Genomic DNA, 44,148 nt, shown 5'->3' with positions numbered 1-44,148 from the left:
CATAGACGTCTGGCACCATTGCGGCAAGTCGACTCATCACTGCTCGGGCCGACGCAGAGGGTTCAGCAATCAACCAGCCCTCAATAACCGGCCATGCGTCGGCAAACGGATCGACTCGTGTTCTCCACCAGTGTTTCGCTGCTGGCTGTTTTCGATGAGTGGGTCGTGCTTCCCCGTCCTTCCACGCCACAGAGAGGTTTGCGAGGAAGACTGCAACGTCCGATGCGTCAGCAGATACCGTTTCGGCACGCACTCCGTGGGCAGCGAGATCGCTCAATATTTGCTGAGCTGTTCGCATCTCTTGCAGCAGTCGCACAGGGTCGAGACCTTTGAACTGCACCTTCAGTTTCTCCTTGATAGCGGGTTCGATGCTGTCGTGCGCCAGAAGCCGATCGCACGGCGTCGCGGGCGCGAAGTAGACCTTGTGCACGCGTGCGCCATCGCGCGTCTTGGACTTTAGCTTGACCGAGGGTTGGAAGAAGTTAATGTATAGCCGCGATGATGCGTACAGCTGCGCTAAGGCATTCCTGGCATCGATGCCACTCAGTCGGCCATAGCCCACCAACCGACGCACGATAGAGCCGTTCTTCTGCTCCACCCACGCTTGATCGTTCTTCTTGTAGGCTCTCGAGCGCGTCTGAACTAGACCTCGTCCCTTGCAGTAATCGAAGACGCTCTGGTTCATGAACGCGCTGTCGTTATCCGAGTCCACCCCAAGCATTGCAAATGGCAGATCGACCGCCGCTTTGTCCAACGCTTCAATGACCAGCATCTGGTTACGCACTCGCATGGCCACGCATTCTGTCCAGCCGGTGGCGATGTCAGTCAACGTGAGCGTGTGAACAAAGTCACCGTCGGTCTTCGGGCCACCGCAGTGTTCGACCATGTCGATTTCAAAGAAGCCGGGTGGCGGATCGCGCCAGTCAGCAAATGTGCGCACCGGGATGCTTCGTCGAATGGCTGCACCTACGCCCTTACGGCGCTTGCGCTGCCCGTCGATGTGCAAACGCGCATCGGCCAACATACGATCGATGGTCGCCGCGCTGATTTGAACGAGCTTCGATTTGACCACGGGATCCAGGTCAAGGTGTCCATGCCGTTCCATGGCATCAACCAACATTGGAATCAGCGCCTTTAAACGCTTGCCGCAAATCCTATCGGCCGCTTCCCACAAAACAATCAATGCTTGGCGCACTGCCTCGTCATAGAGACGATTCCGTGCGGGCGTCCCCTGCGTAGGGGATGCTTTCTTACGCAGCAGCCGTATGGCGTGCTTGCGGTGATACCCAGTCAAAGCTACGAACTCGTCGAGAATCTTGATCCGGTCGCCGAACGCCGCGCTGTTATACCGCAATTGCAATGCTGCAACCAACTCCTTGCGTGTCGTCATGCTGATTTGCCTCGTCACCTCGCGCCGCTCCTGCCGGACAATCCGACCGGTAGCAAACTACATGAGGCAACAGGTCAGCGAAAGTTGCAGTTTTGGTGAGTCAATGCGCCAACGGCCGTAGTTGGCCGCGCTGGTCCCAACTCTGGCGGCCCCCCCTGGATCGCGTGATGATCAACGCAAGCGCCATCAATACAACCGACAAGCCCGAGGCGCCAGCCTGCCAGAAGAGCGGCACGCTGCCAGCGACGGTGGCCGGCATGCCGACCACGATCCAGCGGTCGGTATTCTCACGAAGCGCGATCCATATGACAGCGGTCAGCACACCTTCGAGGTTCAGCAGTAGCGAGGCGATCTCGGCGGATTTATGCGCGAGACGCGCCATCACCAGGAGCGGGCCTACAACGCCTCCTCCGGCGCCTGCGCCGGTGAAACACGGGATCTCGGCGACGCGAAAGGGCGCGGCGCATGCCGACCACGCAAGGTAAAGCAGGGCCGCGAGGCCGAGGCCGCTACCGCAATAGCACGGCGCGGCGCGGCGCGGCCATCATGAGCGCGACCCTGATCTCACCTTGAATATCTCACAGGCTCCAAGCGGACTATGACCGCATCCATTTTACTAACCGGTACCCGGCATAGCCCAAGCCTGCAGCCGCCGCGACCGGAGCCGCAGCTGTAATGACGATACCTGCCGTCATGCCACCCCCCACCAAGCCGCCAATCGCAGCCAAGCCGGAAGTAACGCCTGGCGCACTCAGGCCAGCGACAGTACCGAGCGTTGATACCGCCGCAACCGCCCCACCAGCACCTGCCGCCGTACCAACGCTGCCGCCGACTACCGCGCCCGCAACTTCGGCCGCGCCACTTTCCTTCTTTGACATTTTGAGTCTCCATGGACGTTCATCACATCGCATGATCAAAGCAACCCGACGCATACGCTCGAATTTCGACGCAGCGTTGATTGAATGACGACATAGCGACAGAACTGTAAACGGCAACGTCCGACCAAAACTTGAGGCGCTTCATTCGCGGCGACAATGCGAAATGGATCAATCAACTACTTTCGAAGAGTCAACCGAGATTTACACATCGTGACCATCATCTTCCAGGGTAACCGACAGGCGATACTCCTCCGAGATCTGCGATTCAGGCACGTTGGTCTGGCAGCACGGGCAGTTGATGCGCTTGACCTTCATTTCGGTACGAATCTTCGACATCAACGTCTTGAGCGTCTGTTCACGGATATCAAAGTCGTTCGCGCTCAGGTATGCGGCAAGTTGCACGTAGGTTGCACCCGCGGCGCATTTTTCCTCCAGGATCTCAAACATGGCGCGCACGACGTCGAACTTCGACGGCTCCCTCAGCGGTGTGTATTCCCTCAGCTTCGCCTTCAACATTTCGATGTCGATTTTGCTTGCGCCAGTTGCGCTAGGTTTCCCCGAAACATGTCGCTGACCGCGCGCCATCGCTTCACTCATTGTCGTGCTGTGGTTCCCTTGCATTATCCTTCTCCGTAAAAATTGTCCAATGCGCCGTGACCATCGAGATCATGCAGTTGCATGCGGTATTGACGATTTGTTGACGCCGCAAGTGCGCCCCATTGACGCATTTACGACAAGCGATTGATCGAACGTCCGACGTCGATCAGGCAAGTGAGGGGGGCAAGCTACCGTACCCCGGGGGGAAGCCGGAACGCCTTTCCCGGTAAGGGAAAGAGTTATTTCGGGTATCCCCCTTGCGGCAGTTTCACCCGCGTTCGAGGAGCCGATCGGCCGGCCTACGCGCTCACCTCCCGGCCCTTCTTGCGGGGACGACCAACCGCAGGCTTTTGAGCCGGCATGTGACCGGTGCTGAACAAATTGCATTTAACCGACGGCTTCACATAGACGTATTGACTACGCTTTGCGAGGTACCCGAGCGCACGCATCAGCTTCGCGCGCTTTTCCGTGTCGTGATAGTTCACCTCGCCGATACCCCACAGATCGCCATATTGCGCCTTGAAGCGGTTACAGTTGTGGTAGATGCCACGCCCCGTCGTAATCACATCGACCCAGTATTGACCGATCTGATCGCCCAACCACGCGTCCTTCTTCACCTTCGAACCATCAAAGAAAAACGCGACATGCAGGTGATAACCGCCGATACGAGACCACTCAATGCGCCAGACGTAACCGACCATGTGCTCGAACAGTGAAGGCTTCGAACGCATGTTTTCGAACAGATGCTTGCGATCCTCGATCAGCTCCTTGACGTCAAAGCGCGCCTGCGTTTCCAGCGCGTCGAACTTGATCTCTTTGTCACCATACAAAAACCAGAGATCGTCCCGGTCTTCACGAACCATCGTCTGCTTTGACGCTTCGATTTGTTTCTCGTCAAGGCACGCGATTTTGTAGAGCAGGTCGACACGGACGACCATAAGACGGGCGTGACGCTCGAACAAGGCATCCACGTAGCGGGTCAAGCGCTTGGCGTTCTCATCGATCGCGTTCTGCCAGTCGTTCATCTTCTTCGTGACGTTGACACGAATGCCTTCCTCCCGCAGCATCTTCACAAAGTCATTGAACACTGCTGCTTCAAGACCACCATTGAATGCCGGACGATTCGGATCCTTCAGCGTGCAGTGGCAGATGTCATGATCCGCAAAACAATCGAAAAAGAGCGCGAGCGCCGGCGCATAGTAAAACCGACGCGAATACAGACTGGTCATCATACGGAGCAGGTCAAAGTACTTCGCGAGTGATGATGCCGGTACCGCCTTTTTCTTGCGGTGTTCGATAACGAACTTGAACGGTACCCTCTTCGTACGGAACACCTGATTCACGAATCGCACAACAATGGGCAAACTGCGCGTGCTGGCACTGAGCAGGATCTTTTTGCCGCTCTTATCGTAGACGCAGCTCTGAACGCTACGGAGACTCTCAGCCTCTTCCGTAAGGCAACTATTCTTCTCAACTTCCAGCCAGTTCTCTTTTTCTTTCATCTTCGTTATCTCTCATTCGCTGCTGTCTCTTACAACGATCAGCGGTGTTGATCAGGGAATACGCATGGCGTGTGACAGACGCGCCATGCGGTTGTTGATGTTATTGTTAGATCTCCATCTCTTACGAGTGTCGATCTATAACTTATCTTTATTTGATAAGCCATCCTATCAATTAACCAGAATCAATTGACCAATACATCTCAAGAATCTCCCCACCTTGACGATCGGATTCCGCTGCTCTTTTCGAAGTCAACGTCGCGTTGGCATATACAGAAATATCTTTTCACCGGCACGACGATGACAGCGGATTGCACTGGCGGGTACGATCAGTTGCCGGGCCAGCGGAAGACCGGAAAGAACATTGGATTCAATGCGACCCAGTCCGGCTTGCCCTGACTCTTGACGATGCGGGTGCGATCGTTCGAGCACAACACGATCAGGGCGCGTTGTACGGCCGCCTTGGTCATGCCGAAGTTCGGTGCGAAACTCAGCAGGTCTTTCAGCTTGACCATACCTTCGCCGGTACGGCGCGCAGCCTCGTGCAGAACCTGTTCAAGATACATCGCCTCCTGGTGCTCGCGCGGTACCTGCGGGGTTTCCTGCTTCGGCAGGAAGCGCAGCTTGTACTGTTCGGTAAACCAGAAGCCGATGGTCGCGGCACGCTCCACAGTCTCGGCCGAGATATCGCCGGTGAGACCTTCGAACACCTCGATGCCAGCTGCGAAACGTTGAATGTTTTCGGGCTGACGGGCAGCGTGTTCCGGAAGCATCGCGAGATCGCCGTCCTGCTGACCACGTTGCTGATAGTTGTCGCGAATCTCTTTGAGCAAGCGAATCGCGTCCGGGCGATATTTCTTGAGACCGCGACGCATGCGCTCACCCATGATGTCAATCCAGAGATCTTGCAAACGACGACAGTTGGTGTCCCACATAGCAGTGTCGATTTCGACCTGATTCAGCGAAACCGGGGCGCCGTCGTATTCCGAGAACTGCGTTCGCGTCGCGAGGCCCGTTGTGCGCAGACGGATGCCGTATTTTTCGTCAAACGCGATGCGGACGTGCGGCTGGGTCAGCACCATGCTTGTGAAGCGCGGATCGTGCAGAATGAAGCGGCCCGAAGTGGCGCGATCAACCGTGAACGTATGGCCGTCATATAGCTGGTTACGAACACTCGCGTGCTGCGTCATCGAGCCGGTGCGCGACGAGGTGAATTCGTCGTCGATTTCGTTACCAATCGAATACTCGGTCATCGCCTTGATGATGGCCGGCATGGTTGCGTTGTTCAGCACATGCGTTTGAATACGCGGCCGGCCATCGGCGGAACGGGTTAGTTGATCACGCTGAAACTGGAACATAGGGCCGAAGGCGTAGTTCTTAACTTCCGATTTGCCGCAACCGGACACGCCGCTAACCATGGTGTTAATGCCGAACACACCGATACGGCCGTTCGGCGACGCCATGCTGGCCACGGGATTCGCATAGGCGATACCGGCATGCAGCACGATCGGACCGACAACCTTGGATGGGATGCCAACCACCGAGTGCAGCGGATCGTAGAGCGAGCGCATCTTCGCTTCGAAGGCGTCGCTCGGAAAACGGCTGACATCGATCGGCAGATGGAAGCCGCGACGATAGGAGGTATACATTACGCAGCCTCCAGCATCGAACGCACGTCGGCAGCGCGGAAATACCAGCGGCGACCGAAGCGGTACGGCTTCAAATCATGAAAATTGCCCTTTTGCGAGATCGCTTTGCGGATGGTCTGCGCCTGGCAGCGAAGAAAGTCAGCGGTTTCGTCAACCGTCCAGTTCGGCATGGACAGGAATGCCGGCGCGGTGATTGTTTGCGATGGGATGACCGCAGCCGTGTGATGGGTGGCTGCAGTGTTGAAGCGATCAGGTTCGATCACCGGGTTGTTGCTTTGCATATTGAACTCTCCAAGCTGCGAACGAGAAGACGGTTCGCAAAACGCCGGGCCATCCGTGTCGATCTAGCAAGATCGGCGTTGACGGCTTGGAGCGGACTCTATGAAACAGTATGAATTCCGGGATTTTCGCCGGAATTTTTCCCCTTAAAAATCAATCGACTGCTGTGTGAACGCCACGTAGCAGTGGGATTTTTGTCTGGGATTTATTTCTTGTACCACCGGTGTATCTCTTCCTGTTCGCGCCAAATATCTAGCCATGGCACTAGCTTCGCGTATCGAGCCTCCTTTTCGCCCTTGCGAAAGCAGCGAGCAAAACTGTCAAGCGAAAACTTGTGCTTACCAATAGCGAGCGTCGCGAGTGACACGGGATTCCAACGTGCAGCGTTGCCTCGCCCCTTCCCGCCTGGCTTCATGCACGCCGGTGCCGCCCATCCGTATTCGGTCACTCGAGCCCACTCGAGTTCGCGTTGCCCGATTTCCAAAAAAACGGCTTCGATCTCCGGTGTGGTCAGCCCCTGGGGAAGTGCTCGTTGTATGTCTTCAGCCGAACCCGGGATATTCGATATGGAACTAACGGCAAGCGTTGCTAAGGAACTTGGTTGTATGCCGTTGCCGTAGTCGATATGGCAAAGCGTCAGATATGCGGCTGCGTCTTCACGCAGGATCTTTGATCCCACAAGGAGTTCGGATAGCGGAACATTTCCCGCCGCATACGCAATTAGATGCCCCTCGTTCAATAGCTTCTGCAAGGTCTCGCGATGTCGCCACCCAGCGTCACGCCGGAGTGTGACTATTTTTTCTTGTTCCGCTAGATAGCGAACTTCCGTAATCGGCACAGGTTCCCACGCTCGTCGGTCAGCGCGTGCGCGATAGGCTGCAAGAAAGGATTCGGCAAGATCGTCAGTAATCGGAAGCCGCAGCGTCGGTAACGCATGAAGAATGCCCGATAGATACTGTCGATCGGCATCATCCAATTCCTGCTCGGCAAACGTGATCCAGCCCATACCAGGAACGGCAGATAGCGTTAATCGCTTTCCGACAATGCAGTCCATTCCCGTAGCAGCAGGATTCATGGCGGGAACCGATGCTTCAACGATCATGCGAACAAAGGCCCAAGCGTCGATCAGTTCGTCCGACGGAAGGTCAACACGAATAATATTTCGTTGGCTCATGTGTCTGAGTTGGTCGTTTTATACATCGTAGTCTCTTTTCTTGCGCATCCGCCGAGGCTTGTCCTCACCTCTACGTGGAGAATCAACGTCGATCTGCTTCACCGCACGATCGAAATCGCTCTCGAACAATCTGTCCTGCACGATTCGGTATTTCTCGAACTCGCTCTCAGCATGCGCCTTGGCGATCTCGGCAGTAACACGGCCAGCATCCTGCAATACCTCGCGGTCGGTCGCTTCGATAAAGCGATTCAAGCGCGTCTCCCAATCCTGCATGGTCATGGGAATTTCCTCCAAAGCCACGTCCTCTGCAAGATCAAGGTAGGCCGACACCAACCGCTGCAGCTGCGCCATCTCAGCATCAGTGAGATAGTTTTTTGCGACAGACACATCGAACCTCTGAATTTTCCCCAACGGCGCATCCGTCCACGTGGTCAGGCCCATGTGCTCCTTGCCTGCTTCAGCACGGTGATACACGACTTCGGCCATCGTCTGCCCGTGGATGGCCCAGTGCAGTTTAGTCGCCTGAGCCGACACGTCATAGTCGATGGGCTTGACTAATGTGTCGGGCATCAGAAAACGACATGCGTTGTCGCAATGTTGCGTTACGGAAGCGCCCGAAGTATTGCGGCTGCGGATAGGAAAGGACAGCTCGAAGTGCGCGTGGGCGGCGCATGGCTATTCGCAATTGAGAGGGGCAAAAATCAACATGGGTACTGCTGGTCGATAGCAGTACCGCTCACGACAAGAGTGCAATTTACGTCGATTGCCCGTTGCGTAATTGCTCGGCCGAAATACGCACCAGCTTGCCGTTCTGCACCACAACGATAGCCGTATCGGTCTGCAAGGCTGTACGGCGCGCGAGTTCAGCCGCGCGTTGCATGGCGGCAAGCGATGCGCGTAAATCCGGGTTTTTGGCCTTGGATAGGTCCTGCTGCTTCATCAGTTCTCTCCCCACTCCAGCATGATGGGTGTATCACCGGAATTATCGTACAGTGCCCAGTCGTCCACCGCATGACGGTAATGCTGCTCGAAATTCTTCAGGCCGGTAGCAAACCGCCGACGGATGACCAGCTCGGGAATATCGTGGCCGCCTTGGCGCACCCGCTCGGCCACGCGCGCAATAGCGGTTTCCGCATCAGGCAGGCTCAGGAAAAACAGGCTAACACGGTAACCCTGTGCTCGCCATAGCCGGACGTGCCGGAGATATGCCAAGCCTGACAGGGTGGTCTCGAACGCGAAACTTTCGCGGAGTCGCGCGTACTGCGCTATTTCTTCCAGCATCAGCCGGGCCGCCTTGATCGCCACGGTTTCCGGCGCAAACGGAGCAAGCCCGGCTGCGATCAGGTCGGCGTTCACGAAACGGGGAAGCTGCGCCTCAGCCGGCAGGAACGACCGAGCGAATGTTGTCTTGCCGGCTCCGTTGGGACCGGCAATGATGATGACCTTCTTGTTTGCGGTATCTGTTTCCATACTCAGGAACCTTCCGCGCCGGCAGCGGCCGAGGGTGACGTAAATGGAATCCCTGCCTGTTCCAGCATCCAAGCCTCGATCCGGTCATGCCAGAGGCGCAGCAGGTCGAGCGGGCGGCGGCGATAGTGTTTCTCGGCAATCGCTGTCGGTTTGTGCCCTTGGATTTGTGCGGCCACGCCGACCGGACACTCAACCCACTCCGAAAGCGTGCCGAACGAGCGGCGTAACCCCTGTATGGTGACGTGCGGGATGCCCGCAGCTTTAAGTGCCTTATTGTGGGCAATCCGCGGCTCAGCAATCTTGCCATCCTCGGAGCGAGGACTGAAGAATACCCACGGCGATGGCGCCCACGTTTCATTTTGCTGCGCCATCCGCTCTCGTTGCAGCGTCGTCGGTTGAGCTTCGTTAAGCACCTTCAGATTCCATAACAAGCTTGCCAAATATGGTGGCAGCGGGATGGTACGACCACCTGTGCCTTCGACCTTGTCATTGAGGACCAAGCTGCGCCATTTGAAATCCACGTCGTCCCAGCGAAGTGCTGCCAGTTCTTCACGACGTGGTCCAGTGATCAGTAACCCCTGGAGATACGCACTCTGAACCGGGTTCCCGATCGCACGAACCTCGCGAAACCATGCCGCCAGCTGTTCGCGCTGCAATCCGTCGCCCTCCGCAGCCCTGACAGTGGGTACCGCATCCTTCACAGCTCTCGCTCGATAGGAATCGTCGGGAATCATGCCGGCATAGTCTGGAGTGTCGTGGCTCCAACGGATGAAACCGCGAAGCAGCCGAAATGAAAGTGCGGTCATCGTCGGACGAGCTTCGCTTTCCGCGAGCATCCATTCCGAGATCCGTTTCCCGGTCAGCTCCGGCAACTTGACCGTCCGAAAAGATGCAAGCGGGCCGGCAACCGTCACTTCCTTGGATCGTTTCCGGGGGCGACCACCAACATCCGCGTGCTGGATGTGATCGTCATAGTGACGCTGGCCCCAGAAAGGTTTGCGGGCCTCGACGTATTCGTCCCATGCTTCGCCGAACGTTACGTCTCTCCGACGAGCGTCCGTTCGTCGGGCCTCGTAGGCGGCTTGCTGTTCAGCACGATGCTCGCGCGGATCGACGCCGCTATCGACGAGCGTTTGTAGACGGCGAGCCTCTTCCTGCGCCTTGTCAATTGACCAGCTTCGCGGGTCGCCGATCGTGACGCGGACGGTCTGCCCGTGAATCTTCGATTGAAAGATATATGACTTGGCTCCTGCCTGCGTCGCACGCAGACCGAGCCCCGGCGATCGGCTGTCCCAGATGAAAGCCTGGGACTTGTCTGAGGGGCAACGAAAACCCTCCACCCTGGCCGACGTGAAATTGACCTTTGCCATGTAGTGTCCTTAATCGGGTTACACGGCCATCCATGTAACCGCCATGTAACCCGATTATGGACAAATGAGTCATCTTCGGTCAACAAAAAATCCGTGCGTCCCCATGCAGAACCACCGTAGCATAATGAACTGATCGGGTTACATAGCACTCGATCAACATCAATAAATACGATCTCTTTCGGACTCTTAATCCGTAGGTCGAGTGTTCGAGTCACTCACGCCCCACCAAGTATTTAAAAGGCCGGTTAGCGAAAGCTAACCGGCCTTTTGTTTTTCGCCGGGCGATTTGCGGTAGCGAAACCCGCAACTTTTCGACGGTGGCCGTTGCGCCCCGAGTCTCGGCTGCCATACCGGCACGTCCTCATTGACCCAAAGCTCTTACGCCACACTCGAAATCAGGCGACAGCCGCAAGTCGCCTGATGACCGTCGCGCGCAACCGGTAGCCCTCCATCGGTGATGGACTCGTCTCCCTCTGTAATCACGTTCGGCCTGACGTCCTCATGTTTCGGACAGGACACCTCGTCACCCTTGCGCGCGACAAACCGGCCGTCGAACTGCATCGTCTGCGACGCGGTGATGACCTTCCCGCCATGATCGGTATCGTCACCCAAGCGAATCAGATTCATCGTGTGACATGCTCCTCGTTGTACGGTCTACCGAAGCCGGAACCTTCAGTGCGAAGCCGGCCGCGCACTCATGCGCATGCCGCCGCCGTCATTTCCCGTAGAACTCGTAGCTGCCGTCTTTGAATTTGAAGCAGCCGTCGGACCGGGGTTTCGGGTCTCTCACCATCACGTTCGCGTACTTCGGACGTTTGGATTCGACGTCCATCGTGATGATGATGTCGCCGATGTCGTTCTTGTCGAGAAACTGGTTGGTTTTGACGTTGTCGCCGTCCGGCAGATAGGCCGAGTCAGTGGTGCCGTCCGTTGCTCGATAGAACTTCGCGGTGCCGGAAGTCGTCAGTTTGCATTGGGCCGTGGTGACGGCAAACACATACGCGTAAGTCTTCTCGCTGCCCGCGCCCGCGGCGCCTTTCTTCAACGTCAATGTGCCTTGTGCGGAATCGGCTTTCAAAGTAACTGTCTGGCTGAATGCAGCGCCACTCGTGAAAGCGACAGCGGCCACGAACGCGGCCAAGTAAGCAAAAGAAATTTTTCTGTTCATATGATCGATCTCTGGACGACTGCCTTATTCCAGTTTTTAATGGGTGGACGATGCGGTCATCTGCGCATTGTCGGTAACCGCGTGCGTCAGATGGTAATCCTCGGGCGATTCTACATAGTCGGATGGGAACCGATAGTGAACCACCCACGACACCGGCACGGAACTCATGCTCACCTCATGTGCATGGCCCTGATTGCCGCCGAGCGTCGCGATCCGTACGACGTTGCCGCTCGGATCGAATGCGGCGGCGCCGTTGACGAACGTGACGTGTGGACTGTTGTGCGGCGGAATGTGCACGACCGCGACCGCACCATATGCCGGCTTGTTGCCTTGTGTCGACTTTCCCCACGTCGCGAGACTGTTCGCTCCGGCGTTGTTATTGCCGCGAAAACCCGCACGCGTCATGCACCAGTTCACGAAGGCCGCGCAGTACGCAAGATTGTCGGAACGCTGCCGTCCGAGCGAGGTCGCGCTGAAGTATTCCTCGATGTGCTGATCGGGATGCGCGCCACCACGGCGTTTCACGCCCACGTGAAATTCCTGTTCCGCGATCGCCATCCACGGCGCGCGGCGGCCGCTCAGCACGTCGGTCTGCGGATGATCCGTCTCGTTTCTATGATGCACCGCGTGGACGGTGTTGTCGGGTCTTAGCAGCGGCGCGGTTGCATGGGACACCGTAGCAGAACCGGCAACAGCGGGCGCTGCACCGGGAGTCGGCTGCGCTGCCGCTGCATGCGGGATTGCCGCTGGCGGCGCGGCAGGCTGGGCAGCAACGGGCTGCGCGGCAGTCACCGGCGCTGCCGATTTCTGCTTCGGCACTTTCAGCACTTGCCCTGGATACACATAGTAAGGCGACGCAATTCCATTCAGGCGGGCGATCGTCAGATAGCTCGTCGAATGCGCTTTGGCAATCTGACTGAGCGAATCGCCTTTCTTGATCGTGTAGCTTTCCAGAGCGACGGGCGAAGCATCGTGGCCACCGCCGCTTTTGCCGTTTGCCGGATGGGTCGACGCCTCGCCGGCAGTGGCGGCTGCCGGTGTCGACGCAGGTGCCGTACTCGCTGGCGCCACCGTTGCCGCGACCGGTTCATGATGCTGGGTCGACGAATCGATAACGAGCGTCGGGCCGATCAATGTGACGGCGGTCGGCGGAGACGTCGGCGTGATCTTCTCGTCGATGGCGATCCACTTGTGATCGTGCTCCGACCACACCTCGATCGAGATCTGACCGCCCGACAACGCCGCCTGAATCTGCACGTGTCCGGTGTTGTCGGTGACCATCTCGCGCGTATTGCCGCCCTGCGAAGCCTTCACTTTCGTGTTGGCGAGTTCCACTCGGGCCGCATCGCGGATATACACATTGATGGTCGGCAGGCATCCCTTGCACCCCTGCTTCTTCGCGGCGGCAATCGCGCGCTGCATGGTCTTGCCGTCGAACACCTCCTTCAGCTTGGCCGCATAGGTTTCGTCGGTGGCGTAACCGGCGCGCTGCAACGCCTGCGCTTCCTTGACGAGGTCGCCCTTGACCTCGGGGTTGTAAAGACCGGCGCGCGCATAACGCGAATTGTCCTTAAGGAACTTCTGGCGGTCGCGCAGGCTGTCGAGCACCGTCGGATAGACCCGGAACGGCGCGTTCACCCAGACCTTCTCGCCATTGACCTTTTCCCACACACGAAAAGTCTTCTGCTCTCCGTCCCAGTCGGGGCTCGCCTTGATATTGAAGACGTTGTTCGTTCCGGGCAAAACCTTTTCACCCCAACCGGTCTCTTGCGCCGCCTGCGCAAGAATCAGTTGCCACGAACATCCAGATTCGTCGGCACACTGTCGTGCCGGGCAATAGAGATCCTGGATGAAGGCCAGCTTTTTTTCGTAGGGATACTCCGTGTGCGCCATGATTGTCTCTCTACTGTGCGTTGCGCCTGAATACCTTGCCGTTCGCCTTGGTGCCGACCACCGCCACCCACGACTGATCGTCGAACTGCGGCGCCACTACATTTGCATCGAGCTGACGGGCGGCCGACGCGGTCTTGCCCGCGAGGTCGATATCCACCATCACCGCCGCATCGCCTTTGCACGCCGAACCGATCACTTTCATGTGCTGACCGTTCAAAGTCGCTGCGTCGAGACCGCAAAGCGGCTTTTTGACGGCGAACGTGTTCACCGCCTTACCCGTGCGATCGACGACCGAGACCGCCAGATCGGTCGCCGTCAGACCGACCGTATAAGTCGCGCCATCGGGCGTGAAAATCGCAGTGGCCTGTTGGGTGTCGTTCGGTAACGCATAGCTGGCCCACGTGTAGCGACTTCGGCCGAGATCGATTTTCGCGGATGCGAATGCGTCATGTCCGCCCGCCGACGCTCCCTTGTTCGGCATGAATTCACCGGACACGAGCAACGAATCGCCGTCCAGTCTTGCCTTCGAGCCGGTCCAGAACGCACCGTTATCCAGCTTCACAGTCTTTGTCGGATTCAGATTCGCGTCGAATTGCGCGACGAAGGTGCTGAAGTTTCCGCCCCGATCGAGGGTTGCACTGGTGCCCCCACCGACCGACACGAGATTGGGTTGTACATCGAGGAAATAAGACCATTCGTCGAAGCCGGTCTTCACCGGTTGCTGTTTGAGCAACGCGCCCTTATCCGAGATCTTGTTGATGACCACACGCGTCTGATTGAGCGACTCCGAGCTGTTCGTATGCTCCTGCGTGACGACGTAATACGCGCTGCCGTCGCTCAGGCAACGCGTGGCGGTATTGCTTACGTGATCGCGTGCGTACGGAATCGGCGTGCGCCATACGACCTGGCGGCGATTGGTGTCGACCAGCAGGACATACGCAGACTCACTGGGGCCCGCATCGTCGTAGACGAATCCGCTCACGCAAAACTGTCCGTTGCCCACCGGACTGATATTCGCCGCGGAAAAACCGTGCGGCGCGGCCAATGGGATATCGACCGTCGCGGCTGTAGCGGCCGACTGCGCCACGGCATTCGTCATTGCCACGCTGGCGAGACAACCCACCAACGTAGAAAGTATGAGACTGTGCTTGATCAATTGCTTTACCCTGGTTTTACTGATTGGTCGTCGAAACCTGATGATCGCGCGGCGGCGAGTGCATGATGCGCGCGCCGTTTTAAGCGTGTCACGTTTCGGTCGAGGTGTCGTCGTATTCGGCAGGGTCATCGCCGTGATCGACGGTGCCGTCGCTGGTTTCGTGGTCTGGATAATCGAAAACGCCGGCATCGGCCTTGTCGGTTTCATTGCTCGACAGCGTGAAGGGCTCGTCGTAACGCAACGTGGTCCATTTACCCTGATTCAGATCGAGCACGGTCCTGATCGGCTTTGGCGCATCGGTAAACGCTCGCAGCGTCTTGCCGCTTTCGTCGATCAGGCCGCTGCCGATCATCGCACCGGTGTCGTCGATGAACTTATAGTTCACAGGCGTGGCAGCGCCCTCGGGTTTGTGCAGTATTTCGTCGAGGAACACCTGCTGGCTGAACTGAAGCGGCTTCTGGCTTTCGAAAAATTCCTGCTGCTGTTGCTGAACGCTCGTCGGTCCCTGCTTTTCCCAAGAAGCGCCCCGTTCGAGAATCTGCCCCGGGGTGCCGTTCTCGATCGCATTTGCGTTGATGCGAATGTACGAACCGCCCGCGCCGATCCAGACTTCGCTGGATGCGGTCAATACCAGCCTGCCGTTCGAACTGGTAATCGTGAGGTCCTTCAGTGCGGCGAGTGTCATTTCATCGCTCTGGGCCTTGATCTCGACTTTTCCTTTCGCGGCAAACAGCTTCATGCCGGCGTTCTGCACGAACAGGCTGATCTTCTCTGTCACGCTGGCGATCAACGATTTGCCGGACACGATGTGCGTACTCTGCCCGCTCACCACATTGACATGCTGGTCGGCCGCTATCTGGGTGGACTGTTGCGTCGACAGCCCGAGACCGGCCGGGCTTGCGATCAACATGATCGGCTTGTCAAAACCGTTGGCATTGCCGGTGCCTCCGCCGGCCGTCCTGCCTCCGGACGCGCTGCCAGCGAGGCTGTGTTGCGTGGAATCGGTGAAGGCCTTCAGCGCATCCTGGCCGGGTTGCAGGCTTTCCGCCTGATTCGCGACGCTGGCCTGCGAAAGGTTCTCAATCAGCGCCTCCGCACTGACCAACTGTTCGCTCGCTTGCCCTGCGCTGAGCGGCTGGATCGCAGTGGCTGGATGGGTCGAGACGAACAGGCCCTGACCGGCCCGGATGGCTCCATAGGCTTCCGACTTCAGATCGAAGCCGCTACCCAGATAGGCGCCGCGGGTATTGCTGCTGTGCTGGACGAGATAGCCGAGATGCAGATGCGAACTTGCACTGCTGCTATACACGTGCACGCGGTTCTGACCAGTCGAGTCGTCCATCACCATCTGGTTGTAGCCGTTACCGCCGTACTCCTTCGAACGGTATCCCGACAGCAAGCCGTTCGAATGCCATTGCGGCTTGGCCGCGCCGTTATAGAGGCGGGATATCACGACTGGGCGGTCGCAATCCCCGCCGATGTGGTCGATTAACACTTCCTCGCCGACTCGCGGCATATGAACGCCGCCGTAGCCGTCGCCAGTATCCGACTGTGCGGCCCGCACCCAGCACGACGCGCGTTCGTCGCCACCGTTCTCGCGATCCCAGATGAACTGGACCTTGATGCGATTCAATTCATCCGTATAAACCTCTTCACCCTTAGGGCCGACAACGATTGCCGACTCCAGATGAGTTTCGGGCTTCCTATGCTCGAGCGGGCTGCGGAAAGGCACGCTGGTGCGTTGCGCTTCGATATCGATGCGATAAAAACCTTCGGAGCCGTCAGCATGCGAAACCTTGAACTGGGTTTCGTTCCCGCGGCTTTCACGCATTTGCGATAGGGCATTCTGAAGACTGTGCGGAAATTCCGGCCACCCGTTGCCGACCGGCAGATTATTCTGGATCGACCACGCCGTTTCCACGACAGCGAATTCGCGCTGAGTTGCGTTGTCGCGATCGTGATCGGGATGGCCGCTGAGCGTGAAGCGAAGCCCGGCGTCGACGCCGCGCAGACCGCCCACCCCGTGAAAGCGTTTGGCGCGCGACTCCCATTCCTCCATCCGGATTCGAGACAGGTCGTCGCCGCGCTCCTGTTTGGCGTAGGTATAGGCACCCGTGTATTCGTACACTTCGGCCTGATCCGGCAACCTGCCTTGATCCGGCATCGTCGGCACACTCGTGCCCTTCGGATTGAAACGCGTGGAGGGACTTTTGTAATCGAACGTGCGGGTGGTGAGCGCGGTGCTCTGAAGCGTGCGAGTGCCGGACCATTGCGTGAGCGCGTCCATTTCACTGCCGGTACCTGCCCGATAAAACTTCACGGTAGCGGGCGACATCGGCTCGAGCGTCTGCAGACGGTCGGTGATCACCAGCGTGTGCGATTTTCCGTCCTTCGACTGTTGCCAGAAGCCGTAGAGCCCTTCGGATTCGAGCAGGCGATGCACGAAATGCCAGTCGTCCTCGTCCTGCCTGCAATATGAGCGGGCCGGCAACGGTTTGGACAACGCGAACTGAAACATCCCTTGGGCTTGCGGGTGCGTGCCGAACACGTCGGAAATGATTTCGTCAGCAGGCTTGTCCTGCCAGATGCGCTGGTCACGGCGGAACTTGAGGAAGTGCATCCACGACGCAAAGGTGAACTGGTAGCTCGTCAAACCGCTGTTGGAGCCGAGCCGACGTGCAGTATGCACATGACCGTGATGCGGCAGATAGGATTTGTCCGACTGCTGGATCCAGAGCGTGACCGGCTGTGCGATTAGCGTTTTTAGCTCAAGACTACCCGAGGTGGATACAGCGTCTACCGTGAATTCGAAGTGCCGGCCGAGACGTGAGCGACCCATGGCGCGCTGCGGCACCAACACGCTGCTTCCCAGCGGAGTGTCAAGTTTGAGCAAGCGATCCTGCTGGACTAATCCCCCCGAGATGCTTGCAGCAAGGTCTTGCGCGTTCATCACAAACCCTTTTCTTCATTTAATTTTTTGAAGATGATTATCCAGCCCCATTTGCGGCTACGGATTCTACCTAAAAATTGAGGAGAAAATGTTAATAGTCTTTCGAGGAAATTTTTTCCTCCCAAATCTGCCTAATAATCGCCACAGGAATTAATTTCCTATAATCATTTTTAGAACCGACAATACGGATATCGGTGAGGAATGTATTGGCTATGACGATATTCTTCGCCAAGAATCGGAGCTCATTCGCCAATGGATTTCTGCCAGTTGCCTGCATGCAAGGAGGGCCGCTCCAACGTCCCCGGTGTACCATCGCCACCCACAATCCAACGCGCCGAAGTCCCCCATGTCCAAATCCAGACTCACCCCCGCCGATCTGGGCACGCCACTCTCCGAACAAGAGTTCGATGAACTCGACGAATTCCTCGTCTCCGACCAGACCTCCGACGAAACGCTCACGATCGACGGCCTCGACGGCTATCTGACGGCTCTGGCGATCGGCCCGACCACCCTACCGCCGAGCTACTGGCTGCCGGGGGTGTGGGGCACCACCGAGGACGCAACGCCCGACTTCGAAACACCGCAGGAAGCCCAGCACATCCTCGGTCTGATCTTGCGGCAGATGAACGGCATCATCACCGTGATGGAACACGAACCGGACGAGTTCGAACCGGTTTTCAGCTACGCCCGCACCGACGAAAACGACCGCGAATTCATCGACGGAGAAGCGTGGGCCATGGGCTTCTGGCAAGGTCTGATGCTGGTTCGGCAGGATTGGCAGCCGCTGTTCGATTCCGTACAAGGCGAGGAATGGCTGCGACCGCTCCGCCTGATGGGCGCGCTAGACCTCACCGAAGAAGAACTGGAATTCGCCAACAGCCCGCAACAGGTCGAAGCCCTCACTCAACAGATCGCAGCCAGCATTGCCGCCATCTACCGTTACTGGGTCCCCCATCGGCTCGCCGTCCAACAGCAGAAACTTGCCGAGGTGAAGCAGCGCGCCGAACCGAAAGTGGGCCGCAACGATCCGTGTCCGTGCGGCAGCGGCAAGAAATTCAAAAAGTGCTGCGGCGCGGCGGCCACGCTTCACTGAGGAAACGATATCGCGAGGCGCATGCCGGCTTTGTCGCGTGAGTGCAAAAAGCAAAAAGCACAAAGCGCAGAGTGGCCTCGTCGATTACTCCCGGTCCGGTCAACGTCGTCGCGTCCCTGCTTTACATGGCGTACAAACTGGCCCTCGACGACGGCACGCTCGGCGCCGACATCGGTTTACTTCGCCGACACGTCGATATTGCCGAGGTACTTCGCCGCCAGCGTCTTCACCGTGCCGTCGGCCTGCACTTTCGCGATTGCCGCATTCAACTGATCGCGCAGCGCAGTATCGCCCTTGCGAAGACCATACGCGATGCCGCTACCGAGGATCTTGTCGTCGCGTACCGGTTGACCGACGAACGCATAATCCTTGCCGTTAGGCTTCGACAGAAAACCCGTCTGCCCCGCGGGCGCCAGCACGAGCGTTGCATCGAGACGCCCCGCAACGAGATCCGCATACACCTGGTTCTGGTCCTGATACGGCACGATGGTTACGCCGTTCGGCTCCCAATGCGTCTTCGCGAAGGTCTCCTGAATCGACGCCTGCAACACGCCGACGCGTTTGCCCTTCAACGATTCCTGCGTGGGCAGCAAACCGCTGTCGCGTCGCGCGATCAGTTGGCTCGGCACGCGATACACGACGGTAGTGAAATCGATCGCCTGGCGGCGCTGCTCGGTGGCGTTCATCGCCGAATTGATCGCGTCGAACTTGCGCCCCTGTAGCGCGGGAATCAAACCGTCGAACGAGGTCTCGACCCATTTGCACGTCATATGCGCGGCGGCACAAACGGCATTGCCGACATCGATATCGAGCCCCTGCAACTCGCCGTTCGGTCCTTTCGATTCGAACGGCGGGTACTGCGCTTCGAGTCCGAAACGCAGTGTCGAAGTATCGGCGGCAAACACAGCGGGCGCCGTCGCGATCGATGCGAATGCACAGGCCAGTGCAAATAGAGGCTTGAGCAATTTCATAGCAGGTCCTTTCTCTTCGATATTGTCGTAACAGCAAGCAACGCGCGAGATCATACTGCGGCGCAAAATGCGCGGTCTCGTGCCGCTCAGATTTCGCACAAACGCCGCGCGCCTTCGATCAGCGTCGCGTCGTCCTTCGAGAAGCTCAGGCGAATCAAACCGGAATCCGTGCCGTCGGTATAGAACGCCGAGAGCGGAATCGTGGCGACGCGCGCATCGCAAATCAGGCGCAATACGAAGTCGCTATCGCTTTCGTCCGAGAACCCGCGGAAGCGCGCGAGCATGAAAAAGCTGCCTTCGCTCGGCAACAGTTCGAAGCGCGATTCGCGCAACGCGTCGGCGAGCAGATCGCGCTTTCGCTGATAGAACGCGGAGAGGCCGAGATAACTTTCGCGATTGGCCAATGCATCGGCGAACGCGTACTGCATCGGAGTATCGGCAGAAAACACCATGAACTGATGGACTTTGCGAATCTCGTCCATCAACGCGGCGGGCGCGAGGCAATAGCCGATGCGCCAGCCGGTCACGTGATACGACTTGCCGAACGACGACACGATCACGCTGCGTTCCGCGAGTTCGGTATCGCAAGCCATGCTTTGATGTTTGGCCCCGTCGAACACCACGTGTTCGTAGACTTCGTCGGCGAGGATCACGATGTCGGTATTGCGCGTCAGCGCCTTGAGGCGCGCGATGTCGGCCTCGCTGAACACGGTCGCGGTCGGATTGTGCGGCGTGTTGATGATGATCATGCGCGTCTTCGGCGTGATCGCGGCGGCCACCTCGTCCCAGTCCACGCGAAAGTCGTCGAGCGACAGTTTGATCGCCACCGGCGTCGCGCCTTGCAGCCGCACGATCGGACCGTAGCTGTCGAACGAGGGTTCGAAGTAGATCACTTCGTCGCCGGGATGCACGAGCGCGCTGATCGTCGAATACAGGCCTTCGCTCGCGCTGGCGATCACGGTCACTTCGCTCGACGGGTCGTAGCGCACGCCGTAAAGCGTCTCGACCTTGTCGGCGAGCGCTTCGCGCAGCGTGGCGATGCCGGCCATCGGCGCGTACTGGTTGTGGCCGGCGCGCATCGCTTGCGCAACGCCATCGACCAGTTTCGCGTCCGGCGCGAAATTCGGCGCGCCTTGCGACAGATTCAACGCGTCGTATTGCGCGGCCAGTTGGCCGATCACGGTAAAAATCGTCGTGCCTACGTCTGGCAATTTCGAGCGGGTTTGCGTGGCGCTCTGCATAAACTTTCTCCCCGTGCAACACGGTTGCTGGCTTCATCCATCAACGGGAACGCGCATAGCCATGCGCTGCGCTCCCGTCCGGTTCGATGAATTAGGCATCAGCCAAAGCGGTGTCACAATCGAAACTTTGTCATGCGCGGCATGCGTTTACGTCATGGCTCGCGTGAGACCGCGCAGCACTCGGCTAACGCAATGAAATCGGGGTTTGACGGGGGAAATGGAGGCTGCGCGGCGGATAAGGAAAACTGCCGAGGTATGACGTAATCTGATGATGTACGGCGAAGGATCTACGAAGAAACACACCAAACCGGCTGCGACCGGGCGGTCGCAGCCGTCGAAACTCATCGACGATCAGACTTCGTCCATCAAGCGGACCTTGACCTTTTTGCCCTTCACCTTGCCGGCGCTGAGCTTGCGCAACGCTTCGCGCGCGATGCTGCGCTCCACTGCCACATAGGTCGACATTTCGGTCACGTTGATCTTGCCGATCTGCGAACCGGCGAAACCCGCTTCGCCGGTCAGCGCGCCGAGCACGTCGCCCGGACGGATCTTTTCCTTGCGGCCGCCGAGAATCTGCAGCGTTTCCATCGGCGGCAACAGGCGTTCGTTGCTTTCCGATTTCAGCTCGGACAGCTTGTGCCACTCGACTTCGCGCTTCTGCGCCTGCTCGAGACTGCCGACCCGGCCCATCTCGTTCATGCTCGCGAGGCTCAGCGCCCAGCCTTCCTGATCGGCACGGCCCGTGCGGCCGATGCGGTGCACGTGCACTTCCGGATCCGGCGTGACATCGACGTTGATCACCGCTTCGAGCTGCGCGATATCGAGGCCACGCGCGGCGACGTCGGTGGCGACCAACACCGAACAACTGCGGTTCGCGAACTGGATCAGCACCTGATCGCGTTCGCGCTGATCGAGCTCCCCATGCAGCGCAAGCGCATGAAAACCCTGCGCGCGCAGCACGTCGAGCAGATCGCGGCATTGCTGTTTGGTGTTGCAGAACGCGAGCGTACTCACCGGGCGATAGTGGTTCAGCAGCAGACCGACCGCGTGCAGACGCTGGTCCTCGGTCACCTCATAGAAGCGCTGACGGATCTTGGTATTGTCGTGCCGCTCGGCAAGCTTCACTTCCTTCGGATTCCGGAGGAATTGCTGGCTGAGCTTGACGATGCCGTCGGGGTAAGTCGCCGAGAAAAGCAGCGTTTGCCGCTCTTTCGGGCATTGCTTCACAACCGTGGCGATATCGTCGAAGAAACCCATGTCGAGCATGCGGTCGGCTTCGTCGAGCACCAGCGTATTGAGCGACTGCAACGGCAGGCTGCCGCGCTCGAGGTGATCCATGATGCGCCCCGGCGTGCCGACCACGATATGTGCGCCATGTTCGAGGCTCGCGGTTTGCGGACGCATCGGCGTGCCGCCGCACAGTGTCAGCACCTTGATGTTTTCTTCGGCGCGCGCGAGACGGCGGATTTCCTGCGTGACCTGGTCGGCGAGTTCGCGCGTCGGGCACAGCACCATCGCCTGCGTGGCGAAGTTGCGCACGTCCAGACGCGCGAGCAGCGCGAGCGAGAATGCCGCGGTCTTGCCGCTGCCGGTTTTCGCCTGCGCGATCAGATCGTGGCCGGCCAGCGCGATCGGCAAACTGGCGGCCTGAATCGGCGTCATGTCGACGTAGCCGAGTTGCGTCAGATTGGCGAGCGTCGCGGCGGGCAGCGCCAGTTCGCTAAAGGGCGCGCCGGCGGGTGTGGGACTGTTCATAGTGGGAAGGCTCGCAATCGGCTCAAGGGACTAAAGGGGCTGTAAAGACTAAGAGGCTCAATGCGCAGCACTACTCGGCCATCGGGCCGGTAGCAGGCTTGCCTTCGATCTGTTCGTACAGCACCGAACCGTCATCGCTGTCGAAGCGCTCGACGTAATTGCGCGCGCCGCACATCGGGCAACGGAACAGAAGCCCTTGCCCTTCATTCTTGATGACGACGTCCGACAGTTCCCATTGCTCGCCGCAGGGCTGGTTTCTACAGGTAAACACGTTGATTCTCCAACTCGATTCGATTGTGTGTTGGGCGAGGCCGCGCGTGCGGCCTCGCCTGGAATGCGATAAAAATTTTGCGCATACATGCGCTCGCCAGCGCGAGCGTTTCAACCCAGATGCGTATGCCGCGCGCGCGTCGCGCTCACGTCCATTTCCGTCAGACCCTGGACGATCCCGCAATCGCCGACTGCCTGCTCGCCGTGACATTGGTCGCGCAGCGTGGTCAGTTGCAATTTCAGTTGCTTCAACTCGTCGATGCGCGTGTCGACGTGCGCAATGTGCTCGTCGATCAGCGCATTGATGCCGCCGCAGCCGTCGGCCGGCGCGTCGGTTAGACGCAGCAACGCGCGGATTTCGTCGTGGGTCATGTCGAGCGCGCGGCAATTACGGATGAAACGCAGCCGCTCGACGTGCTTCGCCGTATAGCTGCGGTAATTGGCCTCAGTGCGCTCAGCTTCGGGCAACAAGCCCTCTTTTTCGTAGAAACGGACGGTTTCGGTCGTGCAATGGGCGATTTTCGCCAATTCGCCGATTTTCATGGACCCTCCGGATAAACGGCCTTGACCTTGTAGTGGCTTCAAGGTGTTTACTAGACCACAAATCGAACGAGGAAGCCACCATGCCGCACGACCACTACGCCGAAACCGATCGCCCTGGGCAGGCTGAAGCCAATGCCGGCGGCCCTGACGGGCATCTGCACGAAGAGAATCATCAGCATGCCGAAAGTTGCGGGCACGGGCACGAGCATAAACAGGCGCACAGCCACGACCACACCCACAGCGACTGCTGCGCGACATCATCCGCCGCCGTCCTGACGCCGCTCCGGCTCCCGCAATCGGAGACGGTCGGCGCGGACGTGCGCACCGCGATCCGCATTCTGCAGATGGACTGCCCGACCGAAGAGACGCTGATCCGCAAGAAACTGGGCCGTATGCCGTACGTGCGCAGCATGGACTTCAACCTGATGCAGCGCGTGTTGACCGTCGTTCACGCACCGGACGCACTCGGCTCGATCCTCGCGACGCTCCGCTCGCTCGACTTCACGCCCGAACTGGCCGACGCCGGTCCGGATGCCGCACCGAGCGCCGCGCCTCAGGCGCCCGCCAAACCCTGGTGGCCGCTCGCGCTCGCCGGCGTCGCCGCGGCGGGCTCAGAGGCCGTCAATTGGCTCGGCGCGCCCGCCTGGGTATCGGCGGCTCTGGCGATCCTCGCGGTCGTCTCCTGCGGCCTCACGACCTATCGGAAGGGCTGGCTCGCGATCCGCAACGGCAACCTCAACATCAACGCGCTGATGAGCATCGCGGTGACCGGCGCGCTGCTGCTGCGCCAATGGCCCGAAGCGGCGATGGTGATGGTGCTCTTCACGATCGCCGAGCTGATCGAAGCGAAGTCGCTCGACCGCGCCCGCAACGCGATCCAGGGGCTGATGCAACTCACGCCGGAACAGGCGAGCGTGCAGCAGGCCGACGGCAGCTGGCTGGCGACCGAACTCAAGGCCGTGCCGCTCGGCGCGGTGGTGCGCGTGAAACCCGGCGAGCGGATCGCGCTCGACGGTGAAATCGTCGCGGGCCGTTCGAGCGTGGATCAGGCGCCGATCACCGGTGAAAGTCTGCCGGTCGATAAAACCGTCGGCGATGCGGTGTTCGCCGGCACGATCAACCAGGCCGGTTCGCTCGACTTCCGCGTGACGGCCGCCGCCGCCAACACGACGCTCGCGCGCATCATCCATGCGGTCGAGGAAGCGCAAGGCACCAAGGCGCCGACGCAACGTTTCGTCGACCAGTTCTCCCGCGTGTACACGCCGATCGTGTTCGTCGTGGCGCTCGGGGTCGCGGTGCTGCCGCCGCTGCTGTTCGGCGGACTGTGGCAGGCGTGGATCTACAAGGCGCTGGTGTTGCTGGTGATCGCATGTCCGTGCGCGCTGGTGATCTCGACGCCGGTGACGATCGTCAGCGGTCTCGCGGCGGCCGCACGCAAAGGCATTCTGATCAAGGGCGGCGCCTATCTCGAACAGGGCCGCAAGTTGAAGCGGCTCGCACTCGACAAGACCGGCACGCTCACGCACGGCAAGCCGGTACAAACGGAATTCGAAATCCTGGTCGACGTCGGCCTCGCTGACGCGCGTTGCCGGTCGCTAGCCGCGAGTCTCGCGGGACGTTCGGATCATCCGGTTTCGATGGCGATCGCGGCGGCTGCGAAAACCGCAAGCGTGAGCACCGTCCCGGTCGATGCATTCGAAGCGCTGGCGGGCCGCGGCGTGCGCGGCGAGATCGACGGCTCGCCGTACTGGCTCGGCAATCATCGGCTCGTCGAAGAACTCGGGCGCTGTTCGGCTTCGCTCGAAGCGCGGCTGGACTTACTCGAGAAGCAAGGCAAGACCGTCGTGATGCTGGTGAGTGCCGAACGCGTGCTCGCGCTGTTCGCGGTCGCCGACACGGTGAAGGACACGAGCCGCGCCGCGATCGCCGATTTGCAGCGTCTCGGCGTGCACACCGCGATGCTCACCGGCGACAACCCGCACACGGCCGCGGCGATCGCGCAGCAGGTCGGCATCGACGAAGCACGCGGCGATCAGTTGCCCGAAGACAAGCTGAACACCGTAGCAGGCTGGTCGCAGGAAGGCGCGACGGTGGGCATGGTCGGCGACGGCATCAACGACGCCCCCGCCCTCGCGCGCGCCGATATCGGCTTCGCGATGGGTGCGATGGGCACCGACACCGCGATCGAAACCGCCGACGTCGCGCTGATGGACGACGACCTGCGCAAGATTCCGCAATTCATCCGCCTCTCGAAAGCGACGCACGCGGTGCTCGTGCAGAACATCACGCTCGCGCTCGGCATCAAGTCGGTGTTCCTGGTGTTGGCGCTGACGGGGTTGGGCACGATGTGGATGGCGGTATTCGCCGACGTGGGCGCGAGCCTGCTGGTGGTGGCGAACGGCTTGCGGTTGCTGCGCAAGTGAACGCGTAACGAAGATCGTGCACGCGGACTAACGAACTGACGCAAGGAGGTTGAGATGGGATTCCTGGAAAAGCTTCTGGGCGGTCACGGCGGCGGACACCGTAGTGGAGGGCACGGTGGCGGCCACGGCGGTGGACACGATAGCTGGGGCCGCGGCGGCCACGGTGGTTCAGGCAATGATGGCTACGGCAACGGCGGTCCTACTGCCCCCACACCGCCCATCGCGCGCGCCGCCGGGCCGGCATGCCCAGCGTGCCGCACGGTGAATGCGATCGGCGCGCGGTTCTGTCAGCAATGTGGAACGTCGATGCTGCCGGCAACATGCAGCGGCTGCTCGGCCCCCGTGCCGCCAGCCGCGAAATTTTGCCAGCAGTGCGGCACCCCGGCTTAGCGTTGAAGGTTCGGATCGCGTAGCGGGCGCAGGGTGAGCGTTCACCCCACGCACTAATGCGCGAACGAATAGCGGCCGGCTTCCTGATGATCGTGCGACGCGGCCTTCAAGGTCTCCGAAGGCCGCACGCCGAACAGCTTCCGGTAATCGGTCGCGAACTGGCTCAGATGCCAGAAACCCCACGCCGCGGCAACGTCCTGCACCGAACGCGATTCACGCGACGCACTGCACAGCTCGCGCCGCGCGCCGTTCAGGCGGATCGCGCGCAGATAGGTGGCCGGGGCCATCCCGAGCACGTCCTGAAAGCAGTATTGCAGCGTGCGCCGGCTCACATGCAGACGCTCGCACAACTCCGGCACGTTGATCGCGCGATCGCGATTGGCCACCACATACTCACGCGCCTCGGCCACGATCGATTGACGCCGCGACTGGGTCGGCGTTTCGGAGTGACCGTCGGCGGGCAATGCGCCGACGTCGAACAGCGAAGCCAGCACCGACGCCTGCAAATTGTTCCGCGCGAACGAAGACAGCGGCGCGCCGCTTGCCGCGCCGTCGTCGAGAAGCCGGCGCAGCGACGCGCACAGCCGCTCTTTACGCGCGCTGCCGACCGGCACCACCTCGGTATTCGGCAGATGCTCGGCCAATCCCACGCGCTCGACCTCGGCCGCATAACGGCGCAGCACTTCGCCCTTCACCACCACGCCGAAAATCTCGTAACCCGGCGACGTCAATAACTCGAACTCGATGCCGCCCGGACGAAACGCGAGCGCATCGCCGCCGATCGCCTGCGCGTCGATCCGGCCGCTGCCGTCGCGACAAGTGGGAATGCCGAACCAGAACGCGTCCTGTTGCACTTCGCAAGTTTGCCGCAGCGTGTGGCTCGTCGTTTCGACGAACACCTGCATGTGATCGAGACACAACTCGGTCAAGCCGCCGACGAAGCGACCCGCGGTCAACTGATCGTAGGTCTGGTTCCAGCCGTGCAGGTTGCGCGCCTGTTCGTCGGCATCGTGCGCGACGCGAGTCTGCACGCAGAAGCTCGGTTGCTCGGTTGATGTCAGGCCGGTCGGCTCGTCGCGGCGGAGTTCAATCGTCATACGGGATCGCTGGAATCGACATGTTGGCGCAAACGCAGGCAAGTCCCATGCCGAACGAATTTCGCGTTGCGTCGGAGTCAAACGGCTGAACAGGTGTGGGCATCCTGTTCAATCGGTGAACAGCCGATTGCTCACTGCGCAGAATGGAGACGTTCAATTCCGCACGCATTGAGCAGCGCCGCCGGTAATGCATCGCAACAGTGCTTGCTGCACATGCCCGCGTCCCCGGTACGGTGCATTGGCACACTTCTGGCTCTCTCATCACGCGGCCAAGCGAAATATCGCGCCGTATACAGCCCATTCAAACATGTGAGGAGCAGACAGATGAATCACGCAGAGATGCAATTTCTGACGACCGAATTCCCGTACAAGAAGCAATACGCGAATTTCATCGGCGGCGAATGGGTCAAGCCGGCGGGCGGTGAGTACTTCGACAACATCTCGCCGATCACTGGCGAAGCATTCACATCGATCCCGCGTTCGCGCGAAGCCGATATCGAACTCGCACTCGACGCCGCCCATCGCGCGAAAACCGCGTGGGGCAAAACCTCGACCACCGAGCGCGCGAACATCCTGAACCGCATCGCCGACCGGATGGAAGCGAATCTGCAACGTCTGGCCGTCGCGGAAACGATCGACAACGGCAAGCCGCTGCGCGAAACGATGGCCGCGGACATTCCGCTCGCGATCGACCACTTCCGCTATTTCGCCGGCGCGGTGCGCGCGCAGGAAGGCTCGCTCTCGCAAATCGACGACGACACCGTTGCGTATCACTTTCATGAACCGCTCGGCGTGGTCGGCCAGATCATTCCGTGGAATTTCCCGATCCTGATGGCCGTGTGGAAACTCGCACCCGCACTCGCCGCCGGCAATTGCGTGGTGCTGAAGCCCGCCGAACAAACGCCTGCCTCGATCCTCGTATTGATGGAACTGATTCACGATCTGTTGCCTGCGGGCGTCGTGAACATCGTGAACGGTTTCGGTCTCGAAGCCGGCAAGCCGCTCGCGTCGAACAAACGCATCGCGAAGATTGCGTTCACGGGTGAAACCACGACCGGCCGTCTGATCATGCAGTACGCGAGCCAGAACATCATCCCGGTCACGCTGGAACTCGGCGGCAAGAGCCCGAACATTTTCTTCGCCGACGTAATGAACGCGGACGACAGCTATTTCGACAAGGCACTCGAAGGCTTCACGATGTTCGCGCTGAATCAGGGCGAAGTGTGCACGTGTCCGTCGCGTGTATTGATCGATGAAAAGATCTACGACCGCTTCATGGAACGCGCGCTGAAACGCGTCGCCGCGATCACGCAAGGTCATCCGCTCGACGCGAAGACGATGATCGGCGCGCAAGCTTCGCAGGAACAGCTCGAGAAAATCCTCTCGTATGTCGACCTCGGCAAACAGGAAGGCGCCGAATGTCTGATCGGCGGTGAGCGCAACCAGCTCGACGGCGAACTGAGCAAAGGCTATTACGTAAAGCCGACCGTGTTCCGCGGCAACAACAAGATGCGCATTTTCCAGGAAGAAATCTTCGGGCCCGTGGTGTCGGTCACCAAGTTCAAGACTGAAGACGAAGCGCTCGAGATTGCCAACGACACGCTGTACGGTCTCGGCGCTGGCGTCTGGACGCGCGACGGCACGCGTGCGTATCGCTTCGGCCGCCAGATTCAGGCGGGCCGCGTGTGGACCAACTGCTATCACGCGTATCCGGCGCATGCGGCGTTCGGCGGCTACAAGCAATCGGGTATCGGTCGCGAGAATCACAAGATGATGCTCGATCACTATCAGCAGACCAAGAACCTGCTGGTCAGCTATAGCGACAAGCCGCTCGGTTTCTTCTAAGCGTCTTCAAGCGTCAGCGAGTAGCGTGAGTTGGCGTTTGTGTTCGAGCGGGCCGCATTGCGCGGCTCGCTCTTTTTTCAGCGAGGACTTGTGATGGCCGATGAAAAAGAAGTGGCACGGGTGATCGCGACACCGGCTGCGGTCGAGTTAATCGACAAGCTGCGCGCCGAACACGGTGAGGTGCTGTTTCATCAATCGGGCGGATGCTGCGACGGCAGCGCACCGATGATGTTTCCGCAAGGCGAGTTCATGGTCGGCTCGTCCGATGTGAAACTCGGCACGATCGCCGGCGTGCCGTTTTACATGAGCGAATCGCAATTCGAATACTGGCAGCACACGCAGTTGATCATCGACGCGGTGCCGGGAAACGGCGGGATGTTTTCTCTGGAGCGGCCGAGCGGATTGCGCTTTCTCACGCGTTCACGGTTATTCGAAGACGCCGAAAACGCGTGGCTCGACACGCATCCGGTAGAACGCGCGGATGCTTAATCGCCGCTGAGCGCCGGGGTGTCGGGCGCGCTTGCCAGCAGCGCGTCGCTGTCGTCTTTCAGATCGACGCCGGTCAATCCGAGGCGCCGCGCGTGCGTCAGCAGATAGTGCAACTTGTGCGCGGCTGCTTCGTAATTCAGCCCCTCGGGCCGCACGTTTGAAATGCAGTTGCGTTGTGCGTCGCTGCAACCCACTTTCGGCGAATGGGTCAGGTAGATGCCGAGACTATCGGGCGAACTCAAACCGGGGCGCTCGCCGATCAACATCACCACGAGCTTCGTATCGAGCAGCTCACCGATCTCATCGCCCAACGCAACGCGCGCCTGACGCGCGATTACCACGGGGCCGATCTTCCAATCGGCGAGCTTGGCGCAGACCGCCTGGAGCAGCGGAATCGATTGCTTCTCCGCAGCGAATGCGGACAGCCCGTCTGCGATCACGAACACGACTTCCGGTGAATCGATCGCGCGTTGCGCGAGTGCTTCGCGGCTTTCGTCGCTCAATTTGCGGCCCAGATCGGGACGCCGCAAATAGTGCTCACGATCGGGCGCGGCGCTATGCACGTCGAGCGTGCTGAAGTTCTGCGCGCGCAACTGTTCGTGCAGTACCTCGGTATCGAGCGGATGATGCACCGCATCGCGCGCCTGAGCATGCGACAGATTGAACGCCAGCAACGGCGCCGTCGGCAAGCTGTTGCCCGTGCGGCCCAATGCAATGCGCGCATTGGTGAACTGGCGCAGCGCGTTCCACGGATTCTTTTCGAGGAAATCGCTCATGCGATGCCCATCCAGTCGTTCGCGCCTTCGAGCAGCGGCTGTTGCGGCGATGCGCTGAGCAATGCGCCGCGCGCGTCGGTGATCTGCATCGACTCCAGCCATGCTTCGAACTCCGGCGCGCGACGCAAGCCCAGTACATCGCGCACGTACAGTGCGTCGTGAAAAGAGGTGCTCTGATAGTTGAGCATCACGTCGTCCGCACCGGGAATGCCCATGATGAAATTGATCCCTGCTACGCCGAGCAGCGTGAGCAGGTTGTCCATGTCGTCCTGATCCGCTTCCGCGTGATTCGTGTAGCAGATGTCGCAACCCATCGGCACGCCGAGCAGCTTGCCGCAGAAGTGATCTTCGAGGCCCGCGCGCGTGATCTGCTTGCCGTCGTACAGATACTCAGGTCCGATGAAACCGACCACCGTATTCACCAGAAACGGATTGAACTTGCGCGCGACCGCATAGGCGCGCACTTCGCATGTCTGTTGATCGACGCCGAAATGCGCATCCGCCGAGAGCGCGCTACCTTGGCCCGTTTCGAAATACATCAGGTTATTGCCGACCGTGCCGCGTTTCAACGAGAGCCCAGCCTCATATGCTTCCTGCAACAACGCGAGCGAAATGCCGAAACCCGCGTTTGCTTTCTCCGTGCCCGCAATCGACTGGAACACCAGATCGACCGGTGCGCCTTTTTCGATCGCGGCGATCGTGTTGGTGACGTGAGTCAGCACGCACGATTGCGTCGGCACCTGATAACGCTGGCGGAAGTCGTCGATCATCAGCAGCAGCCGGGTAATCGCCGCGAGATTGTCGCTGGCCGGATTGATGCCGATCATCGCGTCGCCGCAACCGTACATCAGGCCGTCGAGCATCGAGGCAGCGATGCCTTTGACGTCGTCGGTCGGATGATTCGGTTGCAGACGCACCGACATGCGGCCCGGCAGTCCGACCGTGTTGCGAAAGCGCGTAATCACCGGACGTTTACGCGCCGCTGCGATCAGATCCTGATTGCGCATCAGCTTCGACACCGCCGCGACCATCTCCGGCGTAAGACCCGCGGCGATACGCGTGAGTGCATCGGCATCCGTCGAACTGCTGAGAAGCCAGTTGCGAAAATCGCCGACCGTCAGATGCGAGATTTCAGCGAACGCCTGCGGCGAATGATCGTCGATCACGAGGCGCGTAACTTCGTCGCTTTCGTATGGAATTACCACCTCGTTGAGAAACGTGCGCAGCGGCACCTGCGCGAGCGCCATCTTCGCAGCGACGCGCTCTTCCTCGCTCGCCGCCGCGACGCCCGCGAGCTGATCGCCGGAGCGTTGCGGACTGGCCTTCGCCAGCAAGGTTTTCAGATCGGCGAAGCGGTAAGTGCGACTGCCGATCGTCTCGGTGTAGCTCATTTTTACGACTCCATCGCCGCTGCTTGCGCCGCGGCACGATTCGTCATTCTTCGAGCAAGGCGTCCGAAGGCGCCGCTTCGCGTTGATGGCGCGTCAACAGGAAGTAGACGTAGCCGAGCGCGAGGAAAATCGCAAACACGATGGCCACCAGCAGGTTGAAGTAAACCATCGTCGCCAGACAGATGACGGCGGCCAGCAGCGCGAAGGCCGGAAACACCGGAAACAGCGGCGCGCGGAACGGTCGCTCCATGTTCGGCTCCGAGCGACGCAGCTTGAACAGCGACAACATGCTGATGATATACATCACGATAGCGCCAAATACGGACATCGTCACGATGTTCGCGGTGAGCGTCTGGCCGCCGAACTGGATCAGCTCGTCGCTATAGATCGCCGCGATGCCGACCACACCGCCCGCGAGGATCGCGCGATGCGGCGTCTTGAAGCGCGGATGAACCTTCGAGAGCCACTCCGGCAGATAACCCGCGCGAGCCAGCGCGAAGATCTGCCGCGAATAGCCGAGGATGATCCCGTGAAACGACGCGACCAGCCCGAACAGGCCGAGCCACACCAGCATATGCATCCAGCCGCTATGTTCGCCGACGATGAATTTCATCGCTTGCGGCAGCGGGTCGTTGATGTTCGACAGCTTGGTCCAGTCGCCCGCAGCACCGGCGAACACCATCACGCCGATCGCGAGCACGACGAGTGTCAGAATGCCGGCCACATAGGCGATCGGAATGGAACGCTTCGGGTTTTTGGCTTCTTCGGCGGCCATCGCGACGCCTTCGATCGCGAGGAAGAACCAGATCGCAAACGGGATCGCCGCGAACATACCGTGGAACGAGCCCATGCTGAAGGTGTCGGCGCCGGACCAGCCGCCTTTGGTGAAGTTCGACCACTGAAAGCCCGGCGACACGACGCCCATGAAGACCAGCAACTCGAAAATCGCGAGCAACGTCACGCACAATTCAAATGCAGCGGCGATCTGCACGCCGACGATATTCAACGCCATGAAGACCAGATACGCGCCCATTGCCGCGTGCTTCGGCTCGAGCCCGGGAAACTGCACGTGCAGATAGGCGCCGATCGCGAGCGCGATCGCCGGTGGCGCAAATACGAACTCGACCAGCGTCGCAGCGCCTGCGAGGTAGCCGCCGGTTGGGCCGAATGCATGGCGCGCGTAGGCAAACGGGCCGCCTGCGTGCGGAATCGACGTGGTGAGTTCGGTGAAACTGAAGATGAAGGTCGTATACATCGCCGCGATAAAAATCGCCGTGAAGACGAAGCCGAGCGTGCCGGCGCTCGCCCACCCGTAGCTCCAGCCGAAATATTCGCCGGAAATGACGAGGCCGACCGCGATTCCCCATAGCTGCCACGTGCCGAGCGTCTGCTTCAGCTCATGATGCGTGACTTGGCCGACGTGCTGATTTTTGGATTCCGTTTTCATCGCAAGCTCCCTGATGTTGCCGCTTGCTCGACGCCGCAGGGCTTTGCGGGTACGGGCGGACAGGCTTCAGCCGATGGTAGTGAGCCATTAATCGAGGTGTTATCGAAATTCGGCAAAGTTTGGCCGCGATGTGTCCCGAAGACGGATTCAGCAGGATTTGGTAAATGAAGGCGTGGTACTTTTGTTTTTGTCTAAATCGTCGGCAATCGGCACATGAACGAATCAGGCAACCGGGCACGTTACGAGACACGTCTCGCGCGCGTGCTCGACCATATTTACGATCACCTCGACGAACCGCTGGATATCGAGCGGCTTGCGGAGATCGCGTGTTTGTCGCCGTATCACTGGCATCGTATTTACCAGGGAATGTACGGCGAAACCGTCGCGACGACCGTACGGCGTTTGCGTTTGCATCGGGCCGCGGGGTATCTCGCGAATGGGTCAATGCCGATTGCGGAAATCGCCGATCGTTCCGGGTATAGCAGTTTGCAGTCTTTTTCTCGCACTTTTCGGGCGGTGTTCGGTATACCGCCGGCGCAGTATCGCAAGCAAGGTTCACATAGCCGGTTTCGTCCGGCGCTTTCAGGAGACGATCAAATGACGATGCGTGAAGTGGTGATCCGTCACGTGGAGCCGATGGAGGTGCTGTCGGTCGATCACGTTGGGCCGTATATGCAGATCGGCAAGGCGTTTGATGGTTTGTTCGTGTGGTTGGGGAAACATCATCTGCTGGAGGTGCAGATGCGGATGATCGCGGTTTACTACGACGATCCTGGGGTGGTGGCGGAGAGTGAACTGCGGTCGAAGGCTGGGGTGTTGTTGCCGCGGCCGGTGCTGGGTTCGGTGACGTTGACGCCGCCGGTTTCTGTCGCACACGTTAGAGGTGGGGAATATGCGGTGTTGCGGCATAAGGGCCCGTATAGCGATATGCGGGCGGCGTATGAGTGGTTGTACGGGACCTGGCTCGTGCAATCGGGGCGTGAGGCTGCGGATGCGCCGGCGTTTGAAGAGTATCTGAATAGTCCGAAGGAGACGGCGCCTGCGGAGTTGCTGACGGAGATCTGTTTGCCGTTGGTTTGAGGGCTTCGTGCTGCGGTTGTGCGTGTTTACGCGGCGCGCTTTCGGATGCCTCTCTGGTTTTTATAGTCTTTGTATATGTATACGTAGTAATAGTTAACAAGCACCTCGGTTGGCTGTGGATAACCTCGGACTTCGTTTACAGATCAACGGGCTGCGGAATCGATAACCCTGCGCGGTATACGCGGACTGACAGGCGGAGCCTGGGACAACTTTTCTGCTGCCCGGTTGAGCGGTGGGTTTATCAAGGTTTCGTTCACAGCGTGTGAGGTCGGTTGTACAGCAGTTGTCCAGAGGGCGGTGTGGATAACGTTCAGTCCGCGAGTTCATATGAGGTGCTGCGGCCGCCTGCCTCTGATTTTTTCAAAACACCGAATGCGATGAGTTCGCTGGTTTTGATCACGTCTTCGGTGAGCGCAGCACAGCTGGCCTCGCTCCGTAACGCCGGGCCGACATCGGCAAGACGCCCGAACAGCAGGCCTCGAGCTAGGGATACTTCCGCAAGCGGCGCTGCAAGGCGTGACAAGTCGTAGCGCCATGCGGCGCCAGTCGTGGGATTCCCAGATATATAGCCAATCTCCGCGATTCATGCGGAGATTATCGGAGCTTTTCTCCGCATGAGAAAATTATTCTCCGCGAATTTTTGCGGAGAACTGCCAGACTATTCACGGCAAGCACGCTAGTCGCTTGCCAATGCTGTTTGTGGAACGGGATCGCAGCGGCTGGATCAGCCTCCGGAAGCGGTAGAAGATGCGATTCGAATCATCTGATAAAAGTAGATGTAGTTTCATCGGCATTGCAGGGAGTGGCCGACGGACCAAAAGCGTGAACTATCATCGAAGTTTTCGATGCCGCGACCGTCTCACCCATTTAACGCCAGCACCATGAACTTCGACTATCACACGCTCGACCTGTTGCGGCAGAACCATCCTGCATGGCGGTTATTGCGTGCGGAGCACGCGCCACTCGTCGCGAGCTTTCTGCATCGAGTTTTTACGCTGCCCAACGTACGCGTGATAGGGCAAGCGAATTTGACCGAGGCACTCGAAGACGAGCTATTCGTCTTGCGCGAACAGCTCGGGCCCTCCGCGTTTCCGAAAACCGCGTCCTACTATCTCAACGAATGGGCCGCCAATGACAAAGGCTGGTTGCGCAAGTTCTATCAAGACTCCGACGAACCGTTTTTCGATCTGACGCCAGCGACGGAAAAAGCCATTGCGTGGCTCGGCACGCTGACCGAGCGTAGCTTCATCGGTACCGAATCGCGATTGCTCACAATGGCAAATTGAGCGATTCGTTTAACGAAGACTGAGAACTGTTTTTTTTGGAAAAAATTATAGTCTTCGGGAATTGATGAAACTTGTTTGATTGCAACACTTGGTTCGGCAACAATCCGTGGCTCAATTTGTCCGTCACAAGTATGCACGGCGTGCTGACAAAATTGCCCGGCCGCTGCTGTGGGTCAGTAATGTCAGCGGGCGGCCCGTTCTTTGAAGTCCCGACGCACGGTACCGCACAAATCAGCCAATACCAGACGAACCCATTGTCGAAATCAGCGCCGCACCACACGACGTCTTGTGGCCATCAAACGCCACCGGCTTGCCATCGATCACCACGTTTGGGTCGCCCTCAACGATGACGCAATCATGATGGTCGGAAACCGGACAAGTGCACTGATCACCGACACGCGCAACGCCCTTGTCCATCACTCTGGAGGTATCACTACCTGTGACCACCTTGCCGCCGTGACTAGTACCGTCTCCAATACGGATCACTCCGCGCATGCACTCCTCCTCGAGTTTCATTGTCGTCGTTCAATGATCGGGCATGACCGAGTCTACTGCGCGGTGATAAACGGATTGTCGCCGGCGCGAGCCACGTTTTCGGTTTTCGCAGCGGGCGATGGCGGACTGACAATGACGATACTGGCATCCCCACTCGGGCCACGATTTACAGTAGCACTTGCCCCACCTTCACTGTAGCTGGCGATCAGGCCGAGCCCTAATTGAACCATCGGCGAGCTCACCCCGGTATTACCAATCCGCCCGCCAATGTCATAACCCTCCTTGGCGTCTGTCAGGCTTGGGCCAGACGGCGCGGCTTTTGCGAACGCCTGGCTTAGCGGGGCCACCCACTGTCGATCACCCGTAGTGTCGTAGAACACACGATGGATCCTCTCTCCATCAGGAAGCGCGTTCAACGCCTGCTCCCATCCAGTTTTCAACACCTCAACTTCGGCAGCACTATTCAGGGGCTTACCATTTTCGTCAGTCAGCTTGATAGCTACAGGGCGATGAACGTAGCCAAGCAACGGTGCATCGTCAAACTGCTTAAGTTGCCAATTCGTCCACCGCACGGGTACATACGGCGTAGGCGTGAATTGTCCCGGACCTTGGTTACCGGCCTCTTTCCACAATTCCGGCAACTGCCGTTGCCACCAAGCCGACTGCATGGTGCCTATCGATTTTGCCGAATCTCCCAGACCATCGGTCGCAACCTGATGCTTGTAAAAGGCGCGAAAATCGTCGGGACCATCTCCGTCGTTTTTCTCCCAATACAGGTTCCACAGCTTGATGACGTCGTACTGCGTGCTGTCGTTGTCTACGGCTTCGGTCTGTTCTACGGCAAACGGCCTAATCGATTTATCAACTCTGTCTGACCGGGACACAAGCATTGCTACAGCGCTGTCGGGCAGGGCCGGGACAATATGGCCATTCTCCAATCTGCCGCTTCCTGGGGCTTGCAAAAGCCGCCGAGTCATGGACCCATCGAGACTAAAAACCAATGCGGCAGGCACATCGGGATGCGCATCGAAGAAGTCAAAGAGCCGTTGAACCATCGCCCCGCCGTCGTCCGTGTTAGCGTCTCGCTCCCAAAGAAACAGGTGGACCCCGAGGCCAGCCTGTTGGCGCGCAGCAGCAATGTTAGCCGCGGCTCTGAAGCTGTTCGACCGGTCCTTTGGGGGGCCCCATACGATTACTGGAACCGGCCACCGTTCAACCGCTCCGTGAGCCGCCTGACCAAATGCCATCCCAGTAGCGAGTGTCAGGTCACTCAGGCGAATGTCTGCGCTGTCGGTGTAGTCTTTAGGATCTTGAGACAGGAAGCTTGCGTGGTTGTCCGCCTTCGCTTCAATCTTTTTCCATATTTCCGTGTTGATGTTCTTTCCAATGACCGCTCCTAGACCACGTACTTCGAGGACAAAGCGAGGTCCAGTCAAGGCCAGCATGACAGCTTGCTGTTGCGTATCGCTCGACGCTACGGTCCCATGCGAAGAAGCCGCGACAGTCGTAGACGAAGAAACAGTCGTCGCCGAGGCAGATGTGCGATGCATCCACGCAAAGCTTGCTCCATAAATGACTATCACGACGGCAGAAAGCGTGAGCAAGCCGTTGCGGACTGTACTTCCCATGTTTGGAGCCTCCAGACCAGTGGTCTGCATGTATTGATAATGGCCGTACATTGCGTGGATAACCCACGCGATTGCACAAACTGCAAATACGGCAATGTACGGCCAAATGCGCGGCCTAGCCATCATGTCGGAAATCTCCCCCAATCAATAATCGGGGCCGGAGAAGGAGGGGCCGGATTTTTCTCCTGCGCCTGCGTCTCACTCGTGACGAGATCCGGCATCTTGAGCGATACGATTTTCTCGGAAGGAAATGTTCCGGATTGGTAGTACTCTGCAGTAGCGTCGATCAGGTCCTTTGCATGCTGAGAGAGTCGACCATGGTTCGGGTTTAGCTCCAATGCAGCCTTGGCAGCAGAATCGAGTTTCCAATCCCCCATTCGTATGAGAAGGTCACGCCAGTCCGGATCGTCAAGGCTCACGGCTTGACCGATTGCCACATCCATTGCCGTCACCCAGCGATGATTCTCTGGACTGTGCAAAACCGCAGAATGGTAGTTGTTATCGTCCCGGGCGTCCGGATCAGTCTTCATCCGCTTTCGCGCTTCATTAGGTGTTTCTTCGCGCTCCACGGTAAAGCCAGGCAGGAACGTTCTTGGCGTCACCCGCCAATTTTGCGACTGATCATTCACGTCTTTATTTGCGTTGAACGCTTCCTTGTATTTATCGACGTTGAGCACAGGCAACAGCGTATGTTCCACCGTTTGCCATTCAAAGGAAGCGTATTTGTTGCCAAGCGCGACATCCATCAGGACGTCGTCCGGTGCCACCTGACCGGCCCGATCGGCATACCCCGGCTTCGGGCCACCGCGGACAACTTCGCCGCCATACAGGTCAGGATCGCACGGTGGCTTGAGTTCCTCCCCGTTGATAAAACGGATGTCATTTCTCGTGTGGGAAACCTGCGTGGCCGCGTTGACCGCCTGAGCTTTCGCGCTTCCTAGCAGAGACCAACCGGCTTCTGGTCCGACACTGAGCCGTTCGTAGGCTTCACGAATTGGCACACGGGCTGGCGGCATTCCGACCAACGCTCTCTTATATTTCCCGTCAAAGTTATGGTCGCGCTCCATGCGCGTCCACATCCGCTGGTAGAAGCGTTTGCTTTTCAACTCCTCCATGGCCGGCAATTTTTCGTCGTAACTTTGTGGCCGTGTCCGATTCGGATCCCAATAGTATGCGTCGGTGTGCACGTAGTCCGGCACCCCATATGTGCCGATACCTCGAATATTTGACAACGCAACAACCGTGTCTTCGGGGCAGAAATAAAGATAGACCTTGCCGCGGTTATCGCGTTCGTCGAACGTGATCCAGTTTTTGCCACCCTTGTCTTTACGCGTCCCTTTCGTAGGCGTCCACCCCTTCCCCGCGCGCCCGCCGTGCCGCTCGTGCGCAATAAGTAGTTCAGCTAGCTGTGGAACCGAGTAGGGTTGCTTCGTCACTTCGTTAACGATATCAACGAGTGTCTTGAGTTTTGCTCTCGCAGTTTGAGAAGATTCCTCAGTCGTGTAAACACTGTATGGGCTGTCCACCATGATCACGCAGTCAGCGCAACGTTGCCCTCGTTGAACAAGCAGCGCCTGAGCCAGAAGAGTAATAATCGTCCCCTGGCTATGCCCCAGCACAGTAATGGTGTCATTGACGGGCTTTAAATTCGCGGCACTCGCAGCTCCAGAGGGTTTGATGCCTCGAATGGTACTGATCAAGGTTGCCAGACGTTCGGCCGCAAGCACAAAATACCGGCGCTCCGGTGCATCTGCGATATAGACATAATTGCCAGAGGCTCCCGTATATGTCGCAGCCTTCCCTTTGAACGGTGCCTTAAATCCGGCGCCATACATGTCCGGGATGTTGTTGGTTGCATTCGCAAAGAACCCGCCTGCCTTGGCGAAATGTTTGTCTAGCCGGTTACCTTTTTTATCCTGATACTGACCACGAACCCTGACTGCTTTATTGTTTTTATCTTTTGCAATGTCGGTGTTTTTGGGTCTGTATCCCCAATAGAAAGGGATAAATACGCTCTTGGTATTTGGAGCTTCGCTGCGCTGGTACTGGTAAGTGTCTGGATCGGAAAGTACGCTGTTGTCCGACACTTCAGCGTTCGGCTTTGATGCTGCGGCCTGATACTGCACCCCATACGAGCCAGCTTGCAAATCACCACCGCGCGACAAGCGCTCATTCAGCCCTTGGCACACGCCCTTTTCGACAGTTTCGTAGACAGCACCTGGATCGTTGACACCGTGAATAAAGATGACGATACCGGGAAGGTCGCGTGCCAATTCGGCCGGGCGATCTCCTGGACGGTTTGCCATTGTGACAGCCGCGACATTATTTACCACGTGGTGCGTTTGGTCCGTTTCCGCCATGATATCCCCGTGCTCCCAGTTACAGCTTTGGTTTGAGAATGTCGATTTTAAGGATGCGCATTGCGTCGTCCTTGACCAGCTCGGTCAAACCGTTTGCATCGCTCTTGCCTTCAATCACACGACCGTCGTCCGTTGTGATGCGATAAGACTGATTGGCGGCTGGAGAAGGCGCGTCCTGCGTGTCACCAGGGTAGTGCAACCGAAAGCGCTGGTCTGTAGGTGCGGTCGCGAAAGAACTTTTCGTCGCCTGATCGGTAGACGGACCTGACCATTGATGCGACGCCGCGAGAATTTTCGCATCACCTTTGGTTCCGAGCGTCACTCCGCCACCTATCTTGAGATAGCTGCCGTCCTCGGCCACAATCCGTATAGAAGGGCCAGTAATGACTATTTCTCCTTCGTTGGTGCCGAGACGGATGCCCTTCTGCGCATTGGCGGTGAGTTCATCCGTCTGCGCTTGCAGGACCACCGGCCCTTGATTCGCTATAGCCTTGATGCCTTGAGCACGGGCGAACAACTGCATACCTTCTCCCGCGGTGGCACTGAATCGTTGACCGCTCACCAGTTGCATATGCTGCTGCGCCACCTTGTCGATGTTCTCGCCGGCATACATCACATGTGTCTTCGGTGTAACGTCAACCGATCCTGCCGTGGAACCAAACGCCATGAGCGCCTGCGCATCTGAAGCCCCAGACGTGGACGCGTTAGCGGAGGCGCCAGTGGCGGCATCCCAGTTCTTCAGGGCAGATGCAAGTTGCGTTTGCGCTGTAGCGTCCGTAGCTTGACCACCGTGCTGGCCCGCGTACTCGCCGAGTGACTTGAATAGTTCGGTACACTCGCTGAGCAGCTGGTTCAGTTCATCGCGATCGAGATGTTTTCCAGCAGCTTTCGTACGGGCATACGTCGTAAGCAAAATACCTTTTGCCGCACGCAGGGATGCGGCGGCGTCCGTTCGCAGTTCAGCACCTTCTCCTCGTGCATCGCCGTTGCCCCCGGTCCGTGGCTGAGTCAGGAATCCGAGATTGAGTTCGCTTGCAGCATGTTCGCTCGCCAGCTGCGTGCTAATCTGCCCTGCCGTGTCGTCAAAGCGCAATTGGTTATACCGGTTGCCTTTGATCTCCTTTGTTTTTACTCCCGACAAAAACCTGTTTCCGGGTAGCGAGCCAGTGTGACTGAATGTGGCTGGTGTGTTCGGTCCGTTGTGCAGGACACCTGTAACAAACATCTTGTCGGGATCGCCGCTCAGGAAGTCGAGAGCGACCTCCATCCCCACGCGCGGCAAGGTGTCGTGTCCGTAGTTGGTTCCAGCCAGGCCGCTGCTTACCCGTACAAAGGCACTGTCCTTATCCGTTCCGCTTGTACCGGCGCCCTGTGCATGGGCGTGATCATCCGGATCGAGGCCTTGAATCTGGACTTTGATACGTCCCAGCTCATCGCAGTACACCTCCTCTCCGGCAGGGCCAACAACCAGCGCAGTAATCGGATAAACCCGAGGCAGGTCGATTCGCGGATCGTAGGCCGGTGTGAGAGGAACGCCACGTTGCACGCAGCTAAAGGTGTTTTCGTAACGTGTCTCCACCGTCGTCCTGGAGTTAGTTTGAGGCGCTTGAGTATCTGGCCGTAGTGCATCAAAGCGCCAGCGGTTCGCTTCCAGCAACAATTGCGCGCGCTCGTCTAACTCCTTTGGCAAACTGTTTTCACCTCGATGATGCAGCCTCGTGACCAGGAATTGGCGCTGTTCCTGCGGCCGGGTATCTACTTCCGGATGGCCTGTAAGCTCAAACCAACGGCCGACGGCCAAGTCCCGTACTCCGCCGACAGCATCGATGTTGGCCGCCTGCAACTCATGCGCAAGCATGCGAGCTTTACTGACCCGCTCGTAATCCGACCAGGAGTCTCCGGCATGCGGCACATCAATCACTGAATCGCGCAGTAGTTGACCCAAGTCGTTTCCGGCTTCACCTTGGTCGACAATGCTGGTTTCACTCGCCTGCGCCACTGCGGCACTCTTATAGTCCCAACTTACACGCTGGATGGCACCAGGAACCAACTGACGTGATGCCGACCACAGGGTGATCGAATCCCGTTCCTCGGTGGCGGCGTCACGGTGATAGCGCACCGTGCCAGCGGATGACCTTTGCAGCTTCATCGGATCATCAAGCAAAACAAGCGTATGGACGGGCACATCGCTATTCCCATTGCTCGCGGGATCCTGTCCTCGCTTGCCGGCTGCGGTGAACCACGCAATTCCGTCGCGGCGACATAGCCGCCGGATGAAGTCAGCGTCCGACTCGTGGAACTGGAATATCGTTTCTCGCACGGGATATTTCGTTCGGTCCACTGCCGAAAGGTCGAAATCAAAGGCTCGCGCCAACGCCGGGCTTTTCTTTTGCCATTCGCCAAGCAGTTTTTCAATTACATCTGGTACGTTTAGCGTACGAAATATGCGGGAGTTCGTGCGTCGCTCAAGGATGGACAGCGCATCACGGATTGTGAGCTGATAGGTCGACAATGAGCCGTCCGACTGTCCGGCCCGCACGTCCGTCACAATTCCGCAAATCGAATGCAGGGCTCCCCGATCCGTTACCAACTGCACCGAAAGAGGCAAACCGATGAAGGCATTCAGAGGAAGATCCGCTCGTGTCGAGAGGCACGTCACGTGCCCCTCGATCCCGGCACATAGACCTTCGCTAATGTCGATACGCTGGGCGATCAGAACCTGCTCAAGCGTTTGCTGGGCGTTGCCCCAATGCAGACGGAATGATCGGTTCGACTGGGTTAACGCGGGCGACGCAAACGCACGTAGAAGGTCAGCGGCATTCATGGGTCAAGTCTCTATAGTTTGATACCACCGAACCCGGCATTTGCCCGCAGAGGGACGCGATTTCTCTCGATTGGCCGTGTTCACGGAGATACGAACTGACGTCCACAGCGGGGAACGTTGGCGACTGACAAAATCGTATCAAGTCAACAGATCGAAACTTATGTCGATTCGTGCTCACTCTTAACAGGTAATTCGCTCGCCCGTTTGAATTAGTGAGGATCACGATTATGTCCCGCGATCCCAAGCCGCCCTTTCTTAATACAACGCACCCCTCGTTATCGCGAGATCTTATCAAAAATAAGATGAATAACGTAGGTCTAAAGTTCGAGAAAAGGTTAAATCACAACCAGGACTTGCCGTCTTTGCGCCAGAAAGCGTTAGACCGGAATATATCTAGCAATTTGATGCGTATTGTTTAATTTCTTGTCGGACGAAGTGAGGTAATTCTTGCCAAAACTGGAGGGGCCCCGAAAAATATGGGAAAAATTCCCGGATAAAGGTGTATGTCGTATTCCTGTATTTTGAAACTTCTGTACTGGTATCAAATTCGCAATTAGGTAGTAGTGTGACGGCTCTCAATTGGTTTGGGCGGCAGCACCGATTTAACCAGGGACAAAGGAGTTGCATTCCCTTAGCGCATAGGAAGATCCGTTTGGTGATTGAGCTTGGTTCGCCACGCGGCGGTCTGGTTCGGATTCAACCACGATGGACAAGCCTCGACGATGGCGGACCGACCAGGCGCAATGTCCCATCCATCGAATGGCCAGAAGTGCACCTTCTCGCCGAGTTCGCGATGCAGATAGAGCAGCCATGGAAGGCCGGAATGCGTCGACTTGGCAACGGCGCCCTGCACATCGAAGTGGAACACGGATTTTGCCCTGCATCGGTCCTCGGCGAGGCGTCGCCATGTCGAGTTGACTTGTCGTGCGCTGCCATTGCCGACGAGCCCATCCCGCACGAAATCGACGTAGACATGCTCGCCGTCTGTTGGCCAGTGCGCCTGGAAGTCTTCGAGGAACGCATAGCAGTTGGGACTGAGCGTATGCAGTGTCCAACGCTGGCGCCTATCGCCGCACAGCGGTCACACTTAGGTGAAGCGTGGAGCGCCCCCACTGTTTAGGCTAGCCCCGAAGAACTGAGTGACGAAATCAATGCGGCTCCGCATGAAGTCTTGTGGCCGTCGAATGCAACCGCTTTACCGTCGATCTTCACGCTTTCATCGCCTTCGACAATTACGCAGTCACGATGCCCGTCCATCGGGCAGGTGCACC

At 58.6% G+C, this 44,148-nt stretch carries 37 protein-coding genes, 1 tRNA gene and 2 pseudogenes; 8 read left to right on the top strand and 32 right to left on the bottom strand.

Features of this window, described 5'->3' with window-relative positions; translation table 11 throughout:
- The 11 genes from PQQ51_RS31070 to PQQ51_RS31020 form a co-directional block, all read right to left on the bottom strand.
- The coding region (locus PQQ51_RS31070) for an integrase catalytic domain-containing protein (RefSeq protein WP_408501026.1) at positions 1-1,390 on the bottom strand (1,390 nt) is incomplete at its 3' end.
- A gap of 100 nt (positions 1,391-1,490) precedes the next feature.
- Positions 1,491-1,772: a hypothetical protein gene (locus PQQ51_RS31065; RefSeq protein WP_408501025.1), complete on the bottom strand. Its 282-nt coding sequence runs from the start codon at positions 1,770-1,772 to the stop codon at positions 1,491-1,493.
- 697 nt (positions 1,773-2,469) lie between these two features.
- The gene (locus PQQ51_RS31060) at positions 2,470-2,889 is read right to left on the bottom strand and encodes a hypothetical protein (RefSeq protein WP_408501024.1); all 420 of its coding nucleotides are present in this window, start codon (positions 2,887-2,889) and stop codon (positions 2,470-2,472) included.
- A gap of 275 nt (positions 2,890-3,164) precedes the next feature.
- The gene (locus PQQ51_RS31055; RefSeq protein WP_408501023.1) at positions 3,165-4,367 is read right to left on the bottom strand and encodes a YagK/YfjJ domain-containing protein; all 1,203 of its coding nucleotides are present in this window, start codon (positions 4,365-4,367) and stop codon (positions 3,165-3,167) included.
- A gap of 326 nt (positions 4,368-4,693) precedes the next feature.
- The gene (locus PQQ51_RS31050; RefSeq protein WP_408501022.1) at positions 4,694-5,935 is read right to left on the bottom strand and encodes a DUF3987 domain-containing protein; all 1,242 of its coding nucleotides are present in this window, start codon (positions 5,933-5,935) and stop codon (positions 4,694-4,696) included.
- Positions 5,936-6,012: 77 nt separating this feature from the next.
- Positions 6,013-6,294, bottom strand: coding sequence for a helix-turn-helix domain-containing protein (locus PQQ51_RS31045; protein ID WP_408501021.1), 282 nt, complete (start codon positions 6,292-6,294; stop codon positions 6,013-6,015).
- Between the two features lie 203 nt (positions 6,295-6,497).
- Positions 6,498-7,466, bottom strand: a complete 969-nt coding sequence (locus tag PQQ51_RS31040; protein WP_408501020.1) for a hypothetical protein — start codon at positions 7,464-7,466, stop codon at positions 6,498-6,500.
- A gap of 18 nt (positions 7,467-7,484) precedes the next feature.
- A complete protein-coding gene (rhuM, locus tag PQQ51_RS31035; protein WP_408501019.1) occupies positions 7,485-8,036 on the bottom strand; it encodes a RhuM family protein in 552 nt (183 codons plus the stop codon).
- A gap of 184 nt (positions 8,037-8,220) precedes the next feature.
- On the bottom strand, positions 8,221-8,406 hold the full coding sequence (locus PQQ51_RS31030; protein ID WP_408501018.1) for a hypothetical protein: 186 nt from the start codon (positions 8,404-8,406) through the stop codon (positions 8,221-8,223).
- Positions 8,406-8,936 carry an ATPase gene (locus PQQ51_RS31025; RefSeq protein WP_408501017.1) on the bottom strand — a complete coding sequence of 177 codons (531 nt, stop codon included), beginning with the start codon at positions 8,934-8,936 and terminating at the stop codon, positions 8,406-8,408. Before PQQ51_RS31025 ends, PQQ51_RS31030 begins: the two co-directional genes overlap by 1 nt.
- 2 nt (positions 8,937-8,938) lie before the next feature.
- Positions 8,939-10,306 carry a tyrosine-type recombinase/integrase gene (locus PQQ51_RS31020; protein WP_408501016.1) on the bottom strand — a complete coding sequence of 456 codons (1,368 nt, stop codon included), beginning with the start codon at positions 10,304-10,306 and terminating at the stop codon, positions 8,939-8,941.
- A gap of 135 nt (positions 10,307-10,441) precedes the next feature.
- On the opposite strand from PQQ51_RS31020, the gene PQQ51_RS31015 reads away from it, so the two are divergent.
- Positions 10,442-10,534, top strand: a tRNA-Ser gene (locus PQQ51_RS31015).
- Between the two features lie 150 nt (positions 10,535-10,684).
- On the opposite strand, the gene PQQ51_RS31010 is transcribed toward PQQ51_RS31015, so the two are convergent.
- From PQQ51_RS31010 to tssI, 5 genes are all read right to left on the bottom strand, one after another.
- The gene (locus PQQ51_RS31010; RefSeq protein ID WP_408501015.1) at positions 10,685-10,933 is read right to left on the bottom strand and encodes a PAAR domain-containing protein; all 249 of its coding nucleotides are present in this window, start codon (positions 10,931-10,933) and stop codon (positions 10,685-10,687) included.
- A gap of 88 nt (positions 10,934-11,021) precedes the next feature.
- On the bottom strand, positions 11,022-11,384 hold the full coding sequence (locus PQQ51_RS31005) for a hypothetical protein (RefSeq protein ID WP_408501014.1): 363 nt from the start codon (positions 11,382-11,384) through the stop codon (positions 11,022-11,024).
- A gap of 126 nt (positions 11,385-11,510) precedes the next feature.
- Positions 11,511-13,367: a glucosaminidase domain-containing protein gene (locus tag PQQ51_RS31000; RefSeq protein ID WP_408501013.1), complete on the bottom strand. Its 1,857-nt coding sequence runs from the start codon at positions 13,365-13,367 to the stop codon at positions 11,511-11,513.
- Positions 13,368-13,377: 10 nt separating this feature from the next.
- Positions 13,378-14,466, bottom strand: coding sequence for a hypothetical protein (locus tag PQQ51_RS30995; protein ID WP_408501012.1), 1,089 nt, complete (start codon positions 14,464-14,466; stop codon positions 13,378-13,380).
- 145 nt (positions 14,467-14,611) lie between these two features.
- A complete protein-coding gene (tssI, locus tag PQQ51_RS30990; protein WP_408501011.1) occupies positions 14,612-17,473 on the bottom strand; it encodes a type VI secretion system Vgr family protein in 2,862 nt (953 codons plus the stop codon).
- A gap of 346 nt (positions 17,474-17,819) precedes the next feature.
- Between tssI and PQQ51_RS30985 the strand changes: the two genes are divergently transcribed.
- Positions 17,820-18,566, top strand: coding sequence for a UPF0149 family protein (locus PQQ51_RS30985; RefSeq protein WP_408501010.1), 747 nt, complete (start codon positions 17,820-17,822; stop codon positions 18,564-18,566).
- 176 nt (positions 18,567-18,742) lie between these two features.
- On the opposite strand, the gene PQQ51_RS30980 is transcribed toward PQQ51_RS30985, so the two are convergent.
- The 5 genes from PQQ51_RS30980 to cadR form a co-directional block, all read right to left on the bottom strand.
- A complete protein-coding gene (locus tag PQQ51_RS30980) occupies positions 18,743-19,537 on the bottom strand; it encodes an ABC transporter substrate-binding protein (RefSeq protein ID WP_408501009.1) in 795 nt (264 codons plus the stop codon).
- 86 nt (positions 19,538-19,623) lie between these two features.
- Positions 19,624-20,778, bottom strand: a complete 1,155-nt coding sequence (locus tag PQQ51_RS30975; RefSeq protein WP_408501008.1) for a pyridoxal phosphate-dependent aminotransferase — start codon at positions 20,776-20,778, stop codon at positions 19,624-19,626.
- 351 nt (positions 20,779-21,129) lie between these two features.
- The gene (dbpA, locus tag PQQ51_RS30970) at positions 21,130-22,533 is read right to left on the bottom strand and encodes an ATP-dependent RNA helicase DbpA (protein ID WP_408501007.1); all 1,404 of its coding nucleotides are present in this window, start codon (positions 22,531-22,533) and stop codon (positions 21,130-21,132) included.
- 70 nt (positions 22,534-22,603) lie between these two features.
- Entirely contained in the window at positions 22,604-22,804 is a 201-nt protein-coding gene (locus PQQ51_RS30965) for a hypothetical protein (RefSeq protein WP_408501006.1), read from the bottom strand.
- A gap of 110 nt (positions 22,805-22,914) precedes the next feature.
- A complete protein-coding gene (gene cadR / locus PQQ51_RS30960; RefSeq protein WP_408501005.1) occupies positions 22,915-23,346 on the bottom strand; it encodes a Cd(II)/Pb(II)-responsive transcriptional regulator in 432 nt (143 codons plus the stop codon).
- A gap of 80 nt (positions 23,347-23,426) precedes the next feature.
- Between cadR and PQQ51_RS30955 the strand changes: the two genes are divergently transcribed.
- Entirely contained in the window at positions 23,427-25,769 is a 2,343-nt protein-coding gene (locus tag PQQ51_RS30955) for a heavy metal translocating P-type ATPase (protein WP_408501004.1), read from the top strand.
- A 54-nt stretch (positions 25,770-25,823) separates the two neighbouring features.
- Positions 25,824-26,159, top strand: a complete 336-nt coding sequence (locus PQQ51_RS30950; protein ID WP_408501003.1) for a double zinc ribbon domain-containing protein — start codon at positions 25,824-25,826, stop codon at positions 26,157-26,159.
- A 53-nt stretch (positions 26,160-26,212) separates the two neighbouring features.
- Here the strand turns inward: PQQ51_RS30950 and PQQ51_RS30945 are convergent, their stop codons facing one another.
- The gene (locus tag PQQ51_RS30945; protein WP_408501002.1) at positions 26,213-27,256 is read right to left on the bottom strand and encodes a helix-turn-helix domain-containing protein; all 1,044 of its coding nucleotides are present in this window, start codon (positions 27,254-27,256) and stop codon (positions 26,213-26,215) included.
- Positions 27,257-27,580: 324 nt separating this feature from the next.
- On the opposite strand from PQQ51_RS30945, the gene adh reads away from it, so the two are divergent.
- The gene (adh, locus tag PQQ51_RS30940; protein ID WP_408501001.1) at positions 27,581-29,101 is read left to right on the top strand and encodes an aldehyde dehydrogenase; all 1,521 of its coding nucleotides are present in this window, start codon (positions 27,581-27,583) and stop codon (positions 29,099-29,101) included.
- A 93-nt stretch (positions 29,102-29,194) separates the two neighbouring features.
- On the top strand, positions 29,195-29,590 hold the full coding sequence (locus tag PQQ51_RS30935) for a DUF779 domain-containing protein (protein ID WP_408501000.1): 396 nt from the start codon (positions 29,195-29,197) through the stop codon (positions 29,588-29,590).
- On the opposite strand, the gene eutC is transcribed toward PQQ51_RS30935, so the two are convergent.
- From eutC to eat, 3 genes are read right to left on the bottom strand one after another with little or no spacing between them, the layout of a single operon-like run.
- Positions 29,587-30,366, bottom strand: a complete 780-nt coding sequence (eutC, locus tag PQQ51_RS30930) for an ethanolamine ammonia-lyase subunit EutC (protein WP_408500999.1) — start codon at positions 30,364-30,366, stop codon at positions 29,587-29,589. The genes PQQ51_RS30935 and eutC overlap by 4 nt on opposite strands.
- Complete coding sequence (locus PQQ51_RS30925; protein ID WP_408500998.1) at positions 30,363-31,757, bottom strand: ethanolamine ammonia-lyase subunit EutB; 1,395 nt, start codon at positions 31,755-31,757, stop codon at positions 30,363-30,365. Before PQQ51_RS30925 ends, eutC begins: the two co-directional genes overlap by 4 nt.
- A 43-nt stretch (positions 31,758-31,800) precedes the next feature.
- Positions 31,801-33,204, bottom strand: a complete 1,404-nt coding sequence (eat, locus tag PQQ51_RS30920) for an ethanolamine permease (RefSeq protein WP_408500997.1) — start codon at positions 33,202-33,204, stop codon at positions 31,801-31,803.
- 213 nt (positions 33,205-33,417) lie between these two features.
- On the opposite strand from eat, the gene PQQ51_RS30915 reads away from it, so the two are divergent.
- Positions 33,418-34,284: an AraC family transcriptional regulator gene (locus tag PQQ51_RS30915; protein ID WP_408500996.1), complete on the top strand. Its 867-nt coding sequence runs from the start codon at positions 33,418-33,420 to the stop codon at positions 34,282-34,284.
- A gap of 379 nt (positions 34,285-34,663) precedes the next feature.
- Here the strand turns inward: PQQ51_RS30915 and PQQ51_RS30910 are convergent.
- Positions 34,664-34,871: pseudogene (locus PQQ51_RS30910) on the bottom strand (DUF4172 domain-containing protein); the annotation flags it as partial.
- A gap of 294 nt (positions 34,872-35,165) precedes the next feature.
- On the opposite strand from PQQ51_RS30910, the pseudogene PQQ51_RS30905 reads away from it, so the two are divergent.
- A pseudogene (locus PQQ51_RS30905) lies at positions 35,166-35,561 on the top strand (DUF3375 family protein); the annotation flags it as partial.
- Between the two features lie 240 nt (positions 35,562-35,801).
- Here PQQ51_RS30905 and PQQ51_RS30900 read toward each other — a convergent pair.
- The 6 genes from PQQ51_RS30900 to PQQ51_RS30875 all read right to left on the bottom strand — a co-directional run.
- Positions 35,802-36,065: a PAAR domain-containing protein gene (locus PQQ51_RS30900; protein ID WP_408501028.1), complete on the bottom strand. Its 264-nt coding sequence runs from the start codon at positions 36,063-36,065 to the stop codon at positions 35,802-35,804.
- A 53-nt stretch (positions 36,066-36,118) separates the two neighbouring features.
- Entirely contained in the window at positions 36,119-37,693 is a 1,575-nt protein-coding gene (locus PQQ51_RS30895) for a type VI lipase adapter Tla3 domain-containing protein (protein ID WP_408500995.1), read from the bottom strand.
- Positions 37,694-37,815: 122 nt separating this feature from the next.
- A complete protein-coding gene (locus tag PQQ51_RS30890) occupies positions 37,816-40,053 on the bottom strand; it encodes a Tle3 family T6SS lipase effector (protein ID WP_408500994.1) in 2,238 nt (745 codons plus the stop codon).
- 19 nt (positions 40,054-40,072) lie between these two features.
- Positions 40,073-42,877: a type VI secretion system Vgr family protein gene (locus PQQ51_RS30885; protein ID WP_408500993.1), complete on the bottom strand. Its 2,805-nt coding sequence runs from the start codon at positions 42,875-42,877 to the stop codon at positions 40,073-40,075.
- Between the two features lie 631 nt (positions 42,878-43,508).
- A complete protein-coding gene (locus PQQ51_RS30880; protein ID WP_408500992.1) occupies positions 43,509-43,745 on the bottom strand; it encodes a hypothetical protein in 237 nt (78 codons plus the stop codon).
- A 248-nt stretch (positions 43,746-43,993) separates the two neighbouring features.
- Positions 43,994-44,148 (bottom strand): PAAR domain-containing protein (locus PQQ51_RS30875; RefSeq protein WP_408501027.1); only part of this gene is annotated, 155 nt, incomplete at its 5' end.

Source organism: Paraburkholderia xenovorans (assembly GCF_046030735.1).
GTDB classification, from domain to species: domain Bacteria; phylum Pseudomonadota; class Gammaproteobacteria; order Burkholderiales; family Burkholderiaceae; genus Paraburkholderia; species Paraburkholderia xenovorans_A.
The sequence above is the reverse complement of the archived record's forward strand: the minus strand, read 5'-3'. Positions and strand labels throughout refer to the sequence as shown.

What these genes read in the sequence shown, in the direction of transcription:
- PQQ51_RS31000 (WP_408501013.1), bottom strand. Translation starts at nt 13,367, where the DNA reads ATGGCGCACACGGAGTATCCCTACGAAAAAAAGCTGGCCTTCATCCAG.
- PQQ51_RS31010 (WP_408501015.1), bottom strand. Translation starts at nt 10,933, where the DNA reads ATGAATCTGATTCGCTTGGGTGACGATACCGATCATGGCGGGAAGGTC.
- PQQ51_RS30900 (WP_408501028.1), bottom strand. Translation starts at nt 36,065, where the DNA reads ATGCGCGGAGTGATCCGTATTGGAGACGGTACTAGTCACGGCGGCAAG.
- PQQ51_RS30895 (WP_408500995.1), bottom strand. Translation starts at nt 37,693, where the DNA reads ATGGGAAGTACAGTCCGCAACGGCTTGCTCACGCTTTCTGCCGTCGTG.
- PQQ51_RS31020 (WP_408501016.1), bottom strand. Translation starts at nt 10,306, where the DNA reads ATGGCAAAGGTCAATTTCACGTCGGCCAGGGTGGAGGGTTTTCGTTGC.
- PQQ51_RS30890 (WP_408500994.1), bottom strand. Translation starts at nt 40,053, where the DNA reads ATGGCGGAAACGGACCAAACGCACCACGTGGTAAATAATGTCGCGGCT.
- PQQ51_RS30945 (WP_408501002.1), bottom strand. Translation starts at nt 27,256, where the DNA reads ATGACGATTGAACTCCGCCGCGACGAGCCGACCGGCCTGACATCAACC.
- PQQ51_RS30980 (WP_408501009.1), bottom strand. Translation starts at nt 19,537, where the DNA reads ATGAAATTGCTCAAGCCTCTATTTGCACTGGCCTGTGCATTCGCATCG.
- PQQ51_RS30950 (WP_408501003.1), top strand. Translation starts at nt 25,824, where the DNA reads ATGGGATTCCTGGAAAAGCTTCTGGGCGGTCACGGCGGCGGACACCGT.
- PQQ51_RS31065 (WP_408501025.1), bottom strand. Translation starts at nt 1,772, where the DNA reads ATGGCGCGTCTCGCGCATAAATCCGCCGAGATCGCCTCGCTACTGCTG.
- PQQ51_RS31060 (WP_408501024.1), bottom strand. Translation starts at nt 2,889, where the DNA reads ATGCAAGGGAACCACAGCACGACAATGAGTGAAGCGATGGCGCGCGGT.
- PQQ51_RS30975 (WP_408501008.1), bottom strand. Translation starts at nt 20,778, where the DNA reads ATGCAGAGCGCCACGCAAACCCGCTCGAAATTGCCAGACGTAGGCACG.
- dbpA (WP_408501007.1), bottom strand. Translation starts at nt 22,533, where the DNA reads ATGAACAGTCCCACACCCGCCGGCGCGCCCTTTAGCGAACTGGCGCTG.
- PQQ51_RS30995 (WP_408501012.1), bottom strand. Translation starts at nt 14,466, where the DNA reads ATGACGAATGCCGTGGCGCAGTCGGCCGCTACAGCCGCGACGGTCGAT.
- PQQ51_RS30925 (WP_408500998.1), bottom strand. Translation starts at nt 31,757, where the DNA reads ATGAGCTACACCGAGACGATCGGCAGTCGCACTTACCGCTTCGCCGAT.
- adh (WP_408501001.1), top strand. Translation starts at nt 27,581, where the DNA reads ATGAATCACGCAGAGATGCAATTTCTGACGACCGAATTCCCGTACAAG.
- PQQ51_RS31040 (WP_408501020.1), bottom strand. Translation starts at nt 7,466, where the DNA reads ATGAGCCAACGAAATATTATTCGTGTTGACCTTCCGTCGGACGAACTG.
- PQQ51_RS30985 (WP_408501010.1), top strand. Translation starts at nt 17,820, where the DNA reads ATGTCCAAATCCAGACTCACCCCCGCCGATCTGGGCACGCCACTCTCC.
- PQQ51_RS31055 (WP_408501023.1), bottom strand. Translation starts at nt 4,367, where the DNA reads ATGAAAGAAAAAGAGAACTGGCTGGAAGTTGAGAAGAATAGTTGCCTT.
- PQQ51_RS31050 (WP_408501022.1), bottom strand. Translation starts at nt 5,935, where the DNA reads ATGCGCTCGCTCTACGATCCGCTGCACTCGGTGGTTGGCATCCCATCC.
- PQQ51_RS31025 (WP_408501017.1), bottom strand. Translation starts at nt 8,936, where the DNA reads ATGGAAACAGATACCGCAAACAAGAAGGTCATCATCATTGCCGGTCCC.
- rhuM (WP_408501019.1), bottom strand. Translation starts at nt 8,036, where the DNA reads ATGCCCGACACATTAGTCAAGCCCATCGACTATGACGTGTCGGCTCAG.
- PQQ51_RS31045 (WP_408501021.1), bottom strand. Translation starts at nt 6,294, where the DNA reads ATGCAAAGCAACAACCCGGTGATCGAACCTGATCGCTTCAACACTGCA.
- eat (WP_408500997.1), bottom strand. Translation starts at nt 33,204, where the DNA reads ATGAAAACGGAATCCAAAAATCAGCACGTCGGCCAAGTCACGCATCAT.
- PQQ51_RS30955 (WP_408501004.1), top strand. Translation starts at nt 23,427, where the DNA reads ATGCCGCACGACCACTACGCCGAAACCGATCGCCCTGGGCAGGCTGAA.
- PQQ51_RS31030 (WP_408501018.1), bottom strand. Translation starts at nt 8,406, where the DNA reads ATGAAGCAGCAGGACCTATCCAAGGCCAAAAACCCGGATTTACGCGCA.
- tssI (WP_408501011.1), bottom strand. Translation starts at nt 17,473, where the DNA reads ATGAACGCGCAAGACCTTGCTGCAAGCATCTCGGGGGGATTAGTCCAG.
- eutC (WP_408500999.1), bottom strand. Translation starts at nt 30,366, where the DNA reads ATGAGCGATTTCCTCGAAAAGAATCCGTGGAACGCGCTGCGCCAGTTC.
- cadR (WP_408501005.1), bottom strand. Translation starts at nt 23,346, where the DNA reads ATGAAAATCGGCGAATTGGCGAAAATCGCCCATTGCACGACCGAAACC.
- PQQ51_RS30935 (WP_408501000.1), top strand. Translation starts at nt 29,195, where the DNA reads ATGGCCGATGAAAAAGAAGTGGCACGGGTGATCGCGACACCGGCTGCG.
- PQQ51_RS30915 (WP_408500996.1), top strand. Translation starts at nt 33,418, where the DNA reads ATGAACGAATCAGGCAACCGGGCACGTTACGAGACACGTCTCGCGCGC.
- PQQ51_RS30885 (WP_408500993.1), bottom strand. Translation starts at nt 42,877, where the DNA reads ATGAATGCCGCTGACCTTCTACGTGCGTTTGCGTCGCCCGCGTTAACC.